Annotated in this window: 52 protein-coding genes (2 of these 52 only partly in view); 23 read left to right on the top strand and 29 right to left on the bottom strand. The window is 72.5% G+C overall.

Annotated features, from left to right (window positions below; translation table 11 throughout):
- The 3 genes from AB0F88_RS21080 to AB0F88_RS21070 form a co-directional block, all read left to right on the top strand.
- A protein-coding gene (locus AB0F88_RS21080; RefSeq protein ID WP_362686279.1) for an MFS transporter crosses the window boundary here: on the top strand, window positions 1-1245 show its 3' portion. 111 nt of this gene lie to the left of the window's left edge; 1245 of the gene's 1356 nt are visible here — the last part of the coding sequence; its start codon lies off the left edge, out of view; the stop codon is at window positions 1243-1245.
- A 148-nt stretch (window positions 1246-1393) separates the two neighbouring features.
- A complete protein-coding gene (locus AB0F88_RS21075; protein ID WP_089205581.1) occupies window positions 1394-1738 on the top strand; it encodes an RNA polymerase-binding protein RbpA in 345 nt (114 codons plus the stop codon).
- A 216-nt stretch (window positions 1739-1954) separates the two neighbouring features.
- Window positions 1955-2779 (top strand): isocitrate lyase/phosphoenolpyruvate mutase family protein, encoded by an 825-nt coding sequence (locus tag AB0F88_RS21070; RefSeq protein ID WP_362686276.1) that lies wholly within the window; start codon window positions 1955-1957, stop codon window positions 2777-2779.
- A gap of 119 nt (window positions 2780-2898) precedes the next feature.
- On the opposite strand, the gene AB0F88_RS21065 is transcribed toward AB0F88_RS21070, so the two are convergent.
- Together AB0F88_RS21065 and AB0F88_RS21060 are read right to left on the bottom strand one after the other, a co-directional pair.
- Entirely contained in the window at window positions 2899-4101 is a 1203-nt protein-coding gene (locus AB0F88_RS21065) for a PP2C family protein-serine/threonine phosphatase (RefSeq protein WP_362686273.1), read from the bottom strand.
- Between the two features lie 216 nt (window positions 4102-4317).
- Window positions 4318-4578 (bottom strand): hypothetical protein, encoded by a 261-nt coding sequence (locus AB0F88_RS21060; protein WP_362686270.1) that lies wholly within the window; start codon window positions 4576-4578, stop codon window positions 4318-4320.
- A 247-nt stretch (window positions 4579-4825) separates the two neighbouring features.
- Between AB0F88_RS21060 and AB0F88_RS21055 the strand changes: the two genes are divergently transcribed.
- Entirely contained in the window at window positions 4826-5698 is an 873-nt protein-coding gene (locus AB0F88_RS21055; RefSeq protein ID WP_362686267.1) for an MHYT domain-containing protein, read from the top strand.
- Between the two features lie 162 nt (window positions 5699-5860).
- Window positions 5861-7129: a phosphotransferase gene (locus tag AB0F88_RS21050; protein WP_362686264.1), complete on the top strand. Its 1269-nt coding sequence runs from the start codon at window positions 5861-5863 to the stop codon at window positions 7127-7129.
- Between the two features lie 90 nt (window positions 7130-7219).
- Here the strand turns inward: AB0F88_RS21050 and AB0F88_RS21045 are convergent, their stop codons facing one another.
- The gene (locus AB0F88_RS21045) at window positions 7220-7405 is read right to left on the bottom strand and encodes a hypothetical protein (protein WP_362686261.1); all 186 of its coding nucleotides are present in this window, start codon (window positions 7403-7405) and stop codon (window positions 7220-7222) included.
- 525 nt (window positions 7406-7930) lie between these two features.
- On the opposite strand from AB0F88_RS21045, the gene AB0F88_RS21040 reads away from it, so the two are divergent.
- Together AB0F88_RS21040 and AB0F88_RS21035 are read left to right on the top strand one after the other, a co-directional pair.
- Window positions 7931-9052, top strand: coding sequence for a S1 family peptidase (locus AB0F88_RS21040; RefSeq protein ID WP_362686258.1), 1122 nt, complete (start codon window positions 7931-7933; stop codon window positions 9050-9052).
- Between the two features lie 64 nt (window positions 9053-9116).
- Entirely contained in the window at window positions 9117-9689 is a 573-nt protein-coding gene (locus AB0F88_RS21035) for a snapalysin family zinc-dependent metalloprotease (RefSeq protein WP_362686255.1), read from the top strand.
- Window positions 9690-9831: 142 nt separating this feature from the next.
- Here AB0F88_RS21035 and AB0F88_RS21030 read toward each other — a convergent pair whose 3' ends face one another.
- Window positions 9832-10323, bottom strand: coding sequence for a GNAT family N-acetyltransferase (locus AB0F88_RS21030; protein WP_362686252.1), 492 nt, complete (start codon window positions 10321-10323; stop codon window positions 9832-9834).
- Window positions 10324-10540: 217 nt separating this feature from the next.
- Between AB0F88_RS21030 and AB0F88_RS21025 the strand changes: the two genes are divergently transcribed.
- A complete protein-coding gene (locus tag AB0F88_RS21025; protein WP_362686249.1) occupies window positions 10541-10984 on the top strand; it encodes an SRPBCC family protein in 444 nt (147 codons plus the stop codon).
- Here AB0F88_RS21025 and AB0F88_RS21020 read toward each other — a convergent pair.
- The 4 genes from AB0F88_RS21020 to AB0F88_RS21005 form a co-directional block, all read right to left on the bottom strand.
- A complete protein-coding gene (locus tag AB0F88_RS21020; RefSeq protein ID WP_362686246.1) occupies window positions 10971-11537 on the bottom strand; it encodes an FxsA family protein in 567 nt (188 codons plus the stop codon). The genes AB0F88_RS21025 and AB0F88_RS21020 overlap by 14 nt on opposite strands.
- A gap of 239 nt (window positions 11538-11776) precedes the next feature.
- Window positions 11777-12532 carry a polyprenol monophosphomannose synthase gene (locus tag AB0F88_RS21015; RefSeq protein WP_362686243.1) on the bottom strand — a complete coding sequence of 252 codons (756 nt, stop codon included), beginning with the start codon at window positions 12530-12532 and terminating at the stop codon, window positions 11777-11779.
- Window positions 12532-14415 carry an apolipoprotein N-acyltransferase gene (gene lnt, locus AB0F88_RS21010; RefSeq protein WP_362686240.1) on the bottom strand — a complete coding sequence of 628 codons (1884 nt, stop codon included), beginning with the start codon at window positions 14413-14415 and terminating at the stop codon, window positions 12532-12534. The genes AB0F88_RS21015 and lnt overlap by 1 nt, the downstream gene beginning before the upstream one ends.
- A gap of 609 nt (window positions 14416-15024) precedes the next feature.
- Window positions 15025-17373: an ATP-binding domain-containing protein gene (locus AB0F88_RS21005; protein ID WP_362686733.1), complete on the bottom strand. Its 2349-nt coding sequence runs from the start codon at window positions 17371-17373 to the stop codon at window positions 15025-15027.
- A gap of 172 nt (window positions 17374-17545) precedes the next feature.
- On the opposite strand from AB0F88_RS21005, the gene AB0F88_RS21000 reads away from it, so the two are divergent.
- From AB0F88_RS21000 to AB0F88_RS20975, 6 genes are all read left to right on the top strand, one after another.
- Window positions 17546-18742, top strand: coding sequence for an ROK family transcriptional regulator (locus tag AB0F88_RS21000; protein ID WP_362686237.1), 1197 nt, complete (start codon window positions 17546-17548; stop codon window positions 18740-18742).
- A 151-nt stretch (window positions 18743-18893) separates the two neighbouring features.
- Window positions 18894-20237 (top strand): ABC transporter substrate-binding protein, encoded by a 1344-nt coding sequence (locus AB0F88_RS20995; protein ID WP_362686234.1) that lies wholly within the window; start codon window positions 18894-18896, stop codon window positions 20235-20237.
- A gap of 6 nt (window positions 20238-20243) precedes the next feature.
- The gene (locus AB0F88_RS20990; protein ID WP_362686231.1) at window positions 20244-21185 is read left to right on the top strand and encodes a sugar ABC transporter permease; all 942 of its coding nucleotides are present in this window, start codon (window positions 20244-20246) and stop codon (window positions 21183-21185) included.
- On the top strand, window positions 21182-22075 hold the full coding sequence (locus AB0F88_RS20985; protein ID WP_362686228.1) for a carbohydrate ABC transporter permease: 894 nt from the start codon (window positions 21182-21184) through the stop codon (window positions 22073-22075). The genes AB0F88_RS20990 and AB0F88_RS20985 overlap by 4 nt, the downstream gene beginning before the upstream one ends.
- Entirely contained in the window at window positions 22072-23331 is a 1260-nt protein-coding gene (locus tag AB0F88_RS20980) for a 6-phospho-beta-glucosidase (protein WP_362686225.1), read from the top strand. Before AB0F88_RS20985 ends, AB0F88_RS20980 begins: the two co-directional genes overlap by 4 nt.
- The gene (locus AB0F88_RS20975) at window positions 23328-24299 is read left to right on the top strand and encodes a BadF/BadG/BcrA/BcrD ATPase family protein (RefSeq protein ID WP_362686222.1); all 972 of its coding nucleotides are present in this window, start codon (window positions 23328-23330) and stop codon (window positions 24297-24299) included. Before AB0F88_RS20980 ends, AB0F88_RS20975 begins: the two co-directional genes overlap by 4 nt.
- A 128-nt stretch (window positions 24300-24427) precedes the next feature.
- On the opposite strand, the gene AB0F88_RS20970 is transcribed toward AB0F88_RS20975, so the two are convergent.
- Window positions 24428-25342 carry a LysR family transcriptional regulator gene (locus AB0F88_RS20970; RefSeq protein WP_362686219.1) on the bottom strand — a complete coding sequence of 305 codons (915 nt, stop codon included), beginning with the start codon at window positions 25340-25342 and terminating at the stop codon, window positions 24428-24430.
- A 163-nt stretch (window positions 25343-25505) separates the two neighbouring features.
- Between AB0F88_RS20970 and AB0F88_RS20965 the strand changes: the two genes are divergently transcribed.
- Both AB0F88_RS20965 and AB0F88_RS20960 read left to right on the top strand, forming a co-directional pair.
- The gene (locus tag AB0F88_RS20965; protein WP_362686216.1) at window positions 25506-25700 is read left to right on the top strand and encodes a hypothetical protein; all 195 of its coding nucleotides are present in this window, start codon (window positions 25506-25508) and stop codon (window positions 25698-25700) included.
- A gap of 101 nt (window positions 25701-25801) precedes the next feature.
- Complete coding sequence (locus tag AB0F88_RS20960) at window positions 25802-26860, top strand: SDR family oxidoreductase (RefSeq protein WP_362686213.1); 1059 nt, start codon at window positions 25802-25804, stop codon at window positions 26858-26860.
- A 24-nt stretch (window positions 26861-26884) separates the two neighbouring features.
- Here AB0F88_RS20960 and AB0F88_RS20955 read toward each other — a convergent pair whose 3' ends face one another.
- The 3 genes from AB0F88_RS20955 to AB0F88_RS20945 all read right to left on the bottom strand — a co-directional run bounded on the left by AB0F88_RS20955 (window position 26885) and on the right by AB0F88_RS20945 (window position 30120).
- Complete coding sequence (locus AB0F88_RS20955; protein WP_362686210.1) at window positions 26885-27820, bottom strand: nucleoside hydrolase; 936 nt, start codon at window positions 27818-27820, stop codon at window positions 26885-26887.
- Between the two features lie 153 nt (window positions 27821-27973).
- Window positions 27974-28450: an Lrp/AsnC family transcriptional regulator gene (locus AB0F88_RS20950; RefSeq protein ID WP_362686207.1), complete on the bottom strand. Its 477-nt coding sequence runs from the start codon at window positions 28448-28450 to the stop codon at window positions 27974-27976.
- Window positions 28451-28497: 47 nt separating this feature from the next.
- On the bottom strand, window positions 28498-30120 hold the full coding sequence (locus tag AB0F88_RS20945; RefSeq protein WP_362686204.1) for an ATP-binding protein: 1623 nt from the start codon (window positions 30118-30120) through the stop codon (window positions 28498-28500).
- 164 nt (window positions 30121-30284) lie between these two features.
- Here AB0F88_RS20945 and AB0F88_RS20940 point away from each other — a divergent pair, with 164 nt between their 5' ends.
- Window positions 30285-31238, top strand: a complete 954-nt coding sequence (locus AB0F88_RS20940) for a pirin family protein (protein WP_362686201.1) — start codon at window positions 30285-30287, stop codon at window positions 31236-31238.
- A 53-nt stretch (window positions 31239-31291) separates the two neighbouring features.
- Here AB0F88_RS20940 and AB0F88_RS20935 read toward each other — a convergent pair whose 3' ends face one another.
- Window positions 31292-32134, bottom strand: coding sequence for a LysR family transcriptional regulator (locus AB0F88_RS20935; protein WP_362686198.1), 843 nt, complete (start codon window positions 32132-32134; stop codon window positions 31292-31294).
- 72 nt (window positions 32135-32206) lie between these two features.
- Here AB0F88_RS20935 and AB0F88_RS20930 point away from each other — a divergent pair, with 72 nt between their 5' ends.
- Window positions 32207-33433, top strand: coding sequence for an MFS transporter (locus AB0F88_RS20930; RefSeq protein WP_362686195.1), 1227 nt, complete (start codon window positions 32207-32209; stop codon window positions 33431-33433).
- Between the two features lie 159 nt (window positions 33434-33592).
- Here the strand turns inward: AB0F88_RS20930 and AB0F88_RS20925 are convergent, their stop codons facing one another.
- On the bottom strand, window positions 33593-33886 hold the full coding sequence (locus AB0F88_RS20925) for a hypothetical protein (RefSeq protein WP_362686192.1): 294 nt from the start codon (window positions 33884-33886) through the stop codon (window positions 33593-33595).
- Between the two features lie 122 nt (window positions 33887-34008).
- On the opposite strand from AB0F88_RS20925, the gene AB0F88_RS20920 reads away from it, so the two are divergent.
- On the top strand, window positions 34009-35418 hold the full coding sequence (locus AB0F88_RS20920; protein WP_362686189.1) for an NAD(P)/FAD-dependent oxidoreductase: 1410 nt from the start codon (window positions 34009-34011) through the stop codon (window positions 35416-35418).
- A 126-nt stretch (window positions 35419-35544) separates the two neighbouring features.
- Here AB0F88_RS20920 and AB0F88_RS20915 read toward each other — a convergent pair whose 3' ends face one another.
- Together AB0F88_RS20915 and AB0F88_RS20910 are read right to left on the bottom strand one after the other, a co-directional pair.
- Window positions 35545-36726, bottom strand: a complete 1182-nt coding sequence (locus AB0F88_RS20915) for an acyl-CoA dehydrogenase family protein (RefSeq protein ID WP_362686186.1) — start codon at window positions 36724-36726, stop codon at window positions 35545-35547.
- Between the two features lie 272 nt (window positions 36727-36998).
- Window positions 36999-38114, bottom strand: coding sequence for a Xaa-Pro peptidase family protein (locus tag AB0F88_RS20910; RefSeq protein ID WP_362686183.1), 1116 nt, complete (start codon window positions 38112-38114; stop codon window positions 36999-37001).
- Window positions 38115-38339: 225 nt separating this feature from the next.
- On the opposite strand from AB0F88_RS20910, the gene AB0F88_RS20905 reads away from it, so the two are divergent.
- The 3 genes from AB0F88_RS20905 (at window position 38340) to AB0F88_RS20895 (ending at window position 42070) form a co-directional block, all read left to right on the top strand.
- Complete coding sequence (locus tag AB0F88_RS20905) at window positions 38340-39557, top strand: SpoIIE family protein phosphatase (protein ID WP_362686180.1); 1218 nt, start codon at window positions 38340-38342, stop codon at window positions 39555-39557.
- A 17-nt stretch (window positions 39558-39574) separates the two neighbouring features.
- Window positions 39575-40477, top strand: a complete 903-nt coding sequence (locus tag AB0F88_RS20900) for a 5'-3' exonuclease H3TH domain-containing protein (protein WP_362686177.1) — start codon at window positions 39575-39577, stop codon at window positions 40475-40477.
- A 165-nt stretch (window positions 40478-40642) separates the two neighbouring features.
- Window positions 40643-42070: an RNB domain-containing ribonuclease gene (locus AB0F88_RS20895; RefSeq protein ID WP_362686174.1), complete on the top strand. Its 1428-nt coding sequence runs from the start codon at window positions 40643-40645 to the stop codon at window positions 42068-42070.
- 99 nt (window positions 42071-42169) lie between these two features.
- On the opposite strand, the gene AB0F88_RS20890 is transcribed toward AB0F88_RS20895, so the two are convergent.
- The 7 genes from AB0F88_RS20890 to AB0F88_RS20860 all read right to left on the bottom strand — a co-directional run bounded on the left by AB0F88_RS20890 (window position 42170) and on the right by AB0F88_RS20860 (window position 49435).
- Window positions 42170-44899 (bottom strand): DEAD/DEAH box helicase, encoded by a 2730-nt coding sequence (locus tag AB0F88_RS20890; protein ID WP_362686171.1) that lies wholly within the window; start codon window positions 44897-44899, stop codon window positions 42170-42172.
- 92 nt (window positions 44900-44991) lie between these two features.
- Window positions 44992-45867, bottom strand: coding sequence for a YegS/Rv2252/BmrU family lipid kinase (locus AB0F88_RS20885; protein WP_362686168.1), 876 nt, complete (start codon window positions 45865-45867; stop codon window positions 44992-44994).
- A gap of 17 nt (window positions 45868-45884) precedes the next feature.
- Window positions 45885-46841, bottom strand: a complete 957-nt coding sequence (gene tatC, locus AB0F88_RS20880) for a twin-arginine translocase subunit TatC (RefSeq protein ID WP_362686165.1) — start codon at window positions 46839-46841, stop codon at window positions 45885-45887.
- A 58-nt stretch (window positions 46842-46899) separates the two neighbouring features.
- Complete coding sequence (gene tatA, locus AB0F88_RS20875; RefSeq protein ID WP_362686162.1) at window positions 46900-47235, bottom strand: Sec-independent protein translocase subunit TatA; 336 nt, start codon at window positions 47233-47235, stop codon at window positions 46900-46902.
- Entirely contained in the window at window positions 47235-47489 is a 255-nt protein-coding gene (locus AB0F88_RS20870) for a hypothetical protein (RefSeq protein ID WP_362686159.1), read from the bottom strand. Before AB0F88_RS20870 ends, tatA begins: the two co-directional genes overlap by 1 nt.
- Before the next feature lie 36 nt (window positions 47490-47525).
- A complete protein-coding gene (locus tag AB0F88_RS20865) occupies window positions 47526-48482 on the bottom strand; it encodes a WYL domain-containing protein (RefSeq protein ID WP_362686156.1) in 957 nt (318 codons plus the stop codon).
- Window positions 48479-49435 (bottom strand): WYL domain-containing protein, encoded by a 957-nt coding sequence (locus AB0F88_RS20860; protein WP_362686153.1) that lies wholly within the window; start codon window positions 49433-49435, stop codon window positions 48479-48481. Before AB0F88_RS20860 ends, AB0F88_RS20865 begins: the two co-directional genes overlap by 4 nt.
- Before the next feature lie 39 nt (window positions 49436-49474).
- On the opposite strand from AB0F88_RS20860, the gene AB0F88_RS20855 reads away from it, so the two are divergent.
- The gene (locus AB0F88_RS20855; RefSeq protein WP_362686150.1) at window positions 49475-50638 is read left to right on the top strand and encodes a DUF3866 family protein; all 1164 of its coding nucleotides are present in this window, start codon (window positions 49475-49477) and stop codon (window positions 50636-50638) included.
- Here the strand turns inward: AB0F88_RS20855 and AB0F88_RS20850 are convergent.
- The 6 genes from AB0F88_RS20850 to prcA all read right to left on the bottom strand — a co-directional run.
- Window positions 50584-51060, bottom strand: coding sequence for a DUF3291 domain-containing protein (locus AB0F88_RS20850; protein ID WP_362686147.1), 477 nt, complete (start codon window positions 51058-51060; stop codon window positions 50584-50586). The genes AB0F88_RS20855 and AB0F88_RS20850 overlap by 55 nt on opposite strands.
- Window positions 51061-51092: 32 nt before the next feature.
- Entirely contained in the window at window positions 51093-51734 is a 642-nt protein-coding gene (locus AB0F88_RS20845) for a transcriptional regulator (protein WP_362686144.1), read from the bottom strand.
- 270 nt (window positions 51735-52004) lie between these two features.
- Window positions 52005-52958 carry an FKBP-type peptidyl-prolyl cis-trans isomerase gene (locus AB0F88_RS20840; RefSeq protein ID WP_362686141.1) on the bottom strand — a complete coding sequence of 318 codons (954 nt, stop codon included), beginning with the start codon at window positions 52956-52958 and terminating at the stop codon, window positions 52005-52007.
- Window positions 52959-53053: 95 nt separating this feature from the next.
- A complete protein-coding gene (gene pafA / locus AB0F88_RS20835) occupies window positions 53054-54412 on the bottom strand; it encodes a Pup--protein ligase (protein ID WP_030904553.1) in 1359 nt (452 codons plus the stop codon).
- Between the two features lie 192 nt (window positions 54413-54604).
- Window positions 54605-55357 (bottom strand): hypothetical protein, encoded by a 753-nt coding sequence (locus tag AB0F88_RS20830; protein ID WP_362686138.1) that lies wholly within the window; start codon window positions 55355-55357, stop codon window positions 54605-54607.
- A gap of 114 nt (window positions 55358-55471) precedes the next feature.
- Window positions 55472-55834: the 3' end of a proteasome subunit alpha gene (gene prcA / locus AB0F88_RS20825; RefSeq protein ID WP_362686135.1), read on the bottom strand. It continues 441 nt past the right edge of the window; the window shows 363 of its 804 coding nt (coding positions 442-804); the start codon falls outside the window, past its right edge; the stop codon is at window positions 55472-55474.

Below are 55834 nucleotides of genomic sequence, written 5' to 3'. Positions count from 1 at the left end.
GTCTTCCTCGGCCCCTACCTGACGACGATCGCGGAGACCGCCGCGCAGGGAAGCCAGTACGTGGACGTGATCGGGTTCGACGTGCGGCCCAGCGCCTACTACTCCTTCGTGGTGGGCTTCGCGGCCGTCCTGCAGATCATCCTGATGCCCGTCGTGGGCGCGCTGGCCGACCACACCGGCCGCAAGAAGGAGCTTCTCGGCCTCTTCGCCTACCTCGGCGCCGGTGCGACCGTCTGCTTCTGGTTCGTCGCCGACGGGCGCTACCTGCTGGGCGGCGCGCTGTTCCTGGTGTCCAGCGTCGCCTTCGCCGCCGCGTTCGTGATCTACAACTCGTTCCTGCCGGAGATCGCCACGGCCGACGAGCGCGACAAGGTCTCCGCCAGGGGATGGGGTTTCGGCTACCTCGGCGGCGGCCTGCTGCTCGCCCTCCATCTGGTGCTCTTCCTCTACCACGAGTCCTTCGGCGTCGCCGAGGGCGAGGCCGTGCGCATCGCCCTGGCGTCCGCGGGCCTGTGGTGGGGCGGGTTCACGATCATCCCGCTGCTGCGGCTGCGCAACCGGCGAGGACTCGCCCCCGGCATCGAGACGACCGCCCAGGCCGTGACCGGCAGCTTCCGCCAGCTGGGCCGCACGACCAGGGATCTGCGGCGCTACCCGCTGACCCTGGGCTTCCTGATCGCCTATCTCATCTACAACGACGGCGTGCAGACCGTCATCTCCTTCTCGGCCACCTATGCCGACAAGGAGCTCGGGCTGGACCAGGAGGTGCAGATCCAGGCGATCCTGATGGTGCAGTTCGTGGCCTTCTTCGGCGCGCTGCTGCTCGGCCGGCTCGCCGCCTCGTACGGGGCCAAGCGGGTCGTGATGGTCGCGCTGATCGCCTGGATCGCCGTGGTGGCCGTGGCCTACTTCCTGCCCAGGGGTTCGGACTTGCCGTTCTTCGCGCTGGCGTTCGCCATCGCGATCGTGATGGGCGGGACCCAGGCCCTGTCGCGATCACTTTTCTCCCACGTGATCCCGAAGGGCAAGGAGGCGGAGTACTACAGCCTGTACGAGATCAGCGACAAGGGCTCGACGTTCCTCGGCTCGTTCACCCTCGGCCTGGCGCTCCAGCTGACCGACAGCTACCGCCTGGGCATCATCTCTTTGGTGATCTTCTTTGTGCTCGGTTTCGTACTGCTCGCCCTCATCGACCTGCCAAAGGCCATCAGAGCGGCGGGAAACCGGGTGCCGGAACGCATCTGAGAAACCCCCGAAAAGAGGGCCCTTCACAGACCGGGTCAAGAACGTGCGATTGGATCACCCTGTCTGTGGGAATCCACACACGGTATCAAGCGTTGTACGCCGTGGGAGACGAACCCCTCACGACGGGGCCCTCAGGAGGCATTCAGACATGGGCGAGCGTGCGCTACGCGGCACCAGACTCGGGGCGACCAGCTACGAGAACGACCGCAACACCGATCTGGCCCCGCGCCAGGAGGTGTCCTACACCTGCCCGAAGGGTCATCGATTCGACGTTCCGCTTGCCGCTGAAGCCGAGATCCCGGCGACCTGGGAGTGCCGCATGTGCGGCGCGACCGCCCTCCGGGTGGACGGCGAACTGCCGGAGGCAAAGAAGGCCAAGCCCCCACGGACGCACTGGGACATGCTGCTGGAGCGCCGCACGATCGAGGACCTGGAGGAGGTGCTCAACGAGCGCCTGGCGATTCTACGCGCCCAGCGCCGCAAGAGCGCCTGACCGATTCGGAGAGTTCGGAGAGTCGCGGACCCTCGGCCCCCACCAGGGCCGGGGGTCCTCGCTTCCCCGCTCCCGGAGGCCCGGCCCGGCCGCGGAAGGGCATCCGGCCCCGCCCCCGGCGGAGGCCCGAGCGGAGGCCCGAGGGGGAAGTGGCCCAATCGACTGGGGCGGCATTGGCTCTTAAGATCGGCCCTTTCCTCCCCTAGTGTCACTCCCATGACCACTTCTACCAGCGAGGACACCGGCGGCACCGCATCGACGGCCCGCGGAAGAGCCTCGGCGCTGCGGGCTCTGCACGTACCCGGCCGTCCGCTGGTGGTCCCCAACGTCTGGGACGCCGCGTCGGCCCGCGCCGTCGAGGCGGCGGGCTTCCCGGTGATCGCCACCGGCAGCGCCGCGATCGCCTCGGTGCTCGGGTACGAAGACGGCGAGGAGACGCCCGTCGGGGAGATGCTGGCCGCGATCGCCCGGATCGGCCGCTCGGCCGGCCTGCCCGTCACCGCCGACATGGAGCGCGGCTACGGGCTGGAGCCCGCGGAGCTGGTCGAGCGGCTCGCCGCCACGGGGGCGTCCGGCTGCAACCTGGAGGACTCCGACCCCCGTACCGGGGCGATGGCCGACGCCGGCGAGCAGGCCGCCTACCTCGGCGCCGTCAGGGCCGCCGCGACCGCCGCGGGCGTGGACCTGGTGATCAACGCCCGGGTCGACACCTACATCCACGGCACGGGGAGCGCCGAGGAGAGGCTGGCCGAATCGGTGCGGCGGGGCCGCCGCTACCTGGAGGCGGGCGCCGACTGCATCTATCCGATCTTCGCGGCCGAGGCGGGGGCCGTCCGCGCGCTGGTCGAGGGGATCGGCGGGCCGGTCAACATCCTTTTCCGCCCCGGCACGCCGTCGCTCGCCGAACTGGCGGACCTCGGGGTGGCCCGCGTGAGTTTCGGCCACGGCCTGCACGAGGCCGTACGGGCGTACGCGGCCCGGATGCTCGCGGCGATCCGGGACGGTGAGAGCCCCTACCCTCCGGGGCTGTCCGCGCCCTGACCCCGGCGCCCCGACCCCGGCGTCCCGGCACCTACCTGACCCCGGCGTCCCAGGCACCTGACCCCGGCGTCCCAGGCACCTGACCCCGGCGTCCCGGCACGGCCTCCCCGGCGCCCGGCTCAGAGGCGCAGTTTCCCCTGGGCGCCGCCACGCCACTCCACCAGCAGGACGGTCGCGTCGTCCTGCAGCCTCCCGTCGTGGTACTCCAGCACGCCGCGGACCAGGCGGCGCAGGGTCTCCGGTACGGGAAGGCCATCGGCGTTGCGGCGGATGATGAAGTCGACGAAGCGCTCCAGGCCGAACTCCTGCCCCAGCCGGTTGCGGGCCTCGGTCATGCCGTCGGTGTAGAGGAGCACGCGGTCGCCGGGTTCGAACTGCTCCCTGCACGGGGTCACGGCCAGCCCCAGGCCGAGACCCATCGGGTGAGCGGGCGGGCACTGCAGGGTGGCGACCCAGCGCCCTCTCCTGATCACCACCGGAGGGTGGTGTCCCCGGTTGACCCAGGTGAACACGCCGGTACGCATGTTCAGGTCGGCCAGGATCCCGGTGGCGAAGCGGTTGCCCAGGCCGAACTCCTCGATCAGCACCTCCTCGATCCCCTCGCTGACCTCGACGAGGTCGGCGCCCTGGCGGCGGCGGTTGCGGCAGGCGGCCACCGCGAGGTTCGCGGTCAGTCCCGCGGACGCGTCGTGGCCCATCGCGTCGAAGATGGCCAGGTGGACGGAATCGCCGGCCAGCGCGTAGTCGAAGGCGTCGCCGCCGAGCTCGTAGGCCGGTTCGAGCGCGGCGCCGATCACCACCTTCTCGGTGGCGAAGGTGAGAGGCGGCAGCAGGTTCCACTGCATCTCTGCGGCGACGTTCATCGGCCGGGTCCGCACCAGCCGGGCGTAGGAGTCGCTCTGGGAGTGCTTGCTCACCACCAGCATCGCGGTGATGGACGCGAGATGCCTCATGTCCTCCTGGGCCCGTTTCGCGTTCGTCCCCGGCCGGAGGCTGACCCGCAGTATCCCGAGGCGTTCGGTGCCGTCGAGCAGCGGCACCCACCAACGGCCCGGTTCGTCTTCCGAGGAGGGCCTGGACAGGACGCGCACCTCCTGGAAGGCCCGGCCCGCCAGGGTCCCGTCGATCCGCAGCTCGCCCTTCTCCCGCTCCGTCTCCTCACCGGCGCCACGGCCGGTCAGCGGGCGCAGCACGTCCTGCTGCAGGTCGGCCAGGTAGATCAGCACGTCGTGCAGCCCGACGTGGGCGGCGTGCTCCTCGACGAGGGCCGGCAGATCCTCCATCGCGCTCATGTGGCTGGCCTCGGCCAGTCCCGCGAGCATTCTCGCGCGTCCTTCGTAGGGCCTCATCCTGCCGTTCCCGCGATTCCCGTCCGTTCGCGGTACAGATGACATGGATCCGTCCACGACCACTCCTCGACACTCACGCCACCACCGGGCGTCCGGCGCGGGCGGCGCGTCCGGCGTCCATCCAGGACCCCTACCCCCGCCGGGGGGATTGACCCGGCTCCCCCGCGCCCCCTCCGGGAAACCGGTGGATCACCACTCGTCGGCGGGCAGGTCGACGCCGTCGACGCGGTCGTAGATCACCACTCCGTCGGACAGCCTGACCACGCGCACCCTCCTGGCGAGCCCGGCCGTCTCCAGGTCACGAGCCGAACGCACCGCGTGCCGGGGGAAGTGGTAGCGGTCGCGGGTGCTCCCGTGCGGCTCGTCGCGCTCGCAGAGGACCTCGTAGCGGTCCTCCGGCCATATCGGAGGCGGCGGCGTCTTCCGTCCTTGACCGGTGAACCTGGTCATCGACCCTCCTCCTCTCGGAATGTTCACTTCACGTGAGCGGAACAGTCACCGAGTGATCGTTTTAGACATTCTTAATCACCCCATTATGGCCATTCGGAACCTCAGAACTGTAAGGTGAGCACCCCTCGCAGTGATTGGTCGGTCAACCAATCGCGACCCGGGCCAGCCCACGACCGATCCCGCACGCCGCCGGACCCGACCTCTCTTTGGCACGTTCCAATCCTCCCCCGCCCGCCAGGAGCCCGCCATGCCTGCCATCGACCATTTCGCCTACGGGTTCGTCACGCCGGCGGCCTCGTACATCATGTCGAGTATCGGCTGCCTGCTGGGGCTGCTGCTCACCGCGCGGGCACGCGGGGCGGAGGACGGCTCGCGCGCGCTCTGGCTCGGCGGCGCGGCCCTGTCCATCGGCGGGACCGGCATCTGGGTGATGCACTTCATCGCGATGATGGGCTTCGACGTGCAGGGCACGCCGATCCGCTACGACGTACCGCTGACCGTCGCGTCCGCGCTGCTCGCCGTCGTCGTCGTCGGCGCCGGCCTTCTCCTGGTCTCGCGCAGGGAGGACAGCACCGGCGCGCTCCTCGGCGGCGGGCTGCTCACCGGCCTGGGCGTGGCGGGGATGCACTATCTGGGCATGGCGGCCGTAAGCATGTCCGCGCACGTGAGCTACGACCCCCTCCTGGTCGGGTTGTCGCTGCTCATCGCCGTGGTCGCGGCGACGGTGGCGCTCTGGTTCAGCGTGCGCGTACGCGGGGCGCTCGCCACCACCGGCGCCGCCCTGCTGATGGGACTCGCGGTTAATGGGATGCACTACACCGGCATGTTCGCCATCGGCGTCGGTACGCACGACGACGCCGCGCCGGCGAGCGGGGCGCAGGGGATGGACTTCATGCTGCCCCTGCTCGTCGGGATCAGCCTGCTCACCCTCGGACTGCTCCTGGCCATCTTCCTGTCCCCCTCCGAGCAGGAGCTGCGCGAGGACGCGGAACTCCAGTCGCAGCTGCGGCGCGACCGCGCGGGCGACGACCGCCACCCCGCCGGGCCGATGGAACCCCACGCGCAGCCGAACCGGCGGCGCGAGCCCTCCCTGTTCGACGACCACGGCCCCGGGCGCTGACCGGGCACCCTCTCGGACACCGGGCACCCTCTTGGACAGAGGGCCCGGCTGGACAAGGGGCCCGGCTGGACAAGGGGCCCGGCTGGACAAGGGGCCCGGCTGGACAAGGGGCCCGGCGAAAACCCGTGGCGTCGGCGGCCGCCCCGACGGCACACTGCCCGCGTGAGCGAAGCATCGGGCCGCACGGTGAGCGCCCTCGTGACGGCCGGCGACGAGTGGCTGGGAACGGTCGGGCCGTTCCCGGTGGCCGACCCCTGGTGGGCCGAGGTCGGATCGGTCGTGGCCCACCTGGAGGAGGTGCTCGGCACGCCCGTGGTGGTGCTGCGCCTGGTCGACGCCGAGGATCGGGACCGCGGCCCCCGTGAGGGCCACACGACCTACCACGTCGAGGCCCTCGGCCGCCCCACGGCCGGTCCGGCCCCCTTCGGGCCCGGCGCCCCGGACACGGCCGGGAGGCCGCCCGCGGACCTGACGACCCCCGTGGCGCACCGGGCGGAGTGGGCGAAGGCCTCGGGGGTGCGCGAGGCGCTGGGCTGGGCCCGGACCGCGCTACGCGAGGCGGGCAGGCCCGCCGAGGGGCCCGCGCGCCAGGTGAAGACGTGGAACCTGGCGGGGCTGTTCCGCATCCCCACGGGCTCGGGGCCGGTCTGGCTGAAGATCACTCCTGGTTTCGCCGCCGACGAGGCCCGCGCGATCGGGATGCTCGCGGCGGAGGATCCCGGCCTGGTGCCCGGCGTCGTGGCGGCCGACACCCCGAACCGGCGGGTGCTCCTGGAGCACGTGCCCGGCGGCGACTGTCACGGGGCACCTCGGGAGATCGTCGCCGAGGCGGCGAGCCGGCTGGCGAGGGCGCAGGCGGCCCTCGCCGGGCGCGGGGGCGCCGGACAGCTCGGCGGGCTGCCCGACCGCACCCCCTCGGCCCTGGCCGCCCTGGTGGGCGGGCTGCTCGACGGGGAGGCGGCCGGCGACCTGGACACCGGGGAGCTGCGCCTGGCCCGCCGGCTGGCCGGCCGCCTGCCGTCGCTGGTCGCCGCGCTGGAGTCCTGCGGCCTGCCGTGCACGCTGGTGCACGGCGACTTCCACCCGGGCAACTGGGTGTCGGGGCCGCGCGGCACCGTCGTGCTGGACTTCGCCGACAGCCACTACGGCCACCCCGCCCTCGACGGGCTGCGACCCCGCGACTTCCTGCCCGCCGACCGCTGGGAGGCGGCGGCGGAAGCCTGGTGCGAGACGTGGGCGGCGAGCGTCCCCGGCTGTGACCCGGCCCGCGCGCTGATCCTGGCGGAACCGCTGCAGCATCTCGCGTACGCCCTCCGCTACCAGGAGTTCCTCGACAACATCGAACCCAGCGAGCGGCGCTACCACGAGGGTGACCCGGCGCGGGCCGTCCGCGCGGCCGTGGCCGCCGCCGAGATGGCCGGCCTCCTCTGAGGAGGTCTCCCCCGCGTCCACGGGCCTTTCCTCGCCCACGGGACCGGGACCGGGACCGGGAGCGGTGGCGGCCGGTGGGCGGGCGGCCCGTCACTCACCCGCGCACAGCGCGGGAGCCTTCTTGTGCGGGTAGACGTGGTCCAGCTCGTGGCCGGGCGGCAGGACGCAGCGGCGCTCGCCGGGCTCGGTGTGCGGGCACCGGGGCGCGTCGACGCGGCGCGGCAGCGTCGCCGTCTCCTCGCTCCCGCCGTCGGCGGCGGCGGCCTCGTCAGTCATGACACGTGTCCTTCTGTGACATCCGGGCCGCGGCGGCCGGACGGTGGGGGGGCCGGGACGACGGTCCGCGCGGAGCGCGTCCGGGGGAGGCTCGGGACGGATCCCGCGAGGGCGCCTTCCCCGCGGCCGGCCGCACGTGCGGCGCAGCGACCCATCCTCGCGAGTTCTGGATGTCCAGAACAAGTCATCGACGCTGCTCCGTTTGGTCGCTGTCAAAAGTCGGCACCCGTGCGCCGAGGGCGCGGCGACCAGTCTTCCAGAGTTCCCCCCGGCCGCGCGAGGGGGAAAACCACGCGATCGTCGATCACTCAACCGCTGTTTCGGCCGTATTCCTCGGCGGTTTCGGTCACATCACCGACTCAGGAGGCAGGCGTCCGCGGCCCTCGCGCAGGTCGCCGCCCCCTCGCCGGCCATAGCCCCAGAAAGCCATCAAGGCCCCCATAACATCGCGATAGGGATTCTTTGGGAGATCCCTCCGCGGGCCTCTCCCCCATACCTTGACATCACCCCTCACAAGGAGTGTTCATGTTACGTCGAGGTACCCTCCTGACCGGCGCCGCTACCGTGGCCCTGTACCTGGTCGCCACCGTGGCGCCCGCCGTCGCAGCATCCGCCCCCCCTGCCCCCCAGCCTCCCGCGGCCATGCTCGACGCCCTCCAGCGCGACCTCGGCCTCACCGCCGAACAGGCCGTCCAGCGCCTGGCCAACGAGCACCGCGCGGCCGCCTCCGAGGCCGCCCTGACCCAGGAGCTCGGCGCCGAGTACGCCGGCGCCTGGCTCAACGGTGACGCCTCCCAGCTCTCCGTGGCGACCACCGACGCCACCGACGCGGGCGCCATCAGGGCCAAGGGCGCGCAGCCCGTGATCGTCGGCCGTTCCCTCGCCAACCTCGAGGCCGTCAAGGCCAAGCTCGACGGGGCGTCGGCGGAGGCGAAGGCGGGCGCGTCCCTCTGGTACGTCGACGTCACGACCAACAGTGTCGTGATCCTCGCCGGCAGCCAGGCCGCGGGCGAGGCCCTCGCCGCCGCCGCGGGCGCCGACAAGGGCGTCGTGAAGGTGGTGCCCTCCACCGAGCAGCCCCAGGCCTTCATCAACATCATCGGCGGCAACGCCTACTACATCGGCAGCAGCCGCTGCAGCATCGGCTTCTCCGCGCGCCGGGGCAGCGCCCCCGGCTTCGTGACCGCCGGCCACTGCGGCAGGGCGGGAGCCACCACCAGCAGCCCCTCCGGCACCTTCTACGGCTCGTCGTTCCCCGGCAACGACTACGCCTGGGTCTCCACCCCCGGCCACACCGTGACCCCCTACGTCCGCGGCTCCGGCGGCGCCAACGTCACCGTGCGCGGCTCCACCCAGGCCTCGGTCGGCGCCTCGATCTGCCGCTCCGGCTCCACCACCGGCTGGCGCTGCGGCGTCATCCAGCAGCACAACGCCAGCGTGCGGTACTCGCAGGGCACGGTGAGCGGCCTGACCCGCACCAGCGCGTGCGCCCAGCCCGGCGACTCCGGCGGCTCGTTCATCTCCGGCAGCCAGGCCCAGGGGGTCACCTCCGGCGGCTCGGGCAACTGCAGCGTCGGCGGCACGACCTACCACCAGCCGGTCAACGAGATCCTCTCGGCGTACGGGCTGACGCTCGTCACCGGCTGATCTCGCCTCCTCACCAGCTGCTCCCCGTGAGCAACCCCCCGATGGCCGAGGAGGCCGGCTAGAGATGTCCAGAATCATTCGCTTCGGCGTCGCCCTCATCCTGGGGCTGGCCTTCCTGGTGACGGTCACCCCCGCCCAGGCGGCGCCCGCCCACGCGGCGGACGCCCGCACCGCAGTGGTTCGCGTGCTCAGATACGACGCGAGCAGGGCCGCGGAGTTCCGGTCCGCCGTCGACCAGGCGGCCCAGATCTGGAACTCCAGTGTCTCGAACGTACGACTGGTGGCCGGCAGCCCCGCGGACTTCGTGGTGCTCGCCGACAACGGCTGGCCCCGTGCGCAGCCCACCAGCCTGGGTCGCGGAACGGTGTGGATGGGACGGCAGGCGACCGCGCAGGGCCACAACCCGCTGCGGATCGCCGCCCACGAGATCGGCCACATCCTGGGCCTGCCCGACCGGCGTACCGGCCGGTGCACGGACCTGATGTCCGGCGCGAGCGCGGGCACGAGCTGCACCAACCCGAACCCGAACGCGGCGGAGAGAGCCGAGGTCCAGCGCAACTTCGCCGGATTCACCCCGGCGATCGACTTCGGTCAGATCTATGTCGACAGCCCCGAGCACGCGGCGTCCCCGTCCTAGACAGACGCCCGCGAGCACCTCGCCGGTCCGGCCGTTCCCTCGGCCGGGCCGGCGAACCCGTGTCCGGGGACCGGCCAGGGCCCGGCTCCCTGCGGGCGGGAGACCCACCGGAACGTCCCGCCCCCAGCGCGCGAAGCCCGCGTCAGAGGGGTTTCTCGAAGCAGAGGGAGCCGGGGAGCCGGTCGTAGGGAGGGAAGACGGGGATGGGGGTGTAGCCCTCCCGCTCGTACATCCGCACCGCGTCCGGCTGGCGGGGACCGGTCTGCAGGACGACCCGGGGCGCGCCCAGCGCGCGGGCCGCGTCCTCGGCGGCGGCCAGCAGGGCCCGCGCCACGCGGGTGCCCCGGTGGGACGGGGTCACGAACATCCGCTTGAGCTCCATGTCGTCACCGAGCCGGCGCAGCGCCACGTGGCCGACCGCGACGCCCTCCGCCGCGTAGGCGACCCCGGTGTAGGCGACGGTCTCCGGCTCGACGTTCATGCCGCTGGGCACGAGGCCGGCGACGGCGAGCAGGTCGGCGTAGCGGGCGTCCATCTCCTCCGTCATGGCCCGCCGGAGCGCCACGGCCGCCGTGTCGTCCCAGCCGACCGGCCGGACCTCGATCAGGCCGGTTCCCTGCGCGAACGCGGTCATGTGTGAAACCGCCCCTCTCCCCGCTCTCGCGGCCGCGGACCGCCCCGGGCTCGCCGCGGCGCGTGTCGCGCCGTCACGCCCTCACGATTCCGGGTCACGCGAAATTCCGACTTAAAAGGTAGAAAAATAGGATTTTCCTGTCAACGTCCACGGCAGGATCTCACGGACACGGCGACGCCCGAGGGTCGGCCACCGGTCACGGGGGAAGGATCCAGGCATGACCGGTTCCCACATCAGCGTCTCGGTGGACGCGCGCACCCCGCCGGAACGGGTGTTCGCCGTGCTCACCAACTGGCCCAGACACGACGAGTGGATGATCCTGACCCGGGCGCGCGTCACCGCCGGGAACGGCCACAGCGTCGGCAGCCGCCTGGAGGCCTTCACCGGGGTGGGGCCTGCCGGGTTCCTCGACACCATGGAGATCACCGAGTGGGACCCGCCGAGGAGCGTGGGGGTCCGGCACACCGGATGGCCGGTGCGCGGCACCGGGGTCTTCCGCGTGCTGCCCCGCGAGGGCGGCGGCAGCACGATCGTCTGGGAGGAGGAGCTCGACGTGCCGTTCGGCGCGGCCGGGCGGCTCGGCTGGCAGGTGATCAAGCCGCTGAACGCGGTCCTGTTCCGGTTCTCGCTGCGCCGCCTGGCCGCGCTCAGCGATCGGTGAGACCCCGGCCGGAGTCTCCGCCGCCGCCCGGCGCCCCCGCGCCACCCGGCTCGTCGCGGACGACCTCGCCGTGGACGACCGGCCCCGAGCCCGGGGGCCTCCCGGCGTCGCGCAGCACGTCGAAGGGCGAGCCCGGGCCGCCGAACGGCGAGCCGAGCCCGGCGCCCGCCGCGTTCCTGGCGACGAGGGTGCGGACCCGGCGGGCGAAGAACCAGGATCCGAGCCTGCGGACCATCGGCCGGGTGAACGGCAGCAGGCACAGGAAGCCGAGGATGTCGGTGAGGAACCCCGGGGTGAGCAGCAGCGTGCCGCCCACGAGGACCAGCCCGCCGTCGGCGAGCTCACGGTCGGGCATCCGGCCGCTCTGCAGCGCGCCCTGGAGATTGCGCCAGGCCCGGCGGCCCTCGCGGCGCACGATCCAGGCGCCGAGCAGGCTGTCGGCGAGCAGGAGGGCCACCGTCGGCCACCCGCCGATGACCTGGCCGACCTGGATGAGCACCCATATCTCGAGGACCGGCACCACGAGGAAGGTCAGGAACAGCAGAATGCGCATTTTCGCCTCAACTCGTGCGACAGCCGTACGACATGAACAACGTCCCGGAGCGGCGGCGCGTTCCGCGTTCGCTCAGCGTGGACGGCGTCCTCAGCGGACTCTCAGGATCGCGCCCCCGGGGAGTCCCGCGGCCTCGCGGGAGCGTCCCCGGCGGCCGGGACGCGGGACCGCGGGGCCGCGTCCGGGCCGTCAGGACCCCCGGGCCGCCCGGGCGGGCGCGAGACCTCGGAGCCGCGGGGTCAGCGACGGCGATCGCGGCGGCGGCGCAGGCGGGCGGGCAGGCCGGTGACGCCCCACACCGTGATCCGCCACAGGGCCTCGACCACGATGCCGCGGCTCATCTTGCTGGCCCCGACGGTGCGCTCCACGAAGGTGATGGGCACCTCCTTGACGCGCATCCCGCAGACGGCCGTACGCAGGGTCAGGTCCACCTGGAAGCAGTAGCCGCGCGACTCGACGTCGTCCAGGCTGATCTTCTCCAGGGCCGAGGCGCGGTAGGCGCGGAAGCCGGCGGTGGCGTCCCGGACCGGGAGGCCGAGCACCAGCCGGGTGTAGATGTTGGCGCCGCGCGACAGGAACTCCCGCGAGGCCGGCCAGTTGACGACCTCGCCGCCGGGCACCCACCGGGACCCGATCGCCAGGTCGGCCCCCCTGGCCAGCGCGTCCAGCAGCTTGGGCAGTTCCTCCGGCTGGTGGGAGCCGTCGGCGTCTATCTCCACGAGGACGCCGAAGCCCTCCCCCAGGCCCCAGCGGAAGCCCGCGATGTAGGCGGCGCCCAAGCCCTGCTTGGCCGGCCGGTGCAGCACGTGGACGTGGTCGTCGTCGGCCGCCAGCTTGTCGGCGATCGCCCCCGTGCCGTCGGGGCTGTCGTCGTCCGCGATCAGGAGATGGGCCTCGGGCACGGCCGCGCGCAGCCGCCGGGTGATCAGTGGCAGGTTCTCCCGCTCGTTGTACGTCGGGACGATGACGAGCACCCGACCAAGCATCCGCTCCATCACGCGTCTCCCACCTGCTGATCATCCTCCCGGTTCACGGAGCGCCCCGCGCGGGGCGTCCGGCGCCGCCAGGCGGCGGCCACGGCACCCGCACCCACAAGTATCAGGGCCCATTCGGGCAGCGCGCCCACGCGGGTGGCGACGGTTTCCGCGGTCCTGACCGGAACGGTCAGCACGTTCATGGCCGGCACCAGCTCGCCGGTCCGCCAGGCGATCGAACCGCTCGGGGTCACGTACGCCGAGATGCCGGTGATCGCGGAAGTGATCACCGCTCGATTGTGCTCCACGGCCCGCAGCTGGGACATGGCGAGCTGCTGGGGCGGCAGGTTGGTCAGGGCGTAGGTGGCGTTGTTGGTCTGCACCACCAGCGGCGTGGCACCCGTCCTGGCGGTGTCGCCCACGATGCCGTCGAAGGCCACCTCGTAGCAGTTGATCGCCCCGACGGTCACCGGGCCCAGCTTGAGGTCGCCGTCGCGGGTGCCCGCCACCGACTGCCTGCCGACCAGGGAGGCCCGCTCGAACAGGGCCAGCACGAGACCCTTGAGCGGGGTGAACTCCCCGAAGGGGACCAGTTGCTGCTTGTCGTAGTAGGCGCCGGGACCGGTGACCGGGTCCCAGACGATGCTGCGGGTCGCCCGGTTGCTCTCGCCGATCCTGACCACGGCGCCGACCAGGACGGGCACCCCGACGTCCTTGACCGCCGCGTCGATCTCGTTCCGGGCGAACTCGTCGCTCAGCGGGTCGATGTCGGTGGAGTTCTCCGGGAGCACGACCAGGTCGGGGCGGGGCGTCCTGCCCTCCCTGACGTCCCGTGCCATCTGGTGGAGCATCCGGGTGTGGTTGCCGAGGACCACAGCGGGCTCGTCGCCCAGCGGGTGCATGCCCCGGCCGGGGACGTTGCCCTGGATGACGCCGACGGTCACGTTCCTGCCCTCGTCGCCGTACCGGGGGACGGCGAGGGCCGCGGCCGGCACGGCGAGCGCCCCGGCGAGCGGCAGGACCAGCGGCAGGGCCAGCGCCCGTCCCCGGCGCGCGCGCCCGGCGGGGCGGGGGCCGGGGGACGCGGGCGGGCCCGAGGACACGGGCGCGTCCGAGGACGCCGGCGAGTCCGGGGACGCGGGCGGGCCCGAGACCGCGATCGAGCGGGAGGCCGCGATCGAGCGGAGGGCGGGGAACGAGCGCACCGCCGCCAGGGCGAGCAGGCCGCCGCACAGGGCCACCGCGAAGCTCACCAGCGGCGCCCCGCCGAGCGCCGCGTACGGGGTGAAGACCGACTCCCCCTGGCTGAAGGCCACCCGAGCCCAGGGGAATCCGCCGAAGGGGAACCGTCCCCGCGCCCACTCGGCCGCCACCCAGAGCGCGGCGCTCCACAACGGCCACAGGGGCAGCCGGGTCACCAGGGCGGTCCCCGCCCCCCAGGCGGCGTAGAAGACGCTCTCCATCGCGACCAGGCCCAGCCAGGCGTCGGCGCCGATCGGGCTCACCCAGTGCAGGCCGGGCAGCAGCAGGGCGGACCCGGCCAGGAGCCCGAGCCACGCGCCCCGGCGCGGACGGGTGCCGCGGACCGCCAGGACCGCCAGGGTCATGCCGGGCGGCGCGAGGAACCACAGCCCGAGCGGCGGGAAGGCGAGGAACATCAGCAGGCCGCCGGCCACCGCGCCCGCGACGCGGGCGGGCAGTGCCAGGCGCGAGGCAGGGGGCGGGTCCTCCACGCCGGGCGGGCCGTCCGCGGCCCCGGCCACCGGAAGGTCCGGGAGAGCGCCCGCCGGACCGCTCACCGGGCCGTCCGCCGGAACCCGCCCGGGGCCGGCCGCCGGGCCGTCCGCGGGATCGCCCGCCGCGGACCTCTCCGGTACCGGGACGGCCGTCTTGTCCTGCACCACGGGCGGGGCTCCTTGCGATGTCGTGCGGGCGGGTGGCGCCTGGTCTTCCCAGCCGGTCTTCCCAGCCGGGTTTCCTAGCCGGAACGGTACCGCCCGGCGGGCACGCCCCCAAAAGCCCTGCACCATATCAACCAGAAACAACACTAAAGCACTATAAATCGACAGAAACTTCCACAAGTGGCTCCAGATGCGGCAACGGGGCGGCCCGGGGTGTCCTTTCGACACCCCGGGCCGCCCCGACGCTTGCGGCGCTCGCACGGGAGCGGGAAGAGGGCCCGGGCGACCCTTCGGACCGGTTCCGTCCCGTCGGCGGCGAGCGCGGATTGCCGTTGTCTACTGGGTGCCCGGACCCCTCCTGGGTCCAACCCCCCGCCCGGAAGGAGTGCCCCGCCTCGACGGACTGCAGGCCCTGCGCCTGGCTGTACGGACGGGGGGATCCCCCGTCACGGGCGCAGGAGACTGCGATGTCGAAAGGCGGCCGACCGGCCAGTCCCGTGCTGGACTGGGCAGCAAACTACCGAGCCCAGCGCAGATGTCAACCGTGTCACTAACTGCGGAAACATCAAGTTTTCGCAGCTGGGACATGATCGACGAGAGCCGTCAATGGTCTCATGTGATCCGATGTCTCTCAAGTCGAGCGAGCGCGTCGGGAAGCGGACCGTCGTGCACGACGCCAAGCCGCTGGGTGGCGCGGGTCAACGCCACGTAAAGATCGCTCGCCCCGCGCGGGGACTCGTCCAGGATCAGCTCCGGTTCGACCACGACGACCGCGTCGAACTCCAGCCCCTTGGCCTCGGCGACGGTCAGCACCGCCACCTGCGCGTCCAGGGCCGCCGCCCCCGGCCCGGCCACCGCGCCGTCGACGGAGCGGACCACGATCTCCCCGAACTCCCCGGCGCGCGACTCGGGAACGATCACGACGAGCCGCCCGCCCTCGACGACCTCGGCCTTGACGACCTCGCCGAGGGAGGCCGTCGGCGAGGTGGCCCACGGACGCGATCCCGTCTCCCTGACCGAGGCCGGGGCGGTCAGCTCCGGGTCGACCAGGGTGAGCACGTCGGCGGCCACGGCCATCAGCTCGGCCGGGGTGCGGTAGTTGACGCTGAGGGTCTCCTCGCGCCAGCGCCCCGACACGTACGGGTCGAGGACCCGGCCCCAGGAACGCGCCCCGGCCGACGAACCGGTCTGGGCCAGGTCGCCGACGATCGTCATCGACCGCGTCGGGCAGCGGCGCATCAGCATCCGCCAGTCCATCGGCGACAGCTCCTGCGCCTCGTCGACGATGACGTGACCGAAGGCCCAGGTGCGGTCGGCCGCCGCGCGCTCGGCGGTGGTCAGGAAGACGTCGTCGCCGAGGTGGCGGGCGGCGAACTTCTCGGCGTCCATGATGTCGGACAGGCCGGTCAGCTCCAGGACCTCCTTGGCGTAGGCGAGCTGGTGCTGCCGCTCGTCGAGCGCGGCGGCGCGCTGCGCGGCCTGCTCCTCCTCGGCCATCCAGGCCCCGGCCCGCAGCACCGCCGGGTCGATGTCGCCGAGCAGCTCGGCGGCCTCGTCCAGGAGCGGCACGTCGGACTCGGCCCACCAGTTCTCCCCCGTGCGGGGCGGCTCGCGCAGCATCAGCTCGCGCTCGGCCTCGCCGAACTCGGCGGCGGCGTGGTCGAGACGCTCGCGGGAGGTGAACAGCCCGATCAGGAGCTGCTGCGGGGTGACGTAGGGCCACAGCCGGTTCAGGGCCGCCTTGACGGGCCGCTCGGTGCGCAGGTCCTCGCGGATGTCGGCCAGCTCGTCGTCGTCGATCATTCCCTTGCCGAGCTGCCTGGCGGCCTGCCGGGCGAGCGCGTTGAGCAGGTGGCGGACGAAGACCGCGCGGGCCTCGTTGTGCGCCCTCTTGGAACGGGAGGCCCGGCTGCGGGCGGCCTCCAGGACGTTGCCCTCCAGCCGCAGGGTGTAGCGGTCGAGCTTGATCTCGATCGGCTTGCGCGGCACCCGCTGCCGCTCGCGCACGGCCCGCGCCACGACCTGGGCCATCCGGGCGTCGCCCTTGACCGCCGCGACCTCGGGACGCTCCTTACGCCCGGGGACGACCCCCGGGTACAGCTCGGAGACGGTCGACAGCAGCACGTCGGTCTCGCCCAGGGAGGGCAGCACCTGCTCGATGTAGCGCAGGAAGGTCAGGTTCGGCCCGAGGATGAGCACGCCCCTGCGGGCCAGTTTCTCCCGGTGGGTGTAGAGCAGGTAGGCGGCGCGGTGCAGCGCGACCACGGTCTTGCCGGTGCCGGGACCGCCCTGCACGACCAGCACCCCGTTGAGGTCGGAGCGGATGATGCGGTCCTGCTCGGACTGGATGGTGGCGACGATGTCGCGCATCCGGCCGGTGCGCTTGGCCCCCAGGGAGGCCAGCAGCGCGGCCTCCCCGTTGAGGGTGGCCACGTCCTCCTCGGTGAGGCTGTCGAGATCCAGGAGATCGTCGTCGATCCCGATCACCGTGCGGCCCTTGGTCTGCAGGTGGCGGCGGCGGGTGACGCCCATCGAGGCCGCCGGGGTGGCGCCGTAGAAGGGCTGCGCCACCGGCGCCCGCCAGTCGATCAGCATCCGGCGCTGGTCGTCGTCGGCCATGCCGATGCGGCCTATGTAGAGTGAGGTTTCGTCGGCGTTGTCGAGCCGGCCGAAGCACAGGCCGTTCTCGACCGCCCACAGGCGGCCCAGGCGCTCGGCGTACATCCCGGCGAAGCTGTCACGCTCGGAGCGGTTCTGATGCGTGCCGCCACTTCCGCCCTGCGCGAGGACGCCGTCCAGCTGCCGCTGGGTGCGCTCGCGCAGCAGATCGAGCCGGGCATAAAGGCAGGAAACATACTCCTGCTCCCGGGTCAGCTCGATTTGACGGGTTGCCGTCGCTCCATTATCGTTGCTAGTAATGGGATACTCCGGGCCATTGCGCTGGTTGTTATGACAAACCATCACCTTAGCAGGTCCGTCGAGAAGTTTACCCGCCCCTCCGTCATCACAGCTTGATTGCGGCGCTCCCTGCCTGCTTGACGAAAATCCGCCGGGTTCCTTACATTCACTCGAAGTTAGGAAAGTTTCCTAACTTTGCATCATCAGTGGATGCAAGGACGCACGCGGAGGATCAGTGACCCAGCCGACGCCCGGCACCCCCAGCCTGCTGCGCGCGATCAACGACCGCGCCGCCCTGCAGGCGCTGCTGGAGCGCGGCCCGCTGACCCGCCCGGAGATCGGCGCCCTCACCGGCCTGTCCAAGCCCACCGCCTCACAGCTTCTCATCCGCCTGCAGGAGGCGGGCCTGGTCGTGCTCGACGGCATCCGAGAGGGGCTGCCCGGCCGCACCGCCGAGGTCTACCGGCTCAACCCCGCCGCCGCGCACGTCGCCGCGCTGGACGTCACCCGCGCGGGCATCGACGTCAGGGTCGCCGACATCACCGGCGCCGTGGTCGGCGAGCACCACCTGCCCAGCCCCGGCCGCTCCGGCGGCGACGCGCTGGAGCGGGTCAGGGCCGCGCTGGAGGGCGCGGGCGCCCCCGCGGCGCTGCGGCGCGTGGTCATCGGCGTGCAGGGCACGATCGACCCCGGCACCGGCAAGATGGCGTACGCCACCAGCAAGGACATGCCCGGCTGGCACATCCCCGACCTGGTCCGCACCCTCGGCGACGGCCTGGGCGTGCCGGTCGCCGTGGAGAACAACGTCAACCTCGTCGCCCAGGCCGAGCAGGCGCACGGCGTGGGCCGCGGCCACCGCGACTTCGTCCTGCTCTGGGCCGACGAGGGCCTCGGCGCCGCGCTGGTCCTCGGCGGGCGGCTGCACCGGGGCGCCACCGGCGGCGCGGGAGAGGTCGGCTACATGCCCACCCCCGGCGCGCCGACCGCCAGGGACACCGGCCGCTACGCCAACCACGGCTACCAGGCCCTCACCGGCGGCCCCGCGGTGCTCAAGATCCTCAGGTCGTACGGCGTGCGCGGCACCGCGCCCGCGCAGGCGGTGCTGAACGCCGTGCAGGCCTCGGCGTCCACCGGCAGGCGCGCCGACGACGCCCGCGCCGGGCTGCGCGACATCGCCTCCCGGATCGCCGTCGGGCTGGCCGCGATCACCTCCGTCGTCGACCCCGAGATCATCGTGCTGACCGGCGGCACCCTCCTCGCCGGCGGCGACACCCTGCGCGAGCTCGTCGAGCACGAGCTCCACGCGCTCACCATCCCCCGGCCCCCGCTGCTGCTGTCCACCGTCGAGGGCAATCCCGTCCTCGCCGGCGCGCTCGACCTCGCCCTCGCGACCGCGCGTGACGAGGTCTTCAGCTCCACCCTCCCCTCCTGACCCCTCCTGACCCCTCCTGACCCCTCCTGACCCCCGCCGCCCCCCGAACCCGCACAGGCCCCGAACCGTACGAGCCGTACGGACCTCGACCGACCCCGCTGGACCCCGCCCGGAACCCCGCCAGATCCACCGCCCCCAGGAGGCAGCCGTCGTGCACCGACGCTTTCTCACCCTCGCCCTGGCCACCCTGACGGCCACCACCCTGACCGCCTGCACCGCGGGCACCGAGAGCGCGCCCGCGCTGGGCTCCCAGCCCAAACCCTCGGGCTCCGCCTCCGCCGCGCTGCCGGCCTCCACCATCGAGCTGTGGCACGGGTTCTCCGCGCCGGCCGAGGTCAAGGCGTTCGAGGACGCCATCGCGGGCTTCCGCACGAAGTTCCCCCAGATCACCGTCAAGCTGGTCAAGGGCGTGCAGGACGACCAGATCACCCAGGCGGTGCGCGGCGGGAAGGCGCCGGACGTCGCCTCCTCGTTCACCACCGACAACGTGGCCCAGTGGTGCCGCAGCGGAACGTTCCAGGACCTCACCTCGGTGATCGAGCAGGACGGCATCGACCTGTCCGTGCTGCCGGAGGTCTCGCGCTCCTACACCGAGTACGAGGGCAAGCGGTGCGTGATGCCGCTGCTCGCCGACGCGTACGGGCTCTACTACAACAAGGCCCTGATGAAGGGCGAGCAGCCGCCCAAGACGCTCTCGGAGCTGACCGCGCTGACCAAGAAGCTCACCGTCCGCGACGCCGACGGGAACATCAAGGTCGCCGGGTTCGTCCCGAGCTTCCAGTACTACGAGAACTCCGCCTCGCACATGGGCCCGATGGTCGGCGCCACCTGGTACAAGCCGGACGGCACCTCGGCGGTCGGCTCCGACCCGGCGTGGAAGGAACTGCTGCGCTGGCAGAAGGAGCTCGTCGACTGGTACGGGTACGACAAGCTGGAGAAGTTCCGCAAGAGCCTGGGCCAGGAGTGGTCGGCCGACCACCCCTTCTACAAGGGCAAGATCGCCATGATCCTGGACGGCGAGTGGCGCAACGCCATGCTCGCCAACGAGGCCGGGGACATCGACTACGGCACCGCGCCGCTCCCGGTCTCCGACGCCAAGCCCGACCTGTACGGCAGCGGCTTCACCGCGGGCACCGTGATCGGCGTGCCCAAGGGCGCCAAGAACCCGCAGGCCGCCTGGGAGCTGGTCAAGTATCTGACCACCGACACCTCGGCGCTGGTCACGCTCTCCAACGCGCTGCGCAACGTGCCGACCACCAAGGCATCGCTGGAGTCGCCCGACCTGAAGAAGGACGCGAACTTCCAGACCTTCCTCGACATCTTCGCCCACCCGAAGACGAGCACGGTCCCGGCCAACGTCAACAGCACCTTCAACCAGGACTCGCTGCAGGAGTTCCTGGTCAAGTGGGAGAACGGCTCGGCCACCGACCTCGACGCCGGGCTCGCCGCGGTCGACAAGCGCCTCGACGACAAGATGAAGCTGTCCGGGGGCTGATCCTCGATGAGCACCGTCCGCGCCGCGCCGCCCCTCCGGCGGCGCGGCGAGGGCCTCAAGGCCCTCCTTTGGATGTCGCCCTGGCTGGTGGGGTTCGCGGTGTTCTTCGCCTACCCCCTCGCGGCGACGGTCTACTTCTCCTTCCACCGCTACGACCTGTTCACGCTGGAGTTCGTCGGCCTGGACAACTACCGCTACTTCCTGGTGGACGACCGGGCCTGGGTCTCCATCAGGAACACGCTGTGGCTGGTGGTCCTCATGGTCCCCGCGCAGGTGCTCTTCGGGCTGGGCGTGGCGTGGCTGCTCACCCGGCTCAAGTCGGGCGTCGGCTTCTTCCGCACGGTGTTCTACCTGCCGTCGCTGATCCCGGTGGTGGCCGGCACGGTCTCCTTCGTGTTCCTGCTGAACCCCTCGGGGCCGCTCAACCAGTTCATCGAGTTCTTCGGGATCGCCGCGCCCGACTGGTTCGGCGACAAGGACTGGTCCAAGCCCGGCCTGACGATGCTGGCCATGTGGGGCATCGGCAACACCATGATGATCTTCCTGGCGGCGCTGCTGGACGTGCCCAGGCACCTGTACGAGGCCGCGGCCATCGACGGGGCGGGCGCGTGGCGGCAGTTCAGGAGCATCACGCTGCCGACGATCTCGCCGGTGCTGATGTTCTCGACGGTGACCGGCGTCATCTACGCCCTGCAGTACTTCACCCAGGCGATGATCGCCGCCCGGGTCGCGGCGGGGGTCACCGACTCCCCCGGCAGCAGCTTCGTGCCCGGCTACCCGGAGCTGTCGACGCTGACGCTGGCCCAGTGGCTGTTCCACGTGGGCTTCCGCGACTTCAGCATGGGGTACGCCTGCGTGCTGGCCCTGCTGCTGTTCGCGTTCTCCACGGTCTTCACCCTCATCCTGCTCCGCAGGTTCCGCGCGTTCGACGAAGGAGGCGACCGGTGACCGCCGTGGCCACGAGGCTCACCGAGGCCTCTTCCCCCGGGCCGCGCCCCGCCGCGCGCGGCCCGCGCGTCCGGGTGATCCTGTACTGGATCGCCACCCACGCCCTCGCCGTCGCGCTGTCGCTGATGTTCGTCGGCCCGCTGGTGTTCGTGGCGCTGACGGCCGTGATGAGCAACGACCAGGCGCTCACCGGCGACCTGTGGCCCCGCACCTGGAACTGGGCCAACTTCGCCGACGTGTTCGCCAGGTCGCAGTTGCTGTCCTGGCTGGGCAACACGTTCCTGTACGCCGGGCTCGGCACCGCGTTCATGCTGCTGTCGTCGATCCCGGTGGCGTACGCGATGGCCCGCTTCCGCTTCCGGGGGCGCAAGCTGGCCTTCCTCGCGGTCATCACGATGATGATGCTGCCGCCCCAGGTCGTCGCGGTCCCCGTCTATCTCATCTGGGCGCGCCTGGACCTGACCGGCACGCTGTGGCCGCTGATCCTGCCGATGCTGCTCGGCGACGCCTTCTCCATCTTCCTGCTCCGGCAGTTCCTGGTCAGCATTCCCCGGGAGTACACCGAGGCCGCCAGGGTGGACGGCTGCTCGGACTTCCGGACGCTCGTCAGGGTGGTCCTGCCGATGGCGCGCCCGGCGATCGCGGCGGTGGGCCTGTTCCAGTTCTTCTACTGCTGGAACGATTACTATGGTCCGCTGCTCTACGCCCAGACAAACGAGGCAAACTGGACGCTCTCCCTCGGGCTGGCGTCCTTCCGGGCACTGCACAGCGTGCAGTGGAACCTCACCATGGCGGCGACGTTGCTCGTCATGGCCCCGGTGATCATTGTGTTCTTCTTCGCCCAGAAGGTCTTCATCGAGGGCGTCACGCTGACAGGAGTAAAAGGGTGAAACTCGCCGTTGTCGGGGGCGGCTCGACGTACACGCCGGAGCTGATCGACGGGTTCGCGCGGCTGCGCGACGAGCTGCCGCTGACCGAGATCGCGCTGGTCGACCCGGACACCCACCGGCTGGAGCTGGTGTCGGGCATGGCGCGCCGGATGCTGGCGCGGGCCGGGCACCCGGCCACGGTCGTCGCGACCACCTCGGTCGAGGAGGGCGTCGCCGGGGCGCACGCGGTCCTGCTGCAGCTGCGCGTCGGCGGCCAGGCGGCGCGGAACGTGGACGAGACGCTGCCGCTGGAGTGCGGGTGCGTCGGCCAGGAGACGACCGGCGCGGGCGGGCTGGCCAAGGCGCTGCGCACGGTGCCGGTGGTGCTGGACATCGCCGAGAAGGTGAGGAGGCTCGCGCCGGACGCCTGGATCGTCGACTTCACCAACCCGGTCGGCATCGTCACCAGGGCGCTCCTCGAGGCCGGGCACCGGGCCATCGGCCTGTGCAACGTGGCCATCGGCTTCCAGCGCCGCTTCGCCGCGAACCTGGGCGTCGCCCCCGAGCGGGTCTCGCTGGGCCACGTCGGCCTGAACCACCTCACCTGGGAGCGGGCCGTCCACCTGGACGGGGTGGACGTGCTGCCCAAGCTGCTGGAGAGCCACGCGGAGGAGATCGGCCGGGACGTCGGCCTGCCCGCCGCGCTCATCCGCCACCTGGGCGTGGTGCCCTCCTACTACCTGCGCTACTTCTACGAGCACGACCAGGTGGTGCAGGAGCAGCGGACCAAGCCGTCGCGCGCGGCCGAGGTCGCGGCGATGGAGGAGTCCCTGCTGGAGCTGTACGCCGACCCGGCGGTGGACACCAAGCCCGAGCTGCTGGGCAAGCGCGGCGGGGCCTTCTACTCCGAGGCGGCGGTGGCGCTGATCGCCTCCCTGGTCGGCGACCGCGGCGACACCCAGGTGGTCAACCTGCGCAACGACGGCACGCTGCCGTTCCTGCCCGACGAGGCGGTCATCGAGGTCCCGGCCACGATCACCTCGGCGGGCGCGGCCGCGCTGCCCGTCGCCCCGGTGGAGCCCCTTTTCGCCGGGCTCATCGCCCACGTCACGGCGTACGAGACGCTGGCGATCGAGGCCGCGCTGCACGGCGGCGAGGACCGCGTCGCCGACGCGCTGCTGGCCCACCCGCTGATCGGCCAGGCCTCGCTCTCCGGCGACCTGGCCAGGCGCCTGATCGAGGCCAACCGCGGGCACCTGTCCTGGGCGACCGCGTGAGAACGGTCCTGGCGGTCGACGGCGGCAACAGCAAGACCGACATCGCGCTGGTGGCCGAGGACGGCTCGGTCCTCGCCACCGGGCGCGGCGGCGCCTTCCAGCCCCAGACCACGGGGGTGGGCGTCGCGATCGACGTGATCGGCGACGCCGCGCGCTCCGCGCTCGGACCCGGCGCGGCCACGCCGTACGCCGACCACGTGGCCGCCTACGTGGCGGGCGCTGACCTGCCGGTGGAGGAGGAGGCGCTCCGGGCGGAGATCCTCTCCCGGGGGTACGGCGGGGAGGCGGTCGTCGGCAACGACACCTTCGCGCTGCTGCGCGCCGGGGCCTCCGGGCCCGCGGGGGTGGCCGTGGTGTGCGGCGCGGGGATCAACGCGGTGGCGGTCTCCCCTTCGGGGGAGGTGGCGAGATACCCGGCGCTGGGACGGCTCACCGGCGACTGGGGCGGCGGCCTCGGCCTCGGCGAGGAGACCCTCTGGCACGCGGTGCGCGCCGAGGACGGCCGGGGCCCGGCGACCGCGCTGGCCGCCGGGGTCCGCGAGCACTTCGGCACCCGTACCGTCGAGGAGGTGTCCCTGGCCGTCCACTTCGGCGAGCTGCCCTACGGCAGGCTGAACGAGCTGGTGCCGGTGCTGATGGCGGTCGCGGCCCAGGGGGACGGGACGGCCCGCTCGCTGGTGGCCCGGATGGCCGAGGAGGTCGTCCTGCTCGCGGTGGTCGCGATGCGCCGGCTGGACCTGCTCTCCGTCCCGATGGAGGTGGTCCTGGGCGGCGGCGTGCTCACCGCCCGCGACCCGCTCATGAGCGAGCTGCTGGAACGCGGCTTCGCCGGGAGCGCGCCGCAGGCCAAACTGATCGTCGCCGACGTCGCGCCCATCATGGGCGCCGCCCTCCTGGGCCTGGACGCCCTCGGAGCCACCGAGGAGGCCAGGGCCCGGCTGCGGTCCCACTTCCACCCCCGGACATGAGACCTCTGGACATGACCTCACGGGGATGACACTCCCCGGCATGACGGGGTGACGTGATGGGCTGACATCACGCCGCGCACGGCCCGCGTCTCACGGCGCGGGCCGCGGCGTGCGGGGAGCCCGAACGCTCAGGAGGCCGGGTGTGCGTCCGGCAGGGGAAGGAGCGTGGCCGCCGTGCTCTCGGTGAGCAGGGTGAGGAAGGCCCCGCCGAGGGCGTCGAACCCGGTGCGGGCGTAGGCGGTGAGGACGCGGGTCACGGCGGGCCTCGGCCGGAGGATGTGGCCCTTGTACCCGCCGGGCACGATGTTGGCGGGGATGAGCGCGGGTCCGAGACCTGCAGCCGCGAGGGCTGGAGCCGATGCCGTCTGCTCGGTGCGCACCGCGATCCTGGGCCGGAACCCGGCCTCCGCGCAGGCGCGGTCCAGGATGTCGGCCAGGCCGTTGCCGGGGGCGTAGTGGACCCAGCGGCGGTCGCGCAGGTCGTGCAGGTCCACCGAGGTCGCCCCGCCGGACGCGAGGGGATCGCCGGAGGAGACGGCCACGACGAACTCCTCGGCACCGAGCGTGCGCACCGGCCCCGCCCAGGACGCGGGCCGGGGACCGACGGCGAGGTCGGCCTGCCCGCTCGCCATCGCCTCCGCCAGTTCGCCGGCGTGGCGGTGCTCGAAGAGCCTGACGTCGACCTCTGGATGGAGCCCGCTCCAGACGCGCAGCGCAGCGGGCAGCACGCCCAGGCTGATCGAGTAGACCGTCGCCAGCCGCAGCTCTCCCCCGGCCAGCCCGGTCGTCCGGCGTACGGCCGACAGGGCGCGGGCCGCGTCGGCCAGGGTGGCCCGCGCGTGCGGCAGCATCGCACGCCCGGCCGCCGTGAGGTGGATTGCCTTGGGCAGCCGTTCGAGCAGACGCGCGCCGACCGCCCGCTCCAGAGCCTGGATCTGGTGCGACAGGGCCGGCTGGGTGACGTGGAGGGTCTCAGCGGCCCGTGTGAAGGAACCCTGGTCGACGACCGTCACCAGATACTCGAGCTGCCGAAGACTCAGCATGCACAAAAGTTATCACAAGCATAGAAAGTATAATTTTTACTTATGTTTCTGAAGGAGTGAGGCTCGGCTCACGTTGGCCGCCGGGCGCGACGTTTCGATCATCAGCGCAGGCCAGGACACTGCGGTATCCCGGCGAGGAAACCGGAGAGAGTGAGAACACGACGTGACCATTCTCGGCAGCCCGCCCATCGCCGGCCACCTGGTGGCCGAGAACTACCAGGGCCGGCCGGACGCCCTGCGCGAGGAGTTTCGCGACAACTCCCACAACGGCCATGTCGGCGGGCGGCTTCTGCCAGTCCCGGACGTCGTCATAGAGAATTTTTATCGGACGGACAAAAAACATCACTTGGACTTATGACGATGGGTCGACGCAGAATCGAGTCCCCGCCTCCGTTCACGGGCCTCCCCCAGGGGACGCGGTCCAAGGCGGAGGCTTCGCACGGATCAGGAGAAGAACCTATGAGCACGCAGCCCAAGGTCGCCCTCGTCGTCGGGGCCCAGGGGGTGATCGGCCGCAACCTGGTCGACCACCTCGCGGCGCTCGGCGACTGGGACGTCGTCGGCCTGTCACGCCGCGGCGGGGAGAGCACAGGCCGGGTCCGCCACATACGGGTCGACCTGCTCGACCGGGAAGACTGCGCCAAGAAGCTCGGCGAGCTCGTCGACGTGACCCACATCTTCTACGCCGCCTACCAGGACCGGCCGACCTGGGCCGAGCTCGTCCCGCCTAACCTCGCCATGCTCGTCAACGTCGTCGACGCGGTCGAGCCGGTGGCGCCGGGCCTGCGGCACGTCAGCCTCATGCAGGGATACAAGGTCTACGGCGCGCACCTGGGCCCCTTCAAGACCCCGGCCCGCGAGAGCGACCCGCACCACATGCCGCCGGAGTTCAACGTCGACCAGCAGAACTTCCTCGAGGAGCGCCAGAAGGGCTCGGGGTGGACGTGGACCGCGATCCGCCCGTCGGTGGTGTGCGGCTTCGCCCTCGGCAACCCGATGAACCTGGCCATGGTTATCGCGGTGTACGGCGCCGTCTCGAAGGAACTGGGCCTGCCGCTGCGCTTCCCCGGCAGGCCGGGGGCCTACGACACGTTGCTGGAGATGACCGACGCGGGACTGCTGGCCAGGGCGACCATCTGGGCGGCGACCGACGAGCGCTGCGCCAACCAGGCGTTCAACGTCAACAACGGCGACCTCTTCCGCTGGAACGACATGTGGCCGAAGATCGCCGGGTTCTTCGACCTGGAGGTGGCCCCTCCCCTGCCGATGTCGCTCGACGTCGTCATGGCCGACAAGGGCCCGCTCTGGAACTCCATGACCGAGAAGTACGGGCTGGAGCCGCACCCGTACGAGGACGTGTCCTCCTGGGCCTTCGGTGACGCCGTGTTCTCCTGGGACTACGACTTCTTCGCCGACGGTTCCAAGGCCCGGCGCTTCGGCTTCCACGAGTACGTCGATACCGAGGCGATGTTCCTGGACATCCTTGGCGACCTGCGCCGCCGCAGGATCATCCCCTGAGGGATCCGTCCTCCGAAAGCGGCCTCAAGGATCGATCGACTCCGCGACCCGGGCGTAGACGGTCAGCAGGAGGTCCCAGAAGCGGTCCACGTCGAGGGAGGTGCCGACCAGGGCGTTGGGGGCGCGGCCCCGGAGGGCGAAGTCGGTCACGGTCATCCCGGCGGTGAAGCGGCCCGCCGTCTCGACGTCCACGACGGCGGGTTCGAGGGTGATCAGCGACGGGTCGATCAGGTGGGCGATCGCGCAGGCGTCGTGGATCGCGGGCCCGTCCTCGGCGGTGATCATGCCGTAGAACCGCACGCACGGCAGGAGCAGGTCGGCGCCGAGCCGGCCCATCGCCGCCATGCGCTCCGCCACCGCCAGCGTGGTCACGGCATCGCGGCTCACGTCGAGACCGATCATGGTCACCGTCCAGCCCGCGCCGAAGACGACCGCGGCGGCCTCCGGGTCGGCGGCGATGTTGAACTCGGCCGCGGGAGAGAAGTTGCCCCGCGTGTAGGACCCGCCGAGGATCGTGAGGCCCCGCGCCCAGCCGACGATCGCGGGTTCCCTGAGCACGGCGAGCGCCACGTTGGTCAGCGGGCCGATGGCGACCAGGGTCACCTCGCCCGGGTCGGCCCGGAGCGTCTCGATGATGAAGTCCGCGGCGTGCCCGGCGGCCGGCGGGAGCGACGCCGGGGGCAGCAGCGCGTCCCCCAGCCCCGAATCGCCGTGCACCCCGGCCGCGTTCACCCGGGGGCGCAGGAGCGCGCCCGCGCTGCCCGCGACGACCGGCACGCCGCCGAACCCCAGGAACTCGCGGAGCCGCAGCGCGTTGTCGGTGGTCCTGGCCAGCTCGACGTTGCCGCCGACCGTGGTGATCCCCAGGATCTCCAGCTCGGGGCTCCCGTGGGCGAGGACGAGCGCCAGCGCGTCGTCGATCCCCGGGTCGCAGTCGATGATGATCTTTCTGGGAGGCACCCGTCCAGCTTGGAGCAACCACCTCATACCCGGCAAGTCGGGCACCTCTGGCCGGGGAAAACGCCGGCGGCCTTTCGCGGGCCCGTTCCCGGCGCGCGGGCGGCGTCCGACGGCGCCGCTCACGTCACGCGCCGGGAGCCGTCCCCGAGACGGTCAGGCGCGCTCCTCGGCCCTCCCGCCGTCCTCGCCCGCCGGCTCCGGGGTGCGGTGCTCGTACGGCGTGCTGAGCACGACCGTGGTGCGGGTGGAGACGTTGGCGGCGGTGCGGATCTGGTTGAGCAGCTCCTCGAGCGCGATCGGCGAGGCCACCCGGACCTTGAGGATGTAGCTCTCGTCCCCCGCCACGCTGTGGCAGGCTTCGACGGCGCTCAGATGGGCCAGCCGCTCCGGGGCGTCGTCGGCGGCGGCCGGGTCTATCGGCTTGATGGAGACGAACGCGGTGAGCGGGAGCCCGATGGCGTCGTAGTCGACCAGCGCGGCGTATCCCCGCAGCACGCCGCGCTTCTCCAGCCGGCGCACCCGCTGATGCACCGCCGACACCGAGAGCCCGGTCTCCCTGGCGAGATCGGTGAAGCTCATCCGGCCATCCCTGGCCAGCAATGTGACGATACGGCGGTCGATCTCCTCCATCCGGTAAACGGTAACGGCATTCGGATACCGCGCGTACCCTCCGCGTGTCACGGCACGGTCCCAACCGCGATCTCCGCGGGGTCCTCCCGTCCGGCCTCGGCCTCGGCCTCGCCCTCCCGCTCCGGCGAGACGACCTCGGCGGGCAGCGTGATGACGAAGCGGGCCCCCTCGGCGTATTCAGTGTCCAGCCGGATCGTGCCGCCGTGCTGCTCCACGATCTTCCGGCAGAGCGCCAGGCCGATCCCGGTGCCCTCGTAGGCGTCGCGCTGGTGCAGCCGCTGGAAGATGACGAAGATCTTGTCGGCGAAGTTGGGCGGGATGCCGATGCCGTTGTCGGTCACGGTCATCCGCACCTCGCCGTCGAGCCGCTCGGACTCGATCCCGATCCGGGGCGCGCGGCCGGGGTCGCGGAACTTCAGGGAGTTGCCGATCAGGTTCTGCCAGAGCATCACGAACTGGGTCCGGTCCCCGACGACGGTGGGCAGGTCGCCGACCTCGATCTCGGCCCCGGACTCCTCCACCGCCGCGGAGAGGTTGGCCAGCGCCCTGGCGACCACGTCGTTCAGGTCCATCTCGACGGGCTCCCTGCTGACCCGTCCCACCCGGGAGAAGGTGAGCAGCTCGTTGATGAGCACCTGCATGCGCTTGGCGCCGTCCACGGCGAAGTCGATGTAGGTGTTGGCCCGGTCGTCGAGCTGGGAGGCGTACCGCTGCTGGAGCATCTGGCAGAACGAGGCGATCTTCCTCAGCGGTTCCTGCAGGTCGTGCGAGGCCACGTAGGCGAACTGCTCCAGCTCCGCGTTGGAGCGCTTGAGCTCCTCGGCCTGGGCGGCGATCCGCAGCCGGGAGCCTCGGGCCTCCTCCAGCTCGGTGACGATGCGCCGGCGCATCGCCTCCATGTCGTCGGCCAGCTCGGCGAGGTCGGCGGGGCCGCCGGTGTCGACGTGGTGGGCGAAGTCTCCCATGGTGACCCGGCGGGAGGCCTCGCGCAGGCGGGCCAGGGGACCGAACACCCCGATCCTCAGCAGCACCGCCACCGTGACGATGGTGAGCAGGAAGGCGGCCAGGATGCCGAAGAAGGTGGCGTCCCTGACCGTGCGGGCGGCCCCCAGCTCGGCGCGGGCCAGCTCCCTCGCGCGGGCCCAGGCGGCGTTCTGGGTGTCGAGCGCCTTCCTGACGGCGTCGAAGGAGCGCTTGCTCTCCTCGGACTGCGCGGCGCTCACGCTCTCCGGGCCCTCGCCCCTGACGCTGGCGATCATCGGCTCCGCGTAGCGGGCCCGCCACTCGGCGGCCAGCCGTCCCACCTCGCCGAGTGTCCGCAGCGGTTCCGCGCCCGGCGCCAGCCGCTCAATCTGCGACGACACGGTGATCTCGTCGCGCCGCCCGTCCACGTACGGCTGCAGGAACTCCTCCTTGCCGGTGATGACGAAGCCGCGCACCCCGGTCTCCTGGTTCAGCAGGGTCGCCTGCAGGCGTTCCGCCTGGATCCTGCCCACCGAGATGTGGTCGATCAGCCTGTTGGAGGCGGACGCCGCGTTCTGCAGGACCGAGGCACCGACGATCGCCGACACCCCCAGCAGGACGGTCATGACGAGCAACACGACGTTGAACCACGTCTGCGCGCTCCAGCGGCTCTTGCGGGATCCGCTCGGAGGTGTCTCGGTGGTCATTCGGCCTCTCACTTCACGCGGTGTCCGTCCCGCCGGAGCCGTAGGTGCCCGGCGGGGTGGACGAAAGATATCGGAACCGGCCGCCGGCCACGCATGTGATCCCCTCCCGGGGGACGACGCCACCCGATGTCCGGTCAGGGCGGATCGCGACATACATTCGCGGGATGAGCAACCTGGAAACGGATCCCCGCGAGTCGGCCTGCGGCGGCCTCTCGGACGTGGCGGCGGAGCCGGTGAACGAGCTGCTGACCGGCCGGGACGTGGTGCTGGGCGGCCCCCGGGCGATGAAGGTCACCAGAACCCTGCCGAACCGGGACGTCAGGATGGTCGGCGCGTGGTGCTTCGTCGACCACTACGGCCCCGAACGGGCGACGATGCACGTCCCCCCGCACCCGCACACCGGCCTGCAGACCGTCAGCTGGCTCGTGCGGGGTGAGATCCTGCACCGCGACAGCGTCGGCAGCGAGCAGCTGGTCAGGCCGGGCCAGCTCAACCTGATGACCGCCGGGCGGGCCATCTCCCACTCGGAGGAGTCGCCCGCCGAGGCCCCGCTGCACGGGGTCCAGCTGTGGGTGGCGCTCCCCTCCGCCGCCCGCGACGCCGCCCCCGCCTTCGAGCACCACCCGGCGCTGCCCACGTTGACCTCTCCGGGAGTGACGGTGACCGTCATCATGGGCGAGCTGGGCGGTGTCACCTCCCCGGCGACGATCCACACCCCGCTGGTCGGGGCCGAGGTGACGCTGGAGGCGGGCGCCGGGACCTCGGTCCCGCTGCGTCCCGGCTTCGAGTACGCCGCGCTGGCCCTGACCGGCACCGTACGGGTCGGCGAGACGGCTCTGTCCCCCGGGCCGCTGCTCTACCTGGGCAGCGGGCGCTCGGAGCTGGCCCTGGGCACCGAGGGCCCCGGGCGGCTGCTGCTCGTCGGCGGCGAGCCGTTCGAGGAGCGGATCGTCATGTGGTGGAACTTCGTCGGCCGCAGCCACGAGGAGATCGCCGGGTTCCGGCGGGAGTGGATGGAGGGCGAGGGGTTCGGCACGGTGCCCGGCGCGGGAGCCGCCCCGCTGCCCGCGCCCGAGCTGCCCCTGACCCCCCTCAAGGCGCGCGGGCGCCGCCGCTAGCGGGCCCCGCACCGCTCGGATGCGGGCGCCGCCGCTAACGGGCCGCGGCCCGCTCAGATCATCCGCCGCAGGGCGGTCTCCACGGCGTCGACGAGCGCGTCGCCCTCGGTGCCGGGGTGGCGGGCGAGGCCGAGTTCGACGTCCGGCAGAGCGGGCAACGCGGCCGCGTCGTGGCAGGCCATGGCCGGCTCGAGGTTGGCGGGCAGGAGCGCCGCGACTCCGAGCCCGGCCCGTAGCGCGGCGAGCACCCCGGCGAGGCTGTTGCTCTCGAACGCCACCCGCCAGCGCCGCCCCGTGCCCTCCATCGCTTCCAGCACCGACGTCCGCCAGGCGCACGTGTTCGAGAACAGCACCACCGGCAGCGGATCGGCGTCGACGGCGACCCCCTGCCCGACCGCCCAGACCAGCGGCAGGCGCACCGTCCAGCGCGGCGGCCAGGGAAGATCCGGGACCTCGTCGAGCACGAGCTGGACACGGCCCGTGTCGTAGGCCTCCCGCATCTCCGCGTTGGAAAGGCTGAGCACCTCCAGCGTCGCGCCGGGGTGCAGCCGCGCGAGGTCGGCGAGTGCCTGGGAAAGGCGGGAGGCGGCGAGATCCTCCAGGAGTCCCACCCCGCAGTGCCCGGTGAGCGCACGTCCTGTTTCGGCGAGTGCCTGTACCGACAGCGCGAGGATGCGCTCGGCGTAGGGCAGCAACTCCTCGCCCGCCCGGGTCGGCGAGACGCCGGACGGCGCCCGGTGCAGCAGCGGGCTGCCGACGGCCCTCTCGAGCTTGCGCAGCTGCTGGCTGAGCGCGGGCTGGGTGCGGCCGAGCGCCGCCGCCGCGCGGCTGATGCTGCCCGCTCGCACGGCGGTGACGAACGACCGCAGCAGCGCGGTGTCGAGATCACGTGCCATAAGTGTTCATTATGCCTGGTCCAACGAATTGACGACTTCCTATGGCCTCCCGGGTGACCTAGCGTCGAATCGGTGACCGGATTTCGACAGGTGCTCGCGGTGCCGGGGATGACCCCGCTGCTGGGCGTCTCGCTGCTCGCCCGCGCCGCGATCACGGCGGACGCGATGGCGTTGACCATGTACGTCGTCATCGCCCTCGGCATGAGTTACGCGGCGGCGGGAGCCCTGGTGGCGGCGCTCACCGCCGGTGTCGCGCTGGGCGGGCCGCTGCTGGGCCGGATGATCGACCGGCGGGGCCTGCGTACCGTGCTGCTGGCCACGATCGTGGCGCAGCTCGCGTTCTGGCTGACCGTGCCCGTGCTGCCGTACGTGATCCTGCTGGGCGCCTCCTTCGCCGCCGGCCTGCTGATGGTGCCGGTCCAGGCGGTCACCAGGCAGGCGATCGCCGCGATGACGACGGCGGGGCAGCGGCGGGCGGCGTTCGCGCTGGAGTCGGTGGTGGGCGAGCTGTCGTACATCGTGGGACCGGCGGTGGTGATCCTGGGCGCGGCGACGGTGTCCCCCGGCGTGGTGGCATGGGGGGTGGGCGCCGCGATCGTCGCCGGCGGGGCGGGGATCGCCCTGCTCGACCCGCCGATGCGGACCGGGGACGAGGCGGGCGGCGAGGCGGCGGGCCGGCCCCGGCGCCGGGAGTGGCTGGGAGCGCGCATGGTCGCCGTCCTGACGATGGGCTTCGGCGTCGCGATGCTGCTCAGCGGCGTCGACCTGGCCATCGTCGCCACTCTCCGGGAGGCCGGCCAGGTCTCGTGGGCGGCCGTGGTCGTCGCCGTGTTCGGGGTGACGTCCGTCGTGGGCGGCCTGGTGTACGGGTCGCTGCCCCGGTCGCTGCCCACCTGGCTGCTGCTCGGCCTGCTCGGGCTGGTGACGATCCCGGCCGGACTCGCCCGTGACTGGCCCTGGCTGTGTGTGGCCGTCGTCGCCGCCGGGCTGCTCACCGCGCCGACCCTGTCCACGGTCTCCGACGCGGTGAGCCGGCTGGCGCCGGCCGGTGCGCGAGGTGAGGCGACCGGCCTGCAGTCCTCGGCGGCGAGCGCGGGGTTCGCGCTCGGCGCCCCAGTCGTGGGAGTGGCGATCGACGCGTCCGTGCCGGCGGGCGGCTTCGCGGCGGCCGGCCTGGCCGGCCTGCTCACCGCGCTGGCGGGATACCTGCTCTCGCGGCGGCCACCCGCCGCCGCACCGCCGCCGCCGTCCTCGTCGCAGGCACGCGAGCCCTGCGGCGCCGTCGCGCCGGCCCCGTGACGCCGGCCCGGCACGGCTGTGGGCGCTCCGCATGCTTCCGCGCGCTCCTGAACGCCTCTGCGCTCCTGAACGACGACGCCGCGACCGCCGCCAACCGGCCGCCGGCTCGGCCCACGGCCCGTTTCCCCCGCGTTCCGGCCGCGCCCCTGCCGGAGCCGGTCAGACCAGCCCGCAGTAGCGGCACCGGCCCCGCCTGCGCAGGTGGTACGCCAGTGTCGCCAGGCCGAGGGCCACGGCCCAGATCGGCCAGTACGCCGTCGGGCTGCTCAGCCAGGCGACCGGGTCGGTCCAGTCCGTGCCGCGCACCGTCTGCGCGCCCGCCGACAGCAGGACGGCCGTGACCACCGAGGCGAGAGCGACCGGAAGGGCGCGCGGGACACGCCTGCCCGCCAGTCCGATCACCCAGCGGGGCCAGACCTCACCCCAGCGGTGTACCAGCCCGAGCGTGAGCACACCGCCGGCCGCCGAGCCCCGGGGCGCGTCCCCGGCCCCGGCCGGAGGGTGCGAAGCTGGTACGACCGGCGTCGCCGGGGGCGGCGCGCGGCCGATGGCCGGTTCTCTGTGGGAGGTAAGTCGTGTCGGACGAGTTCGACGTGGTGGTGGTGGGCGCGGGGCCCGCGGGCGAGAACGTCGCCGACCGCGCGGTCAGGGGAGGCCTGACCGCCGCGATCGTGGAGAGGGAACTGGCCGGTGGCGAGTGTTCCTACTGGGCGTGCATCCCCAGCAAGGCGCTGCTGCGCCCGGTGGAGCTGACCGCCGAGGTCTCCCGGGTGCCCGGCCTGACGCCTGGCCCGATCGACACCGCCGCCGTGCTCGCCCGGCGCGACGAGGCGGTGTCCCACTTCGACGACGGCGGCCAGGTCGAGTGGATCAGAAGCGTGCCCGCGGAGTTCGTCCGCGGGCACGGGCGGCTGGACGGCCCGGGGCGGGTCGTGGTGACCGCCAAGGACGGCTCGGTCCGCACGCTGACCGCCCGGCGGGCGGTCGTGCTGGCCACCGGCAGCGTCGCGGCCGTCCCGCCGGTTCCCGGCCTGGCGGAGGCGTCGCCGTGGACGAGCCACGAGGTGACGGCGGCGAAGAGCGTGCCCGGACGGCTGGTCGTGCTGGGCGGCGGCGTGGTGGGCTGCGAGATGGCCCAGGCCATGCACGGGCTCGGCGCCCGGGAGACGACCGTGCTGGCGCGCGGCGGGCTGCTCGGCAGGATGGAGCCGTTCGCCGGGGAGCTGGTGGCCGCCTCGTTCGCCGAGGCGGGCATCACGGTGCGCACGGGCGTCCGGGTGACGAGGGTCGAGCGGCCCACGCCCGGCGGCCCGGTGACGGTCCACCTGTCCGAGGGCCCGCCGCTGGAGGCCGACGAGCTGCTGGTGGCCACCGGCAGGCATCCGGCGACCGGTGACGTCGGCCTGGAGACCATCGGCCTGGAGGCCGGGAGCACCGTGGAGGTCGACGACAGCATGCGCGCCACCGGCGTCTCCGGCGGCTGGCTGTACGCGGTGGGCGACGTCAACGGCCGCGCCCTGCTCACCCACATGGGCAAGTACCAGGCGCGGGTGTGCGGCGACGTCATCGCGGCGCGCGCCAAGGGCGGGCCCGACGACCTGCCGGGCACGCGCGACATGGCGGACGCGTACGGAGCGCCGCAGGTGGTCTTCACCGATCCGCAGGTGTGCTCGGTCGGCCGGACCGAGGCGGAGGCCCGCGCCGAGGGGTTCGACGTCCGCGTGGTCGAGTACGACCTGGCCAGGGTGTCGGGAGCCTACCTGCAGGGCGACGGCTACCGGGGCAGGGCCAAGGCCGTCGTGGACGAGCGGCGCCGCGTCCTGCTCGGGGTGACCTTCGCCGGCCCCGCCGTGGGCGAGATGCTGCACTCCGCGACGATCGCCGTCGTCGGCGAGGTGCCCCTCGACCGGCTCTGGCACGCCGTGCCGTCCTTCCCCACGGTGAGCGAGATCTGGCTGCGGCTGCTGGAGGAGTACGGGCTCTGACCCGGCGTACGCGGACCCCGGCCCGGCGTCCGGGCCGGGAGGCGACGCCCTCCCACGGCCCGGACCGCCGCCGCCGGAACCACCCGGCGGGTCACCCGCGCGCCGACGCCGTGGGCGTCGCGGGGGTCACCGCCCGGCCTTCTCCGCGTCCTTGGCCAGGGCACGGCCGATCACCAGGCGCTGGACCTGGTTGGTGCCCTCGACGATCTGCAGGACCTTGGCCTCCCGCATGAGGCGCTCGACCGGGAAGTCCTCCACGTACCCGTAGCCGCCCAGGACCTGGACCGCGTCGGTGGTGACCTTCATGCACACGTCGGTGGCGAAGAGCTTCGCCATCGCGGCCCGCGTGCCGTACGGCCGGCCCGCGTCGCGCAGCCGGGCGGCGTCCAGGTAGAGGGCGCGGGCGGCGGCGATCTGGGTGGCCATGTCGGCGAGCATGAAGCCGACGCCCTGGAAGTCGATGATCCGCGAGCCGAACTGGCGGCGCTCGGCGGCGTACGCGGTGGCGGTCTCGAAGGCCGCCTGGGCCACGCCCACCGCGCAGGCGGCGATGCCGAGCCTGCCGCCGTCCAGGGCGGCCATCGCGATCCGGAAGCCCTCGCCCTCCGAGCCCAGCAGGGCCTCGGGTGCCAGCCGCACCCCGTCGAAGCGGACCTGGGCGGTCGGCGAGGCCTTCATCCCCATCTTCCGCTCGGGCGCGCCGAACGACAGCCCCTCCGTCCCGGCGGGCACGTGGAAACAGGAGATGCCGCGCGCGCCGTCGGCCGAGGTGCGGGCCATCAGCGTGTAGAAGTCGGCGGCGCCGCCGTGGGTGATCCAGGCCTTCACCCCGTCGACCGTATAGCCGGTGGAGCCGGCGGAGCCGCCGTCCTCGGGAACCGCCCTGGTCGTCAGCGCGGCGGCGTCGGACCCCGACTGCGGCTCCGACAGGCAGTAGGCGCCCAGCAACTCGCCGCCCAGCATCTCGGGCAGCAGCGCGGCGCGCTGCTCGGCGGTGCCGTAGGCGGCCACCGGGAAGCACGACAGCGTGTGGACCGACAGGCCGAGACCGACGGCCAGCCAGCCGGCCGCGAGCTCCTCGATCACCTGCAGGTAGACCTCGTACGGCTGCGCCGCCCCGCCGTGCTCCTCGGGGTAGGGCAGGCCGAGCAGCCCCGCGCGGCCGAGCGTGGTGAACACCTCCCGGGGGAAGCGCCCGGCGGACTCGTCGGCCGCGGCCCGGGGCGCCACCTCCTTGCCGATCAGGTCGCGGACCAGGTCCAGGAGGTCATGGGCGTCGCCGGTCGGCAGAACGCGCTCAACGGTCATCTGAGTCCTTCCAGCGTGGAGACCCGCCCCAGGGTTCGCGGGGAGGGGTCGCGCCCGCGTGCTCCGGGTCCCGGCGCGGAGTCCTGACCGCGAGGTCCTGGCGCGGACGGCGAGAGGGCGGCCGGGATCACCGGCCACCCCGATTCTGGCACCCGCCGCGCGACCTCGGCCACGCGGCCGTGCCCCGTACCTCGTACGGGGCACGGGACCGGCGCGCACGATCCGGCCCGCCACCGGGTGAACCGCGAGCGCACGCGGCCGTCCGGGAACGGCTAGACGACCACCAGCTCGCGCGGGCGGTGGTTGACCCGCTCCCCGCCCTCGTCGGTGCAGACGAGGATGTCCTCGATGCGGGCGCCGTGGGCCCCCGGCAGGTAGATCCCCGGCTCGACGGAGAAGGCGAAGCCGGGCGCCAGCGGCTCGGTGTTGCCCGCGACGATGTAGGGCTCCTCGTGGGTCTCCAGGCCGATGCCGTGGCCGGTGCGGTGGATGAAATAGTCGCCGTAGCCCTCGGCGGCGATCACGTCGCGCGCGGCGGCGTCGACCGCCTCGCACGTCACCCCCGGGGCCACGGCGTCGCAGGCGGCCTGCTGGGCCCGCCTGAGCACCTCGTAGTACTTCAGGAAGCCGGCCGGGGGCTCGCCGACGGCGTAGACGCGCGTGGAGTCGGAGCAGTAGCCGTCGGGCATCTGGCCCCCGATGTCGACCACGATCGGCTCGCGCTCCTGGACGACGCGGTCCGACAGCTCGTGGTGCGGGCTGGCGCCGTTGGGCCCGGAGCCGACGATGACGAAGTCGACGGTGGAGTGGCCGGCCGCGATGATCGCCTCGGCGATGTCCCTGCCGATCTCCCGCTCGGTCCTGCCGGCCCGCAGGAAACCGGGCACCTGGGCGTGGACGGCGTCGATCGCGGCGCCCGCCGCGCGCAGCGCCGCCACCTCGGCCGGGCTCTTGCGCATCCGCAGCCCGCGCAGGACGGTCCCGGCGAGCACCTGCTCCGCGCCGGGGATCGCGTCGCGCAGGCGCAGCGACTGCATCGCCCACATCCGGTCGGCGAGGCCGACCCTGCGGACCGCGCCCAGGCGTTTGCCCACGACCGCGTACGGGTCGTCGGTCTCGTCCCAGGGGACGAATTCGACGCCGAGCCGCGACGCCGGGGAGTGCTCGGCCGCGGGCAGCTCCAGGCGGGGCACCATCAGGAACGCCTCGCCCCTGACCGGAAGCACCAGGCAGGTGAGCCGTTCCAGCGGCAGCGCCTCGTAACCGGTCACGTAGCGAAGGTCGGGACCGGGGGTGAGCAGCAGCGCGTCGAGCCCGGCGGCGGCGGCCGCCTCGCGGGCGGCGGCCAGGCGGGTCACGGGATAGAGGTCAGAGGGCTCCGTCGTCACGGCGACCAATCTAATCCCGGGCGGAACGACGATGCATCCGGGCCCGTCCCGGAAACCGAAAGTCCGGGAAAGGAAGGCACGAAGGCGACTCCGCCACTACAATCTGTTGAAGTACGATCACATTTTGTTGGCAAAATATCCGTAAAGCCACACATTTCGAGAGCGAGCTACATGGTCGGCGTAGTGGGCGGCCACCAGCCACCCCTCCACCCACGAAACGACCAGGTGACCGGTTCGGCCCCGTCGACCGCCGCTGAGATGGTGCAGCGGTTGCGCGGTGAGCCGGACGGGCACATGGCCGTGGAGCGACAACTCCTCACCGCACGCCTGGCGCACGCGGAGCGCATGGGCGAGATGGGCTGGACCGAGTGGGATCTCCAGACCGGAGAGTCCACCTGGTCCGACCAGGCGTACACCATATTCGGCCGCGCCCCCGGCGACGGCCCGATCCACCTGCGCGACCTGCCCGGTCACGTCGAGGCGGCCGACCGGCCCGACCTCGACCGGCTGCTGTGGTCCGTCGTGCACCGGGCCCAGGCCGGGGAGATCGAGTTCCGCATCCGCCGCCACGGGGAGCTCCGGCACCTGCGCGCCGCGTTCGACCCCGTCGCGAAAGGCGGGCAGCCCGCCGTGCACGGCGTCGTGCAGGACATCACCTGCCGCCGCCGCGCCGAGCGGATCATGTCGGAGTCGCGCAGCACGCTGCTGCGGGTCCGTGAGCAGGCCGCGGAGGAGCACGACATGAGCGTGGCGCTGCGCGAGGCGATCATGCCGGGCCTCGGCGACACCATCGACCTGCCGCACGCGCGCATCGCGGTCCGCTACGTGGCGGCGGGGGTCAAGCCCGGCCTGGGCGGCGACTGGTACGACGCCGTCCCCCTGTCCGACGGCAGGGTGCTGCTCGCCATCGGCGACGTGTCCGGGCACGGGATGGCCGCGATCTCCCAGATGGCCCAGCTGCGCCACGCCCTGATCGGCCTCGCGATGACCGGCCACTCCCCCGACAGGCTGCTGGCCTGGCTCAACGACCTCGTGCTGCACCGGATGCCCGAGACGACGGCGACCGCGGTCGTCGGCCACCTCGACCCGGCCACGAGGACGTTCACCTGGGGGCAGGCGGGGCACCCGGCGCCGATCCTGGTCCGCGAGGGCACGGCCACCCAGCTCGACCCGCCCGCCGGGGTGCTGCTGGGCGCCACCCCCGACGAGCCGTACGAGCTGGCCGGGGTCGAGCTGCGGGAGGGCGACCTCCTGCTGCTGTTCACCGACGGGCTGGTGGAGCGGCGCACCCGCGACATCGACGAGGGCCTGGCGCTGACCATGGAGGCCGCGGCCCTGCTGAGAGGCGATCTGGACGACGGGCTCGACCGGCTCATCGAGGTGATCGGCGGACCCAACCCCGAGGACGACACCTGCGTTCTGGCGATCGGCGTGCTCGGCTGATTGGTTAAATGGTCGCCATGCCCGGCCTGATGCTTCTCGACACCCCCTCGCTGTACTACCGCGCCTTCTACGGCATCCCCGAGTCGATGACCGCGCCCGACGGGATGCCCGTCAACGCGGTGCGCGGCGTCATCGACATGATCGCCATGCTGATCCGGCGGCACTCCCCCGCCGAGCTCGTCGCCTGCATGGACGCCGACTGGCGTCCGGCCTTCCGGGTGGCGGCCATCCCGACGTACAAGACCCACCGGGTCGCCGAGGGCGGCGCCGAGGAGACCCCCGACACGCTCGCCCCGCAGGTGCCGGTGATCGAGCGGGTGCTCGACGCGGTGGGCATCGCCCGCGTCGGCGTGCCCGGCTACGAGGCCGACGACGTGATGGGCACCTTCACCGCGCGCGCGAGCGGCCAGGTCGACGTCGTCACCGGCGACCGCGACCTGTTCCAGCTGGTCGACGACTCCCGGCCGGTCCGGATCCTCTACACCGCCAGGGGGGTCAAGAACCTCCAGGCGGTCGACGAGGCCGCCGTCGCCGAGAAGTACGGCATCCCCGGCCGCTCCTACGCCGACTTCGCCACCCTGCGCGGCGACCCCAGCGACGGGCTGCCCGGCGTGCCGGGGGTGGGCGACAAGACCGCGGCGGCCCTGATCACCCGGTTCGGCTCGCTGGAGGCCCTGCTGCGCGCCGCCGACGGGGGCGAGGGGGCCGGTGACCTGACCGCCGGGCAGCGCGCCAGGCTGTCGGCGGCCCGCGACTACCTGCGGGTGGCCCCAGGCGTGGTCCAGGTCGCCCGCGACGCCCCCCTGCCCGAGGTCGACGTCGCGCTTCCCGCCAAGCCCCGGGACCCGGAGGCCCTGGCGGCGCTGAGCGAGCGCTACGGCCTCTCCGGGCCCCTGGAGCGCCTGACCTCCGCGCTCTGATCCCGCCCGCCCCGATCCCACGCCCGCCGATCCCACCGCCGTCCGGCCGGGCCTCACCGTCTCCGTACCCCGCGTTCCGGCTCCGACCCGGCCCCGGTCGCGCCGGCCGGCATCGCCCCGGCCGGCCGGTGGGGTGGCCCGCCGGGAGCCGGTAGGTTGCTTCCTGTGCCTCACAAGAGCATCCGGGTGCCCGGAGAGTCCCATCCGCGGCTCGACGACGGTTTCGAACGGATCCGTCGTGAGATGAAACTGCCCGAGGGTTTCCCCCGGGCGGTGGTCGACGAGGCCGAGTGGGTCGCCGAGGTGCCCGCCCTGCCCCGGCTCGACCGGACCGATCTGCCACTGATCACCATCGACCCCCCGGGAGCGATGGACCTCGACCAGGCCGTGCACCTGGAGGAGCAGCCCGGCGGCTACCGCGTCTGGTACGCCATCGCCGACGTCGGGGCGTTCGTCAGGCCCGGCGGCGCGATCGACGCCGAGGCCCGCACCCGCGGCGAGACGGTCTACATGCCCGACGGGCGCGTGCCGCTGCATCCGCCCGTCCTGTCCGAGGGCGCCGCGAGCCTGCTGCCCGGCGTGACGCGGCCCGCCGCGCTGTGGTGCGTCGACCTGGACGCCGAAGGCATGATCGTGGGCGCGGACGTGACCAGGGCGCTGGTCCGCAGCCGCGAGCGGCTCGACTACGACTACGCGCAGGCCGCCATCGACACCGGCACCGCCGACGGCACGCTGCGGCTGCTGGCCGAGATCGGCAGGCTCAGGCTGGCCCAGGAGCGGGCCCGGGGCGGCGTGACGCTGCCCACCCCCGACCAGGAGGTCGTCCCCGACGGTGACGGCTACCGGGTGGAGCTGCGGGCCCCGCTGGACGCCGAGGCCTGGAACGCGCAGATCTCGCTGCTGACGGGCATGGCCGCCGCCGCCATGATGCTGGACGCCGAGATCGGCCTGCTGCGGGTGCTGCCCCCCGCCCCGGCGGAGAGGATCGCCCAGGTGCGCCGGGTGGCCGCCGCTCTCGGCGTGCCCTGGCCCGAGGGCGCCGGATACGGCGACGTCGTGCACTCCCTCGACCCGAAGATCCCCGAGCAGGCCGCGTTCCTGCAGGAGTCGACGGTGCTGCTGCGCGGCGCCGGATACGTCGCCTTCAACGGCGAGCCGCCCGCGCAGGCGGAGCACGCCGCCGTGGGCGCGCCGTACGCGCACGTGACCGCCCCGCTGCGACGCCTCATCGACCGCTACGCCACGGAGATCTGCCTGGCCATCGCGGCGGGCGAGCCGGTGCCGCAGGACGTCCAGCGGGCCATGGGCGAGCTGCCGGAGATCATGCACGCCACCGGGCGCCGCGCGGGCGGCGTCGAGCGGGCGTGCGTGGACCTGGTGGAGGCCTTCGTCCTGCGCGAGCGGGTGGGCCAGACGTTCGAGGCCGTGGTGATCGACGTGGCCGAGGACCGGCCGTGGGGCCAGGTTCAGGTCACCGACCCGGCGGTGGTGGCCCGCTGCGACGGCGAGGGGCTCCCGCTGGGAGAGACCGTACGCGTGCGGCTGACGCGCGCCGACCCGACCACCCGCGAGGTCCGCTTCAGCCTGGCCTGAGCCCCCTCGCGGAGTCCTCTCGCAGCGTCCTGTCCGGCCCCGCCGCACCCGGCGGACCGCCCGGCCGGAACCGAAGGCGGCCCGGCCGGGGACCGGGACTCAGGTGAGGGACGAGTAGGCGACCACCCCGCGCCGCAGGGAGTCCATCGCCTTGCCCGCGGTCTGCTTGACCTTGCTCCCCGCCGGGGCCGCGTCGGAGATCTGGCCGAGGAGGTCGAGCAGTTGCTTGGTCCAGCGGACGAAGTCTCCGGCGGCCAGCTCCGAGCCGGCGACGCCGTCGCGGAGCACGGCGTCCAGGGTGTGGCCCTTGGCCCAGCGGAAGGCCGCCCAGGCGAACCCGAAGTCGGGCTCCCTGATGAACGACAGGCCGTGGTCGCCCTCGATCGACTCCAGCTCACCCCACAGGCGGACCATGTCCGCCAGCGCCTTCTGGGCCGCTCCAGCGGGGATCCTGGGCTGGCGGGCGTCGTCGGCCTGCCGCGACTCGAAGACCAGTGACGACACGCACGCGGCCAGCTCGGCCGGGTCCAGGTCGTTCCACAGCCCCGCGCGCAGGCACTCGGCGGTCAGCAGGTCCAGCTCGGTGTAGAGCTGGGCCAGGCGGCGGCCCTCGGCGGTGACGCTCTCGCCGTCGAGGTAGCCGAGCTGGTCGAGCACCCCGCAGACCTTGTCGAAGGTGCGGGCGATGACGTGGGAGCGGCCCTCGACCCGGCGGCGCAGCCCTTCGGTCTCGCGGAGCAGCTTGTAGTAGCGCTCGGCCCAGCGGGCGTGGTCCTCGCGCTCGTCGCACCCGTGGCAGGGGTGCTGCCGGATCTCCCTGCGCAGGCGGGTGATCTCGTCGTCCTCCGCGGCGTGGTCGCGCGCCCTGACGGGCTTGCCGAAGTCACGGTCGCCGATCTTGGCGTGCACGGAGGAGACCAGGTTGGCCCGCTCCTTGGGCGAGCGGGCGTTGAAGTTCTTCGGGATGCGCAGGTGCTCGACCGGCTCCACCGGGACGGGGAAGTCGGCCGGCGACAGCTTCTTGACCTGCTTGCCGATGGTCAGCACCAGCGGGGACGGGCCCTCGCCCCGGGAGTTGAGACCCGGGTCGAGGACGACGGCGAGCCCCGCGCGGCGCCCGCCGGGAACCCTGATGATGTCGCCGGGCTTCAGCGCCTCCAGCGAGCGCAGCGCCTGCGTCCTGCGGGCCGCGCCGCGCTGGCGCGACAGCTCGGCCTCCCTGTCGGACAGGGCCCTGCGCATCGCGGCGTACTCCTCGAAGTCGCCCAGGTGGCAGGTCATCGCCTGGCGGTAGCCCTCCAGGGCCTCCTCGGCGCGGCGCACCTGCTTGGCGATGCCGACCACGGCCCGGTCGGCCTGGAACTGCGCGAACGAGGACTCCAGGAGGGTCCTGGCCCGCTCCCTGCCCACCTGGCCGACCAGGTTGACCGCCATGTTGTACGAGGGGCGGAAGCTGGAGCGCAGCGGGTAGGTGCGGGTGCTGGCCAGGCCGGCGACCTGGAGCGGGTCGGTGCCCGGCTGCCAGTGGACGACCGCGTGGCCCTCCACGTCGATGCCGCGGCGCCCGGCCCGCCCGGTGAGCTGGGTGTACTCGCCGGGCGTGAGGTCGGCGTGGGTCTCGCCGTTCCACTTGTCGAGTTTCTCGATCACCACCGAGCGGGCGGGCATGTTGATGCCCAGCGCGAGGGTCTCGGTGGCGAACACGGCCTTGACCAGGCCCCGGGTGAACAGCTCCTCGACGACCTCCTTGAAGGCCGGCAGCATGCCCGCGTGGTGGGCGGCCAGGCCGCGCTCCAGGGCGTCTCGCCACTCCAGGTAGCCGAGCACGCCCAGGTCCTCGTCGGGCAGGTGCGCGGTGCGCTCGTCGACGATCTGCCGGATCTCGTGGCGCTCGGCGTCGGTGGTGAGCCGGATGCCGTCGTGCAGGCACTGCATGACGGCGGCGTCGCAGCCGGCTCTGGAGAAGATGAAGGTGATCGCGGGCAGCAGGGCGTCGGCGTCCAGGCGCTCGATGGCCGCGGCCCGGTCCGGCGGGCCGTTCCTGCGGGGCCGCGAGTAGCCGCGGCGCCCCCTGCCGAACGCCTGGCGCTCCTCGTCCCTGGCGATGCGCAGGAGGTTGGGGTTGATCTGGGGGCGCCGGTCCTCGTCGCCGGTGACGAACAGGTCGTAGATGCGGCTGCCGACGAGCATGTGCTGCCAGAGCGGGACCGGGCGGTGCTCGTCGACGATGACGCTGGTGTCGCCGCGGACCTCGCCCATCCACTCGCCGAACTCCTCGGCGTTGCTGACCGTGGCCGACAGGGCGACCAGGCGCACCGACTCGGGCAGGTGGATGATCACTTCTTCCCAGACCGCGCCGCGGAACCGGTCGGCGAGGTAGTGGACCTCGTCCATGACGACGAAGCCGAGCCCCGCCAGGGTGGGGGACCCGGCGTAGAGCATGTTGCGCAGCACCTCGGTCGTCATGACGACGATCGGGGCCTCCCCGTTGACGCTGTTGTCACCGGTGAGCAGGCCCACCTTGTCGGTGCCGTACCGCTTGACGAGGTCGTTGTACTTCTGGTTGGACAGCGCCTTGATCGGGGTGGTGTAGAAGCACTTTCGGCCCTCCTGCAGGGCCACGTGCACCGCGAACTCGCCCACGACGGTCTTTCCCGAGCCGGTGGGGGCCGCCACGAGGACCCCGTCGCCCGCCTCCAGCGCCCGGCAGGCGTCGAGCTGGAACTCGTCCAGCTCGAAGTCGTACAGACCGCGGAACGAGGTCAGCGCCGGCCCGCTCTCGGCCTGGCTCTGACGGAAGGCAGCGTATCGTTCCGCTGGGGTCGTCATGCGTCCAGCCTACCGATATCGGGATTCCGGTCCGTCCCCCCTTTCCACCGGGTTCCGGCCCGCCGGGCGGGCCCGGACGGCGCCGGGCGGCCCTAGACGAGGACCGCCAGCGCGCCGGGGACGATCTCGCACGTCAGCGGGGTGGGACCGACCCGCTCGCCGTCGGCGTAGGCGATCACTCCCGGCGCCTCCAGGGTCACCCGGCGGGCGCGGCGCATGGTGACGGCGGGGTGGGCGCCGTGCGAGCCCCGGTAGACGCGGGGGAAGGTGCGCAGGAACTCCCCCTTGGGGATGGCGCCGAGGATCGTCACGTCCAGCAGGCCGTCGTCGGGGACTGCGCCGGGGCACACGCGCATGCCGGCCCCGTAGGAGGAGGTGTTGCCGACCGCGACCAGCATCGCCTCACGCTCGACGACCTCGCCGTCCAGGTCGATCCTGAACGGGATGGGCCGGAAGGAGCGCAATTCCTCGGCGAGGGCGACCAGGTATCTGGCCATGCCGGGCGGCCAGGTCATCGTGTTGGCCCGTTCGTTGACCCGGGAGTCGAAGCCGCAGGCCAGCACCCCTGCGAACCACTCGTCCTCGCCCACCTTCGCGGCGTCGACCGTGCGCACCCGCCCGCGCAGCACGGTGTCGGCGGCGGCCAGCGGGGCCTTCAGGGGGATGCCGAGCGCGGCGGCGATGTCGTTGCCCGTGCCCACCGGGATGACGCCCAGCGGCACGCCGCTGCCCGCGACCGCCTGGACCGCGAGGTGGACCAGGCCGTCACCGCCGAAGGCCACCAGTGCCTCCGGTTGCTCGGCCACGGCCGTACAGGCGCGTTCCAGGGCGTCGGAGGCGGAGTCTCCGAGGATCACCGAGACCTCGCGCCCGCCCTGCCTCAGGCGGTCGAGCACCGGGGAGAGCAGTCCCCGTGAACGGCCGCCGCGGGCGGCGGGGTTGACGAGGACTGCGATCTCTGCGGGCACAGACCGGAACTTATCCCCTATTTGCCGGGATCGGTGTCGGTCGTTCTCGAATCGATAGGAGCCGGGTCGCCGACGGGGGTCACGTCGCCCAGGGGCGAGGCGTCGTCGAGCGGGGAGGCGTCGTCGTCGAGCGAGGAGGCCTCGTCGTCGGACAGGTGGGAGAAGTCCTCACCCTTGGGCTGTCTCTTGTCACGCAGGTACATGACCCCTTCGGCCAGCGCGAACAGCACCACCATCGGGACCGCCAGGGCGATCATCGAGAACGGGTCGGTGCTCGGCGTGGCCAGGGCGGCGAAGAGGAACATGATGAAGATCACCATGCGGCGGTGCTTGGCCACGGTGGCGTGCGACAGGACACCGATGACGTTCAGGAACACCATCAGCAGCGGCAGCTCGAAGGAGACGCCGAAGATGATGATCATGACCAGCGCGTAGCTGAGGTACTCGTCCATCTCCAGCAGCGGCACCGCGTTGTTCGGCGCGAAGCCGAGCAGGAGCGCCAGGCCGGTGTCCATGATGAAGTAGGCCAGCGCCGCACCCGCCAGGAACAGCGGAATCGCCAGGGCGAGGAACGAGATCGAGTAGCGCTTCTCGTTGCTGTAGAGGCCCGGGGTCACGAAACCCCAGATCTGGTACAGCCACACCGGCGAGGAGACCACCATCGCGAACATCGCCGCGACCTTCAGGTTGACCAGGAACGCGTCGAAGACACCGCGGATGGCGAACGTGCACTCGCCCTTCCGCAGGATCTGCGAGACGGGCAGCTGGCAGTAGGGCTCGGTGATGAAGTTCCAGATCGGCTGGAAGAAGATGAACCCTACGATGATCCCCGCGACCATCGCCAGAAGGACGATGACCAGCCGGTTGCGCAGCTCGCGCAGGTGCTCCATGAGCGGCATGCGGCCGTCGGCCGAGTCGGCGGGCGGTGGTGCCGCCCCGTTCCGGCCAGATTTAGGCCACTTCAGCAGCGCCATTCGCGAATCCTGGGGTGACGAGTCGGATGATCGGGGTAGATCTTCAGGCTACCGCCGATCACTGCGACTTGGGCGCTCCGGCCTGGGCGCGCAGCCGGGCGGCCTGCTCCTCGAGCTGGCGGGCCTGCTCCTCGGCGCTCGGCGCGGGGGCCGGGGCCTGGGTCGCGGCCGGGATCGGCTGCGGGGCCGGGGCCGGGGGCTGGGGCTGCGCCTGGACGACCGTGGCGGTCGTGGTCTGCGGCTCGTCCTCGTCGCGGAGCTTGGCGGTCTCCGACTTGAAGATGCGCAGCGACCGGCCGAGCCCGCGGGCGGCTTCCGGCAGCTTCTTGGCGCCGAAGAGCAGCACCAGGATCAGGCCGATGATGATCAGCTCAGTGGGTCCGAGGTTGGGCATTACACATCCTTACGCCGGGCGACGTGCAGTCTCTGGTCCCGATCGTACGCTCCCCCGGGGACAGACTCATCCCTTTGTCCCCGTACAGCCGCCGTACGCTCGCCGAACAGGACGCGAACGGGTTCCAGTCTCCCCTGGGTGCGGTCGACCTCGCGGCCCAGCTCGGCGGCCGCGCGCAGCACGCGGACGGCGAGGAAGGCCAGGACCGCGAGCCCGGCGAAGGTCAGCGAAACCGCGGCGATGATCCAGCTCATGTCGGGAGGCTCCGGCTCCGTACGTCGGCGAACACGTCAGGAAACCGACTCGTAACGATTCAGCGCGGCGGTGGCCGCGGCCCGGACGCTCGCGTCCAGCGAGGCGGGCGAGACCACCCTGCCGGTGTCGCCGAGGCGCAGCGCCAGGCGTACCAGCCAGCCCTGGTCCCTGGCCCGCAGGGCCACCCGCACGCGGCCCTCGCCGAGCTCCTCGACCCGCTCGCACGGGTAGTACTCGGCGACCCAGCGGCCCGCGGCGGTCAGCTCCAGCTCCACCAGCTCGTCGGTCGGCGAGGGCCGGAACACCCCGGGCGTCACCTCGTCGGCCACGGCGTCCTCCGGCGGGTCGGCGGGCACGTCGAGCACGTCGACGGAGAGCATCCGGTCCAGCCGGAACAGCCGGACCGCCTCGGCCCGGTAGCACCAGCCCGACAGATAGGGGCGCCCGTCCACGACGACCAGGCGCATCGGGTCGACCTCGCGCGGGGTGATCTCGTCGCGTCCCGGCACGTAGTAGCGCAGCGACAGCCGCCTGCGGCTCCGCAGCGCCTCGTTGACGACGGGCAGCGCGTCGGGCGCGGCGTCGACCTCCACCGCGACCTGGCTGCTGACCGCCGCGGCGCCCTCGCCCGAGGCCTGCTCGAACTTGGCGATGACCCGGGCCAGCGCGTCGCGCTCCCCGAACTCCGGCATCTCGGCGAGCAGGCGCAGCGCGACCAGCAGGGCGCTGGCCTCGTCCACGCCCAGCCGCAGCGGGCGGGCGATGGTCTCGGCGTTGTCGATGACGATCTCGCCGCCGTCCCACGACACGTCGATCAGATCGCCGGGGGTGTGGCCGGGCAGCCCGCACATCCACACCAGCTGCAGGTCGTCGATGAGCTGCTTCTCGCTCAGCCCGAAGATCTTCGCGACCTCGGGCACCTGGGCCCCGGGGTGCGACATCAGGTAGGGCACCAGTGCCAGCAGCCTGGGCAGGCGATCGGCCGTGCTCACGCGAGTGCTCCCTTCAGGCGGCAGATGACCGCGTCGCGGGCGTCCGGCGGGCCGACCACCTCGGCGTCCGCGGCGAATCCCACGATCCATCCGGCCAGCCGGCCGGGGTCGGTGAAGTCGACGTCCAGCTCGTCCCAGCCGTCATCGGCGGGCCGCACCTCCTTCGCCACCTGGCGCAGTCCCTGGCAGGTGTCCCGCCTGACCCGGACGAGGGCGGTGCGCTCGCGGACGGCGGCGTCGCTGAAGCCGACCATGGACTTGATGTCGACGCCCTCGGGCACCACCACGGCGCCGGGGCGGCCGACGGTGGTGACCGTGCCGCTGATCCGGCTGAGCCGGAAGACCCTCGGCGCGTCCCGGTCGCGGTCGTGGCCGACCATGTACCAGCGGCCCCGGCGGCTGACGACGCCCCACGGCTCCACCGTGCGGGTCAGCACGTTCTGGCTGGCCGCCGCCCGGTAGGCGAACCGGACCGCGCGCCGGTCGCGCACGGCCTCCCACAGGGCGGGGAAGGACGGGTCCTGGGTGTCGACGCGCAGCTCCAGCGCCCCGCCGAGCACCCCGTGGGCCTCGTCGGTCTGCACGCCCCCGGCGCGCAGCTTCAGCAGCGCCCCGCTGGCCGCCTCGGCCAGGCTGGCCCGCTGCCACACCTGGGCCGCCAGGCCCACCACGGCGGCCTCGTCGGGCTCCAGGGTGATCTCCGGCAGCTCGTACGCCGACCGGACGATCCGGTAGCCCGGATCCTCCTCCCACGGGTCCTTGTGGACCTCGATCGGGATGCCGATCTCCCGCAGCTCGTTCTTGTCCCGCTCGAACATCCGCTGGAAGGCCTCGTCGTTGTCGGCGTCGTAGCCCGGCACCGCCTGGCGGATGTGCTCGGCACTGAGCGGCCGCCGCGTGGCCAGCAGGCAGATCACGAGATTGAGCAGCCGCTCGGTCTTCCGGCGCGACATCCGGCCTCCTCCCTGTTCGAGTGACGCTACCCTTCCCCCGTGATCAGATGGCGCAGGGGCGAGGTCGTACGGGTCCGGCGCGAGTGGCCGGGGGCGGTGGAACTCGACGTGACCACCGAGGACGGTGAGGCGCGCGCGCTCGCCTACCCGGCCCTGGTGGGACGCCCGGAGCCCGGTGACGTGGTGCTGCTCAACACGACCGCGCTCGCGATGGGTCTCGGTACGGGAGGCTACGCCATGGTGGTGGCTGTTCCCGACCGTTTACCGCAAGATCCTCAAGGCCCCGGACATCTGGTGAAGGCACGCTACACCCCGTTGCAGGCCACCGTCCTCGGCGCGGACGAGCAGGACTCGCCCTTCCACGAGGTCCTGCGCGACGCCGACTCCGTGGACGGCATGCCGGTGATCGTCGCTGACCTGCACTCGGCCCTGCCCGCGATCCTCTGCGGCCTGTACGGCGCCAACCCGCCGGGGTCCGGGAAATCCGCGGGCGGACCCGGCGGCCGGAACCCGTCCGAGCCCGGGGAGACCGCGGGCGGACCCGGCGGCCGGGAGCGCGGAAAGCCCGTCAGGGTCGCCTACGTGATGCTCGACGGGGGCGCTCTGCCCGCCTGGTTCTCCATGTCGTGCGCGCGACTGCGGGAGACCGGCTGGCTGTGCGGGGTCGTCACGGCGGGCCAGGCCTTCGGCGGCGACGTTGAGGCGGTGACCCCGCACACCGGCCTGCTGGCGGCCAGGCACGTCCTGGAGGCCGACGTCACGATCGTCACCCAGGGGCCGGGCAACCTGGGCAGCGGCACCCGCTGGGGGTTCTCCGGCGTCTCCGCCGGCGAGGCGGTCAACGCCGCCGCCGTCCTGGGGGGCCGCCCGGTCGCGGCGCTGCGGGTCAGCGAGGGCGACCTGCGCGAGCGTCACATCGGGGTCTCGCACCACTCGCTGACCGCCTACGGCCGGGTGGCGCTCGCCCCGGCCCAGGTCGCCGTGCCCGTGCTGCCCGGCGACTTCGGCAGGCGGGTGACCGAGCAGTCGCGCCCGCTCGCCGCGCGGCACGAGCTGGTCGAGGTGCCGGTGGACGGGCTGCACGAGGCGCTGCGGGGCTCTCCGGTGCGGCTGTCGACGATGGGCCGGGGGCTGGAGGAGGACCTGGCCTACTTCCTGGCCTCGGCCGCGGCCGGGCGCCACGCGGCCTCACTGCTGTCGTAGAAGTTCTTGAAGGTGAAGGCCCCCGGCGTGGGGCCCTCCGCCTTCAGCCTCTCCAGGCGCTCCATCCCCTCGGCGAGCGTCGGCTCGTACCCCTCGGGGATCCACCACATCACCGAGTACGGCTCCGCGATGCGCAGGAACCACTCCCTGCGCCGCTGCAGGAACGCCAGGTGACCGCTGCGGTAGACGTAGTCCCACAGCGCGTCGCGCGACCTCCACACGGAGAAAGTGATCATCAGGTGGTCACCGTACCCGTGCTCGATCAGGTCCTCGGGTCCTTCGCCGCCCTTGAGCCGCCACACGAAGCCGGGATCGGCCTCGGCCAGCCGGTTCATGGGGTCGAGGCCGGCGATGAAGGAGGCCAGTTCCGGGGAGTCCTTGGGCGCGCGCGGGTGGGCGACGTTCAGCTGGGCCAGATGCATGGACCCAGCAGATCATCCTCGATCCTTCTATGTCAATCTTCATTGTTTTTAGAAAAGGCGACGCAGCACTCCCCGGGGCGCGGGTCCAGGCTGGCCGCCGAGGCGTCCTGGCCGAGCGCGTCGAGCAGCCCGCGGCACAGCTCCAGGTTCACCGAGCAGACCAGCAGCGGGTGCTCCTCGGCCGGCACGTGGAACGGGCAGTTGCGCAGCCGCACCCGGCCGTCCTCCTCGTACGGCTCGTATCCGCGCCGCCGCAGCACCCCGGCGAGATCCTCGCCCTCCCCCGCGGACCGGGCTCCCGCGCGCCGGGCGGCCTGCTCGGCCCGCTCGTCCCCGCCGAGCAGCTCGACCGCCTCGGCCAGTACCAGGGCGAGGGTGCGGTAGTCCCTGGCCGGCACGCTGACCTGCCACTCCCCCGGTGCCCTGCGGTAGACCTTCGCCGGCCTGCCGCTGCCGGGTCCCGTCCGCTCCGTCAGCCGCCGGAATCCCGCCTCGAGCAGGCCCGCCTCGACGAGCCGGTCGAGGTGGAAGGCGGCCAGGGTCCGCTGGACCCCCACCGCCTCGGCCGCCTCGTTGCGCCCCACGTCCTGGCCCCGGGAGGCCACGTAGTCGTAGACGGCCCGGCGCACCGGGTCGTGAAGTACCGCCACCGTGTCAAGGTCGTCGCCGCTCACAGCCCGGATTGTAGGCCGCGGTCCCCGGAGGCCTGCCCTCGCCCGCCCTTCGCCCGCCCTTCGCCCGCAGGGGCCCGTACGGGGCCCTGCGGGCCGTCCGGGCCGCGCGCGGACCCGGGCGGCACGATTCGCGCGGGCCGGGCGTCCGGGCCCGGGAAAGCACGGAGCCCGGCCGTGCGCGCACGGCCGGGCTCGGAAAGCGGGCGGGTCGCCCCGGCGACGGCCCGGTGGGGCCTCACCGGGGACGGAACGCCGGGTCGGTGGGTGGGATCAGTAGGCGCCCAGCACGTCGACCAGGAAGACGAGGGTGTCGGTGCCCTTGATCTTTTCGCCGCTGCCGGCCTTGCCGTAACCGAGGTCCGGCGGGACGCTCAGCAGGACCCGGCTGCCGACCGGGACGCCGACCAGACCCTGGTCCCAGCCCTTGATGACCTTGCCGGTGCCGATCGGGAACATGATCGGCTGGGCGCCGCGGGACCAGCTGCTGTCGAACTCGACGTCCGATCCCCAGATCTTCCCGGCGTACTGCACCAGGATCGACTGGCCGGTCTTGACCTCGGGACCGGTGCCCTTGATCACGGTCTTGACGACGAGCTCCTTGGGAGCCTTCTTCTTGGTCTTGGTGGTGAGCTTCGGCGCGGCGTCGCCACCGGGGTTCTCCACCTTGATCCCGTCGACGCCGGGATCGGTCGCGGTGCCCTGGGCGGCCTTGGCCTGGGGGACGCCCACCACGTCGACCACGAAGACCTGCGACTGGCCCGGAGGGGCCTGCGCCTGCTGCTCGGCGGGGAGCGCGTCCTTGGCGACGACCGACATGAACCTGCCGCCGCCCTTGGTCTCGGCGAAGCCCTTGCGGAGGATCTCCGGGACCTGCTCGTTGAGCGTGATGACCTGCGGCCCGCCCTCGTCGTAGGTCGAACCGGCGATCTTGTTCTCCTTGCCGTCCCAGGTGAAGACGGTGAAGTTGGCGACCACGCTGGTGCCGAGCTTGGCGGCCTCGCCGGTGGTGCCGGGGGTGAGCACCTTGAAGGAGGAGGTCTCGACGACCTTGGACGGGAAGGCGACGGTCGGCTTGGCGCCGGCCTGCCCTGTCACCTGCAGCTCGGTGACCCCGCTGCTGCTGGCGGGACTGGAGGCGCCGGTGGCCACGCCTCCGCCGGAGCCACATGCTGCGGCGAACATCAGAGGCACTGCGGCCAGTACGGCCATGCTGCGGCGGCGCATAGGTATCCCTCAAGCAGACGTCAGGTTCGCGCCACACTACCCGTCCCGGCGTACGGAGGAGGTAAGGCCGGGACGAGCTTGCCGAAGTATGACCGTCACATTCCGGCGATGAGCTTGTCCACCCTCTCGTCGACGCTGCGGAAGGGGTCCTTGCACAGCACGGTGCGCTGCGCCTGGTCGTTGAGCTTCAGGTGCACCCAGTCGACGGTGAAGTCGCGGCGCTTCTCCTGCGCCTTGCGGATGAACTCACCGCGCAGCCGCGCCCGGGTGGTCTGCGGCGGCACCGACTTGGCCTCGAAAATCTTCAGGTCGGAGGCCACCCGCTCGACCGCGCCGCGCTTCTGCAGCAGGTAGAACAGGCCGCGGCGGCGGTGCACGTCGTGGTAGGCGAGGTCGAGCTGGGCGACCCTGGGGCTCGACAGCGGCAGGTCGTACTTCTTGCGGTAGCGCTCGATCAGCTGGTATTTCGTCACCCAGTCGATCTCGCGGGCGACCTTGTCGAGGTTGCCCGTCTCGACCGCGTTGAGGGTGCGCTCCCACAGCTCCAGGACCCGGTGGCTGATCTCGTCGCCACCGCGGCGGTCGACGAAGTCGCGGGCCTTGGAGAGGTATTCCTCCTGGATCTCCAGCGAGGACGCCTCGCGGCCGTTGGCCAGCCGGACCCGCCGCCGCCCGGTCATGTCGTGGGAGACCTCGCGGATGGCCCGTATCGGGTTCTCCAGGGACAGGTCGCGCATCACGGTGCCCGCCTCGATCATGCGGAGCACCAGGTCGGTCGCACCGACCTTGAGCAGCATGGTCGTCTCGCTCATGTTGGAGTCGCCGACGATGACGTGCAGGCGGCGGAACCGCTCGGCGTCGGCGTGCGGCTCGTCGCGGGTGTTGATGATCGGGCGCGACCGGGTGGTGGCGCTGGAGACGCCCTCCCAGATGTGCTCGGCCCGCTGGGAGACGCAGTAGACGGCTCCCCGCGGGGTCTGCAGCACCTTGCCCGCCCCGCAGATGATCTGCCGGGTGACCAGGAACGGGATCAGCACGTCGGCCAGGCGGCCGAACTCGCCGTGCCGGCCGACCAGGTAGTTCTCGTGGCAGCCGTAGGAGTTGCCCGCGGAGTCGGTGTTGTTCTTGAACAGGTAGATGTCCCCGGCGATGCCCTCCTCGCGGAGACGCTTCTCGGCGTCGACGAGGAGGCCCTCCAGGATGCGCTCGCCCGCCTTGTCGTGGGTGACGAGCTCCACGACGTTGTCACACTCGGGGGTGGCGTACTCGGGGTGGCTGCCCACGTCGAGATACAGGCGTGCCCCGTTGCGGAGGAAGACGTTGCTCGATCGGCCCCAGGAGACGACACGGCGGAATAGATAACGCGCTACCTCGTCGGGTGACAGCCGCCGCTGCCCCCTGAACGTGCAGGTGACGCCGTACTCGTTCTCAAGCCCGAAGATGCGACGATCCATTGCCTCACACTATTCGCCGAACCCCTCTCGCGGGAGGGATCATGGGGTTTTTGGTCGTACGGCTTATGCCCCGGGCTGTGAGCGGCTAAGCACGGACGCGGGCGGACACGGCCGGACGCGAGCGGACAGGGCCCGCGCCCGGCTCCCGCCGGGCACGGGGTGGCGCGGAGGAGCCGGGACCGGAGGTCCCGATCAGCCTCCGCCCTGCCAGAAGATCTCGACAACCTTGGTGATCCTGCCGTTCTCGGTGGTGATCAGGGCCGGCCGGTGGAGGCCCTCGACCCCGGTCAGGGAGGCGGCCTCCCTGACGTTGTCAATCAGCGTCCGGCGGGAGCAGCTCTCGGTGCCGAGGTTGGTGGCCTTGTCGTAGGTCTGCGTCGTGCCGTCGCAGCCGCTGTCGGCGAGGAACCGCACGTCCTCGGCGATGGGCGCCAGGTAGCGGACCACGTCGCCTTCCTCGGGACCGTCGAAGTGGCCGTCCTCGCCGTCGCGCTGGACGAAGCGGATCGGCCGGTACTCGGCCACCCCGTTGTCGTCCACGTCGGTGAGCCAGCCCCGCAGGACGCCCTCGAAGGGCGGCGGCCGCCCCTTGCTCCAGTCGTGCTCGGGAGCGGCCTGGAACTCGGTACCGAAGAGCTCGGGGGTGGCCGCGGGCTCGGAGGCCGGGGTGGGCTCCGCCGCGGGGTCCGGCGCGCCCGTCGAAGCGGAAGCGGAGGGGACGGATGCGGAGGAGGCCACGGAGGAGGCCGCGGAGGGGAAAGGCGCGGAGGCGGTCCTGGAGGCGGTCTCAGGGGCACAGCCGGACGCCAGCGCCACCGCCGCGAGCAGGGCGAGCGCCGCACCGGGTCGTCTCGGGGTGGCGAGGACGGCGGGGGCTGCGGGGGCGGCGGGGGCGGTCAAAGCGGGAACGAGCCTGGTCCAGGCCCGGGAGGTGCTGTTCTTCACGCAGACTGTGACCGCCGCGGGACGGGATCGGTTGCCCGAAGACGATGTGATCCAGGACACAACCGAGCGCCGCCCCCTGGCGGGGGCGGCGCTCGGTGTCGCCGGGGGAAGCGGTCAGCCGCTGGATCCGGTGTCGATGTCGCCGTCGGGCGCGGTCGGCGGGGCGCCGGGCGTCTCGGGCGCGGAGAGGGGGTTCTCGTCCCTGGCCGCCTGGGCGGCCGACTCGGCGGCGGGGGCCCCGTCGGCCAGCAGTCGCTCCAGCCTGGGGCCGTTGAGCCGCAGGAACTTGCGGTGCGGCCGGTTGCGGTCGAGCACCGCCACCTCCAGCTGGCTCGCCGGGAAGCGCTCGCCTCCCGGCTCGGTCAGCGCGAACAGCGCCGCCTCCAGCGCCTCAGCCAGCGACAGGCCGTCGCGGTAGCGCTCCTTGAGACGGCCCGCGACCGCCTCGGCCTGGCCGCCCATGGCCACCAGGCCCGC

This window comes from Streptosporangium sp. NPDC023963, from assembly GCF_040639135.1.
Classification (GTDB): Bacteria; Actinomycetota; Actinomycetes; order Streptosporangiales; family Streptosporangiaceae; genus Streptosporangium.
This window is presented reverse-complemented; position numbering and strand designations above follow the sequence as displayed.

Excerpts from the sequence above, each read along its gene's own strand:
- AB0F88_RS21075 (WP_089205581.1), top strand. The coding sequence starts at position 1,394 with ATGGGCGAGCGTGCGCTACGCGGCACCAGACTCGGGGCGACCAGCTAC.
- AB0F88_RS21070 (WP_362686276.1), top strand. The coding sequence starts at position 1,955 with ATGACCACTTCTACCAGCGAGGACACCGGCGGCACCGCATCGACGGCC.
- AB0F88_RS21065 (WP_362686273.1), bottom strand. The coding sequence starts at position 4,101 with ATGCTCGCGGGACTGGCCGAGGCCAGCCACATGAGCGCGATGGAGGAT.
- AB0F88_RS21060 (WP_362686270.1), bottom strand. The coding sequence starts at position 4,578 with ATGACCAGGTTCACCGGTCAAGGACGGAAGACGCCGCCGCCTCCGATA.
- AB0F88_RS21055 (WP_362686267.1), top strand. The coding sequence starts at position 4,826 with ATGCCTGCCATCGACCATTTCGCCTACGGGTTCGTCACGCCGGCGGCC.
- AB0F88_RS21045 (WP_362686261.1), bottom strand. The coding sequence starts at position 7,405 with ATGACTGACGAGGCCGCCGCCGCCGACGGCGGGAGCGAGGAGACGGCG.
- AB0F88_RS21040 (WP_362686258.1), top strand. The coding sequence starts at position 7,931 with ATGTTACGTCGAGGTACCCTCCTGACCGGCGCCGCTACCGTGGCCCTG.
- AB0F88_RS21035 (WP_362686255.1), top strand. The coding sequence starts at position 9,117 with ATGTCCAGAATCATTCGCTTCGGCGTCGCCCTCATCCTGGGGCTGGCC.
- AB0F88_RS21030 (WP_362686252.1), bottom strand. The coding sequence starts at position 10,323 with ATGACCGCGTTCGCGCAGGGAACCGGCCTGATCGAGGTCCGGCCGGTC.
- AB0F88_RS21025 (WP_362686249.1), top strand. The coding sequence starts at position 10,541 with ATGACCGGTTCCCACATCAGCGTCTCGGTGGACGCGCGCACCCCGCCG.
- AB0F88_RS21020 (WP_362686246.1), bottom strand. The coding sequence starts at position 11,537 with ATGCGCATTCTGCTGTTCCTGACCTTCCTCGTGGTGCCGGTCCTCGAG.
- AB0F88_RS21015 (WP_362686243.1), bottom strand. The coding sequence starts at position 12,532 with ATGGAGCGGATGCTTGGTCGGGTGCTCGTCATCGTCCCGACGTACAAC.
- AB0F88_RS21005 (WP_362686733.1), bottom strand. The coding sequence starts at position 17,373 with ATGGTTTGTCATAACAACCAGCGCAATGGCCCGGAGTATCCCATTACT.
- AB0F88_RS20990 (WP_362686231.1), top strand. The coding sequence starts at position 20,244 with ATGAGCACCGTCCGCGCCGCGCCGCCCCTCCGGCGGCGCGGCGAGGGC.
- AB0F88_RS20970 (WP_362686219.1), bottom strand. The coding sequence starts at position 25,342 with ATGCTGAGTCTTCGGCAGCTCGAGTATCTGGTGACGGTCGTCGACCAG.
- AB0F88_RS20960 (WP_362686213.1), top strand. The coding sequence starts at position 25,802 with ATGAGCACGCAGCCCAAGGTCGCCCTCGTCGTCGGGGCCCAGGGGGTG.
- AB0F88_RS20950 (WP_362686207.1), bottom strand. The coding sequence starts at position 28,450 with ATGGAGGAGATCGACCGCCGTATCGTCACATTGCTGGCCAGGGATGGC.
- AB0F88_RS20945 (WP_362686204.1), bottom strand. The coding sequence starts at position 30,120 with ATGACCACCGAGACACCTCCGAGCGGATCCCGCAAGAGCCGCTGGAGC.
- AB0F88_RS20940 (WP_362686201.1), top strand. The coding sequence starts at position 30,285 with ATGAGCAACCTGGAAACGGATCCCCGCGAGTCGGCCTGCGGCGGCCTC.
- AB0F88_RS20935 (WP_362686198.1), bottom strand. The coding sequence starts at position 32,134 with ATGGCACGTGATCTCGACACCGCGCTGCTGCGGTCGTTCGTCACCGCC.
- AB0F88_RS20915 (WP_362686186.1), bottom strand. The coding sequence starts at position 36,726 with ATGACCGTTGAGCGCGTTCTGCCGACCGGCGACGCCCATGACCTCCTG.
- AB0F88_RS20900 (WP_362686177.1), top strand. The coding sequence starts at position 39,575 with ATGCCCGGCCTGATGCTTCTCGACACCCCCTCGCTGTACTACCGCGCC.
- AB0F88_RS20890 (WP_362686171.1), bottom strand. The coding sequence starts at position 44,899 with ATGACGACCCCAGCGGAACGATACGCTGCCTTCCGTCAGAGCCAGGCC.
- tatC (WP_362686165.1), bottom strand. The coding sequence starts at position 46,841 with ATGGCGCTGCTGAAGTGGCCTAAATCTGGCCGGAACGGGGCGGCACCA.
- tatA (WP_362686162.1), bottom strand. The coding sequence starts at position 47,235 with ATGCCCAACCTCGGACCCACTGAGCTGATCATCATCGGCCTGATCCTG.
- AB0F88_RS20870 (WP_362686159.1), bottom strand. The coding sequence starts at position 47,489 with ATGAGCTGGATCATCGCCGCGGTTTCGCTGACCTTCGCCGGGCTCGCG.
- AB0F88_RS20860 (WP_362686153.1), bottom strand. The coding sequence starts at position 49,435 with ATGTCGCGCCGGAAGACCGAGCGGCTGCTCAATCTCGTGATCTGCCTG.
- AB0F88_RS20850 (WP_362686147.1), bottom strand. The coding sequence starts at position 51,060 with ATGCATCTGGCCCAGCTGAACGTCGCCCACCCGCGCGCGCCCAAGGAC.
- AB0F88_RS20840 (WP_362686141.1), bottom strand. The coding sequence starts at position 52,958 with ATGCGCCGCCGCAGCATGGCCGTACTGGCCGCAGTGCCTCTGATGTTC.
- pafA (WP_030904553.1), bottom strand. The coding sequence starts at position 54,412 with ATGGATCGTCGCATCTTCGGGCTTGAGAACGAGTACGGCGTCACCTGC.